65 protein-coding genes and 1 tRNA gene (2 of these 66 cut by a window edge) are annotated in these 53,864 nt (G+C 61.0%); 34 read left to right on the top strand and 32 right to left on the bottom strand.

Annotated features, from left to right (window positions below):
• The 3 genes from Q1A32_RS10005 to Q1A32_RS09995 all read right to left on the bottom strand — a co-directional run.
• Nucleotides 1-171, bottom strand: partial view of a F0F1 ATP synthase subunit A gene (locus Q1A32_RS10005; protein WP_299612948.1) — the beginning only. Its footprint begins 582 nt before the window's first position; only the first 171 of its 753 coding nucleotides appear in the window; the start codon lies at nucleotides 169-171; its stop codon lies beyond the left edge, outside the window.
• Nucleotides 172-186: 15 nt separating this feature from the next.
• Nucleotides 187-522, bottom strand: a complete 336-nt coding sequence (locus tag Q1A32_RS10000) for an AtpZ/AtpI family protein (protein WP_299652348.1) — start codon at nucleotides 520-522, stop codon at nucleotides 187-189.
• A gap of 185 nt (nucleotides 523-707) precedes the next feature.
• A complete protein-coding gene (locus tag Q1A32_RS09995) occupies nucleotides 708-1,607 on the bottom strand; it encodes a LysR family transcriptional regulator (protein ID WP_299652346.1) in 900 nt (299 codons plus the stop codon).
• A gap of 353 nt (nucleotides 1,608-1,960) precedes the next feature.
• On the opposite strand from Q1A32_RS09995, the gene Q1A32_RS09990 reads away from it, so the two are divergent.
• The gene (locus tag Q1A32_RS09990; RefSeq protein WP_299652345.1) at nucleotides 1,961-2,287 is read left to right on the top strand and encodes a helix-turn-helix transcriptional regulator; all 327 of its coding nucleotides are present in this window, start codon (nucleotides 1,961-1,963) and stop codon (nucleotides 2,285-2,287) included.
• On the opposite strand, the gene Q1A32_RS09985 is transcribed toward Q1A32_RS09990, so the two are convergent.
• Both Q1A32_RS09985 and Q1A32_RS09980 read right to left on the bottom strand, forming a co-directional pair.
• Nucleotides 2,284-3,174 carry a DMT family transporter gene (locus Q1A32_RS09985; RefSeq protein WP_299652342.1) on the bottom strand — a complete coding sequence of 297 codons (891 nt, stop codon included), beginning with the start codon at nucleotides 3,172-3,174 and terminating at the stop codon, nucleotides 2,284-2,286. The two genes, Q1A32_RS09990 and Q1A32_RS09985, sit on opposite strands and share 4 nt — an antisense overlap.
• A complete protein-coding gene (locus tag Q1A32_RS09980; RefSeq protein ID WP_299612963.1) occupies nucleotides 3,171-4,052 on the bottom strand; it encodes a LysR family transcriptional regulator in 882 nt (293 codons plus the stop codon). Before Q1A32_RS09980 ends, Q1A32_RS09985 begins: the two co-directional genes overlap by 4 nt.
• Nucleotides 4,053-4,175: 123 nt before the next feature.
• On the opposite strand from Q1A32_RS09980, the gene Q1A32_RS09975 reads away from it, so the two are divergent.
• Nucleotides 4,176-4,748, top strand: coding sequence for an FMN-dependent NADH-azoreductase (locus Q1A32_RS09975; protein ID WP_299652340.1), 573 nt, complete (start codon nucleotides 4,176-4,178; stop codon nucleotides 4,746-4,748).
• A 97-nt stretch (nucleotides 4,749-4,845) separates the two neighbouring features.
• The gene (locus tag Q1A32_RS09970) at nucleotides 4,846-5,310 is read left to right on the top strand and encodes a hypothetical protein (protein WP_299652338.1); all 465 of its coding nucleotides are present in this window, start codon (nucleotides 4,846-4,848) and stop codon (nucleotides 5,308-5,310) included.
• On the opposite strand, the gene Q1A32_RS09965 is transcribed toward Q1A32_RS09970, so the two are convergent.
• Entirely contained in the window at nucleotides 5,307-5,867 is a 561-nt protein-coding gene (locus Q1A32_RS09965) for a DinB family protein (protein ID WP_299652336.1), read from the bottom strand. The two genes, Q1A32_RS09970 and Q1A32_RS09965, sit on opposite strands and share 4 nt — an antisense overlap.
• Nucleotides 5,868-5,980: 113 nt before the next feature.
• Here Q1A32_RS09965 and Q1A32_RS09960 point away from each other — a divergent pair, with 113 nt between their 5' ends.
• Nucleotides 5,981-6,379, top strand: coding sequence for a cytochrome c (locus Q1A32_RS09960; protein ID WP_299612973.1), 399 nt, complete (start codon nucleotides 5,981-5,983; stop codon nucleotides 6,377-6,379).
• An 84-nt stretch (nucleotides 6,380-6,463) separates the two neighbouring features.
• Here Q1A32_RS09960 and Q1A32_RS09955 read toward each other — a convergent pair whose 3' ends face one another.
• The gene (locus Q1A32_RS09955) at nucleotides 6,464-7,021 is read right to left on the bottom strand and encodes a flavodoxin domain-containing protein (RefSeq protein WP_299652334.1); all 558 of its coding nucleotides are present in this window, start codon (nucleotides 7,019-7,021) and stop codon (nucleotides 6,464-6,466) included.
• Nucleotides 7,022-7,350: 329 nt separating this feature from the next.
• On the opposite strand from Q1A32_RS09955, the gene ffh reads away from it, so the two are divergent.
• From ffh to bluB, 8 genes are all read left to right on the top strand, one after another.
• Nucleotides 7,351-8,850: a signal recognition particle protein gene (gene ffh / locus Q1A32_RS09950; RefSeq protein ID WP_299612979.1), complete on the top strand. Its 1,500-nt coding sequence runs from the start codon at nucleotides 7,351-7,353 to the stop codon at nucleotides 8,848-8,850.
• Nucleotides 8,847-9,179 (top strand): NIPSNAP family protein, encoded by a 333-nt coding sequence (locus tag Q1A32_RS09945; protein ID WP_299652331.1) that lies wholly within the window; start codon nucleotides 8,847-8,849, stop codon nucleotides 9,177-9,179. Before ffh ends, Q1A32_RS09945 begins: the two co-directional genes overlap by 4 nt.
• The gene (locus tag Q1A32_RS09940; RefSeq protein WP_299652329.1) at nucleotides 9,176-9,688 is read left to right on the top strand and encodes a GNAT family N-acetyltransferase; all 513 of its coding nucleotides are present in this window, start codon (nucleotides 9,176-9,178) and stop codon (nucleotides 9,686-9,688) included. Before Q1A32_RS09945 ends, Q1A32_RS09940 begins: the two co-directional genes overlap by 4 nt.
• The gene (locus tag Q1A32_RS09935; protein ID WP_299652328.1) at nucleotides 9,685-10,209 is read left to right on the top strand and encodes a GNAT family N-acetyltransferase; all 525 of its coding nucleotides are present in this window, start codon (nucleotides 9,685-9,687) and stop codon (nucleotides 10,207-10,209) included. Before Q1A32_RS09940 ends, Q1A32_RS09935 begins: the two co-directional genes overlap by 4 nt.
• Complete coding sequence (locus Q1A32_RS09930; RefSeq protein WP_299652326.1) at nucleotides 10,206-10,802, top strand: GNAT family N-acetyltransferase; 597 nt, start codon at nucleotides 10,206-10,208, stop codon at nucleotides 10,800-10,802. The genes Q1A32_RS09935 and Q1A32_RS09930 overlap by 4 nt, the downstream gene beginning before the upstream one ends.
• Nucleotides 10,803-10,910: 108 nt before the next feature.
• Complete coding sequence (locus tag Q1A32_RS09925; protein WP_299652324.1) at nucleotides 10,911-11,207, top strand: chorismate mutase; 297 nt, start codon at nucleotides 10,911-10,913, stop codon at nucleotides 11,205-11,207.
• 48 nt (nucleotides 11,208-11,255) lie between these two features.
• Nucleotides 11,256-11,645 carry a 30S ribosomal protein S16 gene (rpsP, locus tag Q1A32_RS09920; protein WP_299612996.1) on the top strand — a complete coding sequence of 130 codons (390 nt, stop codon included), beginning with the start codon at nucleotides 11,256-11,258 and terminating at the stop codon, nucleotides 11,643-11,645.
• 16 nt (nucleotides 11,646-11,661) lie between these two features.
• Entirely contained in the window at nucleotides 11,662-12,288 is a 627-nt protein-coding gene (gene bluB / locus Q1A32_RS09915; protein ID WP_299652322.1) for a 5,6-dimethylbenzimidazole synthase, read from the top strand.
• Here bluB and Q1A32_RS09910 read toward each other — a convergent pair.
• Both Q1A32_RS09910 and Q1A32_RS09905 read right to left on the bottom strand, forming a co-directional pair.
• A complete protein-coding gene (locus Q1A32_RS09910) occupies nucleotides 12,285-12,677 on the bottom strand; it encodes a multidrug efflux SMR transporter (protein ID WP_366141216.1) in 393 nt (130 codons plus the stop codon). The genes bluB and Q1A32_RS09910 overlap by 4 nt on opposite strands.
• Before the next feature lie 33 nt (nucleotides 12,678-12,710).
• Entirely contained in the window at nucleotides 12,711-13,172 is a 462-nt protein-coding gene (locus tag Q1A32_RS09905) for a GNAT family N-acetyltransferase (RefSeq protein WP_299652320.1), read from the bottom strand.
• A 299-nt stretch (nucleotides 13,173-13,471) separates the two neighbouring features.
• On the opposite strand from Q1A32_RS09905, the gene Q1A32_RS09900 reads away from it, so the two are divergent.
• The 7 genes from Q1A32_RS09900 (at nucleotide 13,472) to rpmE (ending at nucleotide 18,164) form a co-directional block, all read left to right on the top strand.
• Entirely contained in the window at nucleotides 13,472-13,609 is a 138-nt protein-coding gene (locus tag Q1A32_RS09900) for a hypothetical protein (RefSeq protein WP_299652318.1), read from the top strand.
• Nucleotides 13,602-14,114 (top strand): ribosome maturation factor RimM, encoded by a 513-nt coding sequence (rimM, locus tag Q1A32_RS09895; protein WP_299652316.1) that lies wholly within the window; start codon nucleotides 13,602-13,604, stop codon nucleotides 14,112-14,114. The genes Q1A32_RS09900 and rimM overlap by 8 nt, the downstream gene beginning before the upstream one ends.
• Entirely contained in the window at nucleotides 14,111-14,890 is a 780-nt protein-coding gene (locus tag Q1A32_RS09890) for a sulfotransferase (RefSeq protein ID WP_299652314.1), read from the top strand. The genes rimM and Q1A32_RS09890 overlap by 4 nt, the downstream gene beginning before the upstream one ends.
• A gap of 76 nt (nucleotides 14,891-14,966) precedes the next feature.
• Nucleotides 14,967-15,758: a tRNA (guanosine(37)-N1)-methyltransferase TrmD gene (gene trmD, locus Q1A32_RS09885; protein WP_299613010.1), complete on the top strand. Its 792-nt coding sequence runs from the start codon at nucleotides 14,967-14,969 to the stop codon at nucleotides 15,756-15,758.
• A 164-nt stretch (nucleotides 15,759-15,922) separates the two neighbouring features.
• On the top strand, nucleotides 15,923-17,323 hold the full coding sequence (locus Q1A32_RS09880; protein WP_299652312.1) for a calcium-binding protein: 1,401 nt from the start codon (nucleotides 15,923-15,925) through the stop codon (nucleotides 17,321-17,323).
• A gap of 236 nt (nucleotides 17,324-17,559) precedes the next feature.
• The gene (gene rplS, locus Q1A32_RS09875; protein WP_299613014.1) at nucleotides 17,560-17,946 is read left to right on the top strand and encodes a 50S ribosomal protein L19; all 387 of its coding nucleotides are present in this window, start codon (nucleotides 17,560-17,562) and stop codon (nucleotides 17,944-17,946) included.
• Nucleotides 17,943-18,164, top strand: a complete 222-nt coding sequence (gene rpmE, locus Q1A32_RS09870; RefSeq protein ID WP_189368161.1) for a 50S ribosomal protein L31 — start codon at nucleotides 17,943-17,945, stop codon at nucleotides 18,162-18,164. The genes rplS and rpmE overlap by 4 nt, the downstream gene beginning before the upstream one ends.
• 99 nt (nucleotides 18,165-18,263) lie before the next feature.
• Here rpmE and eda read toward each other — a convergent pair whose 3' ends face one another.
• Both eda and edd read right to left on the bottom strand, forming a co-directional pair.
• On the bottom strand, nucleotides 18,264-18,908 hold the full coding sequence (eda, locus tag Q1A32_RS09865; RefSeq protein WP_299652310.1) for a bifunctional 4-hydroxy-2-oxoglutarate aldolase/2-dehydro-3-deoxy-phosphogluconate aldolase: 645 nt from the start codon (nucleotides 18,906-18,908) through the stop codon (nucleotides 18,264-18,266).
• Nucleotides 18,909-20,723: a phosphogluconate dehydratase gene (edd, locus tag Q1A32_RS09860; protein ID WP_299652308.1), complete on the bottom strand. Its 1,815-nt coding sequence runs from the start codon at nucleotides 20,721-20,723 to the stop codon at nucleotides 18,909-18,911.
• A 192-nt stretch (nucleotides 20,724-20,915) separates the two neighbouring features.
• Here edd and Q1A32_RS09855 point away from each other — a divergent pair, with 192 nt between their 5' ends.
• Nucleotides 20,916-21,725, top strand: coding sequence for a division plane positioning ATPase MipZ (locus tag Q1A32_RS09855; protein WP_299613019.1), 810 nt, complete (start codon nucleotides 20,916-20,918; stop codon nucleotides 21,723-21,725).
• A 44-nt stretch (nucleotides 21,726-21,769) separates the two neighbouring features.
• Nucleotides 21,770-22,090, top strand: coding sequence for an antibiotic biosynthesis monooxygenase (locus tag Q1A32_RS09850; RefSeq protein ID WP_299652306.1), 321 nt, complete (start codon nucleotides 21,770-21,772; stop codon nucleotides 22,088-22,090).
• On the opposite strand, the gene Q1A32_RS09845 is transcribed toward Q1A32_RS09850, so the two are convergent.
• The gene (locus Q1A32_RS09845; RefSeq protein WP_299652304.1) at nucleotides 22,080-22,517 is read right to left on the bottom strand and encodes a MarR family winged helix-turn-helix transcriptional regulator; all 438 of its coding nucleotides are present in this window, start codon (nucleotides 22,515-22,517) and stop codon (nucleotides 22,080-22,082) included. The two genes, Q1A32_RS09850 and Q1A32_RS09845, sit on opposite strands and share 11 nt — an antisense overlap.
• 67 nt (nucleotides 22,518-22,584) lie before the next feature.
• Here Q1A32_RS09845 and hmgA point away from each other — a divergent pair, with 67 nt between their 5' ends.
• The 5 genes from hmgA to Q1A32_RS09820 all read left to right on the top strand — a co-directional run bounded on the left by hmgA (nucleotide 22,585) and on the right by Q1A32_RS09820 (nucleotide 26,022).
• Complete coding sequence (gene hmgA, locus Q1A32_RS09840) at nucleotides 22,585-23,940, top strand: homogentisate 1,2-dioxygenase (protein WP_299652302.1); 1,356 nt, start codon at nucleotides 22,585-22,587, stop codon at nucleotides 23,938-23,940.
• A complete protein-coding gene (locus tag Q1A32_RS09835) occupies nucleotides 23,937-24,113 on the top strand; it encodes a hypothetical protein (RefSeq protein ID WP_299652300.1) in 177 nt (58 codons plus the stop codon). Before hmgA ends, Q1A32_RS09835 begins: the two co-directional genes overlap by 4 nt.
• Before the next feature lie 163 nt (nucleotides 24,114-24,276).
• The gene (locus Q1A32_RS09830; RefSeq protein WP_299652298.1) at nucleotides 24,277-24,456 is read left to right on the top strand and encodes a hypothetical protein; all 180 of its coding nucleotides are present in this window, start codon (nucleotides 24,277-24,279) and stop codon (nucleotides 24,454-24,456) included.
• A gap of 21 nt (nucleotides 24,457-24,477) precedes the next feature.
• Nucleotides 24,478-25,734 (top strand): fumarylacetoacetase, encoded by a 1,257-nt coding sequence (fahA, locus tag Q1A32_RS09825; protein ID WP_299652296.1) that lies wholly within the window; start codon nucleotides 24,478-24,480, stop codon nucleotides 25,732-25,734.
• Between the two features lie 78 nt (nucleotides 25,735-25,812).
• Nucleotides 25,813-26,022: a hypothetical protein gene (locus Q1A32_RS09820; protein WP_299652294.1), complete on the top strand. Its 210-nt coding sequence runs from the start codon at nucleotides 25,813-25,815 to the stop codon at nucleotides 26,020-26,022.
• Here Q1A32_RS09820 and Q1A32_RS09815 read toward each other — a convergent pair.
• Nucleotides 26,019-26,408 carry a RidA family protein gene (locus Q1A32_RS09815; RefSeq protein ID WP_299652292.1) on the bottom strand — a complete coding sequence of 130 codons (390 nt, stop codon included), beginning with the start codon at nucleotides 26,406-26,408 and terminating at the stop codon, nucleotides 26,019-26,021. The genes Q1A32_RS09820 and Q1A32_RS09815 overlap by 4 nt on opposite strands.
• A gap of 107 nt (nucleotides 26,409-26,515) precedes the next feature.
• On the opposite strand from Q1A32_RS09815, the gene Q1A32_RS09810 reads away from it, so the two are divergent.
• The 6 genes from Q1A32_RS09810 (at nucleotide 26,516) to Q1A32_RS09785 (ending at nucleotide 33,031) form a co-directional block, all read left to right on the top strand.
• Nucleotides 26,516-27,220 carry a type 1 glutamine amidotransferase gene (locus tag Q1A32_RS09810; RefSeq protein WP_299652290.1) on the top strand — a complete coding sequence of 235 codons (705 nt, stop codon included), beginning with the start codon at nucleotides 26,516-26,518 and terminating at the stop codon, nucleotides 27,218-27,220.
• Nucleotides 27,217-28,395: an amidohydrolase family protein gene (locus tag Q1A32_RS09805; protein ID WP_299652287.1), complete on the top strand. Its 1,179-nt coding sequence runs from the start codon at nucleotides 27,217-27,219 to the stop codon at nucleotides 28,393-28,395. The genes Q1A32_RS09810 and Q1A32_RS09805 overlap by 4 nt, the downstream gene beginning before the upstream one ends.
• Nucleotides 28,392-29,795, top strand: coding sequence for an FAD-binding oxidoreductase (locus tag Q1A32_RS09800; RefSeq protein ID WP_299652285.1), 1,404 nt, complete (start codon nucleotides 28,392-28,394; stop codon nucleotides 29,793-29,795). Before Q1A32_RS09805 ends, Q1A32_RS09800 begins: the two co-directional genes overlap by 4 nt.
• Nucleotides 29,796-30,668, top strand: a complete 873-nt coding sequence (locus tag Q1A32_RS09795; protein WP_299652283.1) for a TauD/TfdA family dioxygenase — start codon at nucleotides 29,796-29,798, stop codon at nucleotides 30,666-30,668.
• Nucleotides 30,669-30,798: 130 nt separating this feature from the next.
• A complete protein-coding gene (locus Q1A32_RS09790; protein WP_299613043.1) occupies nucleotides 30,799-32,463 on the top strand; it encodes an ABC transporter substrate-binding protein in 1,665 nt (554 codons plus the stop codon).
• 82 nt (nucleotides 32,464-32,545) lie between these two features.
• Complete coding sequence (locus tag Q1A32_RS09785) at nucleotides 32,546-33,031, top strand: DUF2165 domain-containing protein (protein ID WP_299652281.1); 486 nt, start codon at nucleotides 32,546-32,548, stop codon at nucleotides 33,029-33,031.
• On the opposite strand, the gene Q1A32_RS09780 is transcribed toward Q1A32_RS09785, so the two are convergent.
• The 17 genes from Q1A32_RS09780 to Q1A32_RS09700 form a co-directional block, all read right to left on the bottom strand.
• Nucleotides 33,028-33,495 (bottom strand): 3-hydroxyacyl-CoA dehydrogenase family protein, encoded by a 468-nt coding sequence (locus Q1A32_RS09780; protein ID WP_299652279.1) that lies wholly within the window; start codon nucleotides 33,493-33,495, stop codon nucleotides 33,028-33,030. The two genes, Q1A32_RS09785 and Q1A32_RS09780, sit on opposite strands and share 4 nt — an antisense overlap.
• Complete coding sequence (locus Q1A32_RS09775) at nucleotides 33,492-34,382, bottom strand: helix-turn-helix transcriptional regulator (protein ID WP_299652277.1); 891 nt, start codon at nucleotides 34,380-34,382, stop codon at nucleotides 33,492-33,494. Before Q1A32_RS09775 ends, Q1A32_RS09780 begins: the two co-directional genes overlap by 4 nt.
• Before the next feature lie 58 nt (nucleotides 34,383-34,440).
• On the bottom strand, nucleotides 34,441-34,863 hold the full coding sequence (locus Q1A32_RS09770; RefSeq protein WP_299652275.1) for a thioesterase family protein: 423 nt from the start codon (nucleotides 34,861-34,863) through the stop codon (nucleotides 34,441-34,443).
• Nucleotides 34,860-35,321: a flavodoxin domain-containing protein gene (locus Q1A32_RS09765; RefSeq protein ID WP_299652273.1), complete on the bottom strand. Its 462-nt coding sequence runs from the start codon at nucleotides 35,319-35,321 to the stop codon at nucleotides 34,860-34,862. The genes Q1A32_RS09770 and Q1A32_RS09765 overlap by 4 nt, the downstream gene beginning before the upstream one ends.
• Nucleotides 35,322-35,331: 10 nt before the next feature.
• Nucleotides 35,332-35,505, bottom strand: a complete 174-nt coding sequence (locus Q1A32_RS09760) for a hypothetical protein (protein WP_299652271.1) — start codon at nucleotides 35,503-35,505, stop codon at nucleotides 35,332-35,334.
• Nucleotides 35,506-35,516: 11 nt separating this feature from the next.
• Nucleotides 35,517-36,965, bottom strand: coding sequence for a benzoyl-CoA 2,3-epoxidase subunit BoxB (boxB, locus tag Q1A32_RS09755; protein ID WP_299652269.1), 1,449 nt, complete (start codon nucleotides 36,963-36,965; stop codon nucleotides 35,517-35,519).
• A gap of 53 nt (nucleotides 36,966-37,018) precedes the next feature.
• Nucleotides 37,019-38,677 carry a 2,3-epoxybenzoyl-CoA dihydrolase gene (gene boxC / locus Q1A32_RS09750; RefSeq protein WP_299652267.1) on the bottom strand — a complete coding sequence of 553 codons (1,659 nt, stop codon included), beginning with the start codon at nucleotides 38,675-38,677 and terminating at the stop codon, nucleotides 37,019-37,021.
• A 99-nt stretch (nucleotides 38,678-38,776) separates the two neighbouring features.
• Complete coding sequence (locus tag Q1A32_RS09745) at nucleotides 38,777-39,586, bottom strand: alpha/beta fold hydrolase (protein WP_299652265.1); 810 nt, start codon at nucleotides 39,584-39,586, stop codon at nucleotides 38,777-38,779.
• Entirely contained in the window at nucleotides 39,586-41,112 is a 1,527-nt protein-coding gene (locus Q1A32_RS09740) for a benzoate-CoA ligase family protein (RefSeq protein WP_299652263.1), read from the bottom strand. The genes Q1A32_RS09745 and Q1A32_RS09740 overlap by 1 nt, the downstream gene beginning before the upstream one ends.
• Before the next feature lie 86 nt (nucleotides 41,113-41,198).
• Nucleotides 41,199-42,071: an amidohydrolase family protein gene (locus Q1A32_RS09735; protein ID WP_299652261.1), complete on the bottom strand. Its 873-nt coding sequence runs from the start codon at nucleotides 42,069-42,071 to the stop codon at nucleotides 41,199-41,201.
• Nucleotides 42,068-43,840 (bottom strand): feruloyl-CoA synthase, encoded by a 1,773-nt coding sequence (locus Q1A32_RS09730; RefSeq protein WP_299652259.1) that lies wholly within the window; start codon nucleotides 43,838-43,840, stop codon nucleotides 42,068-42,070. Before Q1A32_RS09730 ends, Q1A32_RS09735 begins: the two co-directional genes overlap by 4 nt.
• On the bottom strand, nucleotides 43,837-44,295 hold the full coding sequence (locus Q1A32_RS09725; RefSeq protein ID WP_299652257.1) for a MarR family winged helix-turn-helix transcriptional regulator: 459 nt from the start codon (nucleotides 44,293-44,295) through the stop codon (nucleotides 43,837-43,839). The genes Q1A32_RS09730 and Q1A32_RS09725 overlap by 4 nt, the downstream gene beginning before the upstream one ends.
• A complete protein-coding gene (locus Q1A32_RS09720) occupies nucleotides 44,295-45,056 on the bottom strand; it encodes a crotonase/enoyl-CoA hydratase family protein (RefSeq protein WP_299652255.1) in 762 nt (253 codons plus the stop codon). Before Q1A32_RS09720 ends, Q1A32_RS09725 begins: the two co-directional genes overlap by 1 nt.
• 248 nt (nucleotides 45,057-45,304) lie before the next feature.
• Nucleotides 45,305-46,621: a TRAP transporter large permease gene (locus Q1A32_RS09715; protein WP_299652865.1), complete on the bottom strand. Its 1,317-nt coding sequence runs from the start codon at nucleotides 46,619-46,621 to the stop codon at nucleotides 45,305-45,307.
• A 42-nt stretch (nucleotides 46,622-46,663) separates the two neighbouring features.
• Nucleotides 46,664-47,221 carry a TRAP transporter small permease gene (locus Q1A32_RS09710; protein ID WP_299652253.1) on the bottom strand — a complete coding sequence of 186 codons (558 nt, stop codon included), beginning with the start codon at nucleotides 47,219-47,221 and terminating at the stop codon, nucleotides 46,664-46,666.
• Between the two features lie 74 nt (nucleotides 47,222-47,295).
• Entirely contained in the window at nucleotides 47,296-48,333 is a 1,038-nt protein-coding gene (locus Q1A32_RS09705) for a TRAP transporter substrate-binding protein (protein ID WP_299613067.1), read from the bottom strand.
• A 126-nt stretch (nucleotides 48,334-48,459) separates the two neighbouring features.
• Nucleotides 48,460-50,874: an FAD-dependent oxidoreductase gene (locus Q1A32_RS09700; RefSeq protein ID WP_299652251.1), complete on the bottom strand. Its 2,415-nt coding sequence runs from the start codon at nucleotides 50,872-50,874 to the stop codon at nucleotides 48,460-48,462.
• Between the two features lie 162 nt (nucleotides 50,875-51,036).
• Between Q1A32_RS09700 and Q1A32_RS09695 the strand changes: the two genes are divergently transcribed.
• Nucleotides 51,037-52,560: a trimethylamine methyltransferase family protein gene (locus tag Q1A32_RS09695; protein WP_299652248.1), complete on the top strand. Its 1,524-nt coding sequence runs from the start codon at nucleotides 51,037-51,039 to the stop codon at nucleotides 52,558-52,560.
• 10 nt (nucleotides 52,561-52,570) lie between these two features.
• The gene (locus Q1A32_RS09690; protein ID WP_299652246.1) at nucleotides 52,571-52,966 is read left to right on the top strand and encodes an ACT domain-containing protein; all 396 of its coding nucleotides are present in this window, start codon (nucleotides 52,571-52,573) and stop codon (nucleotides 52,964-52,966) included.
• Between the two features lie 383 nt (nucleotides 52,967-53,349).
• Here the strand turns inward: Q1A32_RS09690 and Q1A32_RS09685 are convergent.
• Both Q1A32_RS09685 and hemE read right to left on the bottom strand, forming a co-directional pair.
• A tRNA-Met gene (locus tag Q1A32_RS09685) sits at nucleotides 53,350-53,426 on the bottom strand.
• Nucleotides 53,427-53,473: 47 nt separating this feature from the next.
• A protein-coding gene (hemE, locus tag Q1A32_RS09680; RefSeq protein WP_299652244.1) for a uroporphyrinogen decarboxylase crosses the window boundary here: on the bottom strand, nucleotides 53,474-53,864 show its 3' end. 659 nt of this gene lie beyond the right edge of the window; only the last 391 of its 1,050 coding nucleotides appear in the window; the start codon falls outside the window, past its right edge; the stop codon is at nucleotides 53,474-53,476.

Genomic DNA, 53,864 nt, shown 5'->3' with positions numbered 1-53,864 from the left:
GGTTGTCAGCACCAGCAGGCCAATCACGGCGAGGATGGCCAGCGCCAGCCACAGCGTCACGTTGGTGATTGTGTACCAATGGATGTCAGAGCCGCCGAACAGCGCTTTGACTTCGAACTGATCCATCGGGTGGAATGAAAGGCCACCGCCACCGTGTGCTTCATCTGCCATTCGGCTCTCTCCGTCCTAGCCCCGCGGGGCGTCGTCTTGTTCGGCCTCTTCGGCCTCTCGCATGCTCTGGACCTCTGCCGCGCTGCGCATCATCGTCTTGACGCCGGCCGCGAAGCCCAGAAACAAAAATATGATCATGAGAAACGGTGAAGTGCCGAACAGCGCGTCCAGCCCGTATCCCATGCCAAACCCGATCCCCAGACCGGCCACCAGTTCAATCACCATGCGCCAGGCCAATTGAGCCTGAGAGTGATGATCCGGCGTGCGGGGTTTCGGTGCGTGCTCTTCCTTGACGGCGTCGATGCGGGCGCTCAGGGCCTTCAGTCGATCTGTGTCTTCGGGGTCGGTCACGCGCCTTTGTCCCGTCATTTGGTTCCCGGGTTGGATATGTCGGGTGCGCGTGTGAGTCAACGCAACGAGAGGGCTGGGCAAACGCCCCCTATCGCTTTGTTTTCAATGTGAAATAATTACGTCGGAAATCCAAAGGACAACCCGCCGCACCCGCGCAATGCGCCAAAAATCCTTAAACGCTTCATTCAACCATTTGGTTGATCTTCTCCACTGCGCAGCGCTTTCGTATGATCCAGCAACCATGTCCGCACCGACCGAACCGCCTTGCGTCGGCCAGCCTGACCGCTGGTCAGCAAGTGAAACGACCCCTGCCGAAACCCCACATCCGACACGCGCATCAAGCGCCCGGCCGCCTCGTCCAGATGGGTGCCATCAGACGCTCCAAGGTAGATGCCCGCCCCGTGTACCGCCATTTCCAGCGCCAGCGCCGCGCGCATACGCCAGGGCGGGTCGGGCACGTCAACGTCAAATCCGGCCAGCGCCACCCAATCAATCCAGATGTTCGGGCCACGGTCCCGCAGCAACGGCATTTGCGTCAGATGCTCAGGGCGCAAGATGTCATCCTTGAGGTAGCCGGGTGCTGCGAACGGATAGATCGGTGCGTCGCTGAGCAGATCCGACGGTTCGTTCAAATGCCCGGTCTTGGCATAACGGATGGCAAGGTCCGCCTCGTAGCGGTCCAGATCGGCCAGTTCGTTCGACCCGACCAGCCGCAACTCGACCTCGGGCAGGTCGCGCTGGAACTTGGCCATCAGCGGGATCATGATCTTCGCCGCAAACACGGGCTCGCTGTTGACCACCACACGGCCCGCGGGGGTGTCGGCCAGTCCCTCGGTCGCCTCTCCGATCACATCAAAGGCCGGCGTGATGCGTTGCAAGTAGTGCCCGCCTTCCGCCGTCAGGGCCACACCGCGCGAGGCGTCGCGGAACAGTTGGACACCCAAGCGCGCCTCCAGCCCCCGCACATGACGGCTGATGGCGGAATGGCTGACGCCAAGTTCCTCCGCTGCGCGACTGAAGCTTTCGTGGCGCGCGGCAGCCTCGAACGCGCGCAGGGCGTTGAGCGGGGGCAAGGTGCGGGACATGCACTACTTGTGCACAAAACGCACAAGTCATGTCAAACAACTCTGTTTGTGATCGGGACGGGACTGGCGCAATATCAGCGCATCCCTCAACAAACGAGGCCTACCATGCTCCTCACTCGTTCAAACGCGCTTTTGCGCGCCCTCTCTACTTGTGCCAAAATTTGGCAGCAGATACGGAAACCCAAATCGATCAAAGGGACCGCTTTGCCCCCAATGACCGACCACATCGCCCGCGATATCGGTCTGACGCCCCATGAACGCGAACTGATGTCCCACCATTGGCCATCGCGCGACAGCAGGCACCCGTTTCTCTGATTGCTTCCCCTTGGCCCGCCGCCCCGGTATGACGGGCCATGGCCGATCCACTTGATACCGTGTTCTCTGCCCTCGCCGATCCCACAAGGCGGGCGATCCTGTCGATGCTTCTTGAGGACGATATGGCTGTCACGGACGTGGCTGAACCGTTCGAGATGTCGCTGGCCGCCATCTCGAAACACCTCACCATCCTCACGCGCGCGGGCCTGATAAGCCAAGAAAAGCGGGGCCGCGTGAAATGGTGCAAGCTGGAACCAGACGCGATGCGCGCGGCCTCTGTCTGGATGCAGGGGTTCGGTCAGTTCGAACCCGTGAACCTCGATGCGTTTGAACGTTTTCTGGCCAAGGAACTGCCCGGCAACTAGGCCGGGCGCTCGTCATCCCTGAGCAGCAGATACAGCGCGACGATCGTCAACCCGACACCAACCCACACGATGCCCGGCGGCACCCCGTTGCCCAATGCCACCTCCCACAGGATCACCCAGCTTGGGGTGAGGTAAGTATAGGCCATCACCTTGGCCGACGGCAGACGCAGTGTTGCAAATTGCAGCAACACAAACGTGGCCGCAGACGCGAAGATCGAGATGTAGACCAGCGTGATCCAGACTATGCGCGGCAACTCCGACCACGGCGTCGCCACCAGATCGCGCCAGCCCCACAGCGTCAGCAACACGGCCCCCGCGATCAGCATTCCGAAGGTAAAAACCACCGCAGGCTCGCCCCTGTTCATCTTGCGCACCATGGGCGTGTAGATCGCATGGCTCAGACAGCCGAAGAAATAGATGATTTCGCCGCGACCCACTTCGAACGCCAGGAACGCGGACAGATCCGCGCGAAAAATCACCCACAACGCACCCGCTGCCCCGATGGACAACGCCAGCGCCATGCGCGGCGTCGTGATCTGGCGCAGCAAGATGTAGCCAAAGACGCCCGACATCACTGGCGTCAGGGTAAAGACCGCCGCGGCGCTGACAGGCGCGGCCGTCTTCAACCCCTCGAACATCAAAACGAAGTATATGGCGAAGAGCCCGCCCAGCAGCGCATAGCGCCACGGGGCCTGCAATGCCGACCGGGGCACCCCGCCCCGCGCCATCACGGCCACGCCAATCACCAGTGCCGCCAACCAGAACCGGGCCGCGTTCAGGGCCGCAGGTGCAATCTCGTTCGCAGCCATGGCCCCCAGCGAAAACGATCCCGCAACCAGCGCCGAAAACAGCAACATGGCCGCATGGCCGCGCAATCCAGCAGTCACAGAACCTGCCAGTGCTTCGATTTTTCTTTCAGGAAGGTCAGGAACGCCTGCACCTTGTTGGTGCGATGCAGGTCCACATGGGTGACAAGCCACAGGGGCGACGACCAATCCTCGCGCGGGGTCATGATCTCCACCAGATCAGGGTTGGCCCGCGCCTCCATAACCGGCAAGAACCCAATGCCAGCCCCGGCAAGCACGGCCTGTTCCAAAGCGCGGACATCCGTGGACCGGAAGGTAATGTCGTCTTCCGTAACCTGAGAACGCAGCCACTTGTGAAAAGGCGCACGGTTATCGGCAGCATCATGGCTGACAAACCGATGCCCATTGGCGTTTGTGATGTCCTCGGGCAGGCCGTGTTCATCGACATAGGACTTCGTGGCGTAAAGACCCATCGACTGACGCACGAAAGGCTGCACCACATTGTCAGGCTGATCGGGTGCATTGCCCGCGCGGATGGCGACATGCGCCTCCCCGTACTCAAGCCGGAACAGACGCTCACCCGTCAGGTAACGCACCACCACGTCCGGGTGAGCCTGCTGAAACTCGGTCAATACGGGGGCCATGCGCGGGGCCATCGTGACAAGCGACGTCACAACCAATTCGCCCGACACTTCGGTGCCGCGTCCCTTGATGCGCCCCACAAGTTGGCTGAACTGATCGTCGGTGGCCTGGGCCACGCGAAACAGATCATCGCCTGCCTCGGTCGGGGTATAGCCACGGGCGTGGCGCTGGAACAGCTTTACACCCAGACGCCCCTCAAGCGCGTCGATGTGGCGAATAACAGTAGCATGGTGCACGCCCAACACTTCGGCAGCACCGCTGACGGTGCCCATGCGCGCCACCTGATACGCGGTCTTGATCTCGTCCCAATTGTCCATCGGCAAAATGATCTCTGTGCAAATTCTAACAGATGCTGTTGATTTTCGGTAATTGCGTTCAAATTTGCAATTCCTAATTCTGTCAGCACAGAGACATTCATACCCAATAGCGAGGACCCGACAATGACCATTCTGCACATCGACAGCTCCGCCCGCACCCAAGGCTCCGTCACACGTGACCTCAGCGCAGGCATCGTCGCCAAACTGGGCGGCGACGTGATCCGCCGCGACCTGACCGAGGCCCTGCCGCAAATCACCGAAACCTGGGTCAACGCCAACTTCACACCCGCAGACGACCGTGACGCCGCACAGCGTGACACGCTGGCACTGTCCGACAGTCTGGTGGAAGAGCTGAAAGCCGCCGACACCATCGTCATCGGCGCGCCTGTGTATAATTTCGGCGTACCCTCAGCGCTCAAAGCGTGGATTGATCTGGTCGCCCGCGCCGGTGTCACATTCAAATACAGCGAAACCGGCCCTGTTGGCCTTCTGGAAGGCAAGCGCGCGATCATCGCGATTGCGACCGGCGGCACGCCTGTCGGCAGCGAGATCGACTTCGCCACCGGCTACCTCAAGCATATCATGGGCTTCATCGGCATCCACGATGTCGAAGTGATCGCAGCCGACCGGGTCATGGCGCAAGGCGAAGAAGCCATCGCGGATGCCAAGGCAAATATCGAAAAATTGGCGGCCTGAACCGCATCAACACAGCTAAAAGCAGCCCCCGCAAACTCGGTTTGCGGGGGTTTTTCGGATATTGCATGGCGCTCTGTTCAACCTTTAGCCTGTGCACATGACCGTTGTTCGCAACCTGCCGAGCCAGTTGATATTGGCCCACGCCCCGTGGGTTCTGGGTGGTGGATTGATCGTATGCATCATCGCATGTGCAGCGGCGGGTCTTGGATTGCTTGCAGCCGGCGAAACTGCAGGGCTGTTGACGGTGTTGTTTGGTGCAGGCATTCCTCTGGGTATCTTCGCCATGGCCATCAAGCGCGATCAGGTGATCTTCGATGCCAAGGCAGGCACCGTCACACTCCAGCGCCGCACGCTTTTTAGATACCAGAACGCCGTCCATAGCCTTGATACTGTGCGCCGGGCCGACGTGGAGGATTTTTCCGACACGGCCCGCCCGGTCCTGACCTTTCAGGACGGCACAGCACCCTATCCGCTGGTCGAGGCATTTCTGTCCGGCAATGGCCCTCGCCGATCGGCCATGGCCGTCAACGACTGGCTGCGCAGCTATCGGCGCGCAGTCTAGCGCCCGCCCCAGATGTCCGCATCGCTCACGCCCATCTCGGCCAAGTCAGGCGCGCGCCGAACAGCATCCGTCTCCCACTCCATATAGAATTCGTCGAGTTGCGGGGGTGGGACCTGCGTCATGCTCAGCAGTGCGTGCACCTGCCCCCGGTGGTGTATCTGATGCTGGATCAAATGCAGGAATGTCCGGTCAAACCGTTCCTCCTGCACACCGGCCTCGCGCTGCATTTGCACCAACCGCGTCGGGTCAGACAGGGTTGCATCTTCGGTGACGGCGATAAGGCGGCGATCCACATCTCGCTGTGCCGCCCGCAGGCTTGGCAAGTCCGAATGAGGAACCTCATCCGCAAAAGCAGATGGCCCCACGCACGCACCTTCAAGCGCCGAGACATAGAAAAGATCAACAATCAGGATGTGATTCAACGTGCCGATGATGGAACCGAAAAACGACGGCCGGGCCGCGGCCAACTCCTCTTCCGTCAACCCGGCGCAGGCCCGGTGCAACCGATGATTGGACCACGCATTGTTATACGCTTGTGGCGCAAAGAGCGGTGTCATGGATGTCATCCCTTTTGCATAGCGCGAAAAAACCGGTCAGAACTTGATCAGGATCAGAGCGCTGATGCGCACCTGTCCCTAGACTAGCAGCCGTACCAGACAGGAGACGGACCATGAAACATCTCTTCGCGACCCTCACTCTTATATGCAGCGCTCCGCTGACGGCCATGGGTCAGGACATCGAAACCGGGGCAGACCTGTACCAACGTCATTGCGCAACCTGCCACGGACTGACTGCCGAGGGTGATGGCCCGATGCGTCCCGCCCTCCTGCTTCAGCCGCCCAGCTTGCGCGATTTGGCGGCCCGCAACGACGGCACCTTCCCTGTCGGGCGCGTCGTATCCCGCATCGATGGTCGTGATCCATTGGTCAGCCATGGCTCGCCCATGCCGGTCTACGGCTGGTATTTCGAGGGCGAGGATACCGCGCTCAAGGCCGAAACCGGCCAACCGATCCTGACCAGCAAGCCCATTGTGGACCTGATGGCCTATCTCGAAAGCATTCAGGAATAGCGCACCAAACCCGGACGGACGACCACCATTCCGGGCGCGGAACGTGCCCGGATCGCGAAACGGCTGGTCCGTTTCCTGCTTGCGCTAATGACCCGTCTCCGGCTCTTTCGCCGTCGCGGTGTCCGTCAGGAAACGGGTGACCGCAGCCTTCAGCGCGTCCCAGTCGGTAAACTCGTGGTCACGCGCGGACGGGTCGACATCCTGACCGGCCAGCACCACATGGCGCAAGACCTGGGCCGCGTAAAAGTCATAGCTTTCCGAGCGAATGGCACCCGGCACAAGCAGTTCCATGGTCGGGTTCAGGCCGGTCCGCAACTTCATTTCGTCCACATATTCCTGCGCTTCCTCGCGCCCGTCAGCAAAGGCCGCTTTCAGGCTGACCGAAAGAAAAAGCATTGGCCTTCGGCTCAGGTCGTCCCGACTGGACGCCACAAAGACTTCAAACGGTTTGGGATGGCGGCGTTCATGGACCGAAGCCGCCAGAATGACCCGGTCCACGCCGTCAAATGACATCGTTCCGGTCCTTTCGGACGTATCGACAAGAACCACCTCCTCTCCCGCCTCCTGAAGGTGCGCCTTCACGGCATCCGCGATCTTGCGGGTCTGCCCTTCCACGGTTCCGTATACGATCAGTGTTCGCATGGTCTTACCTCCCTGCAAGCAGGGTAGGCGATCGGACGGCGCGGCACGTTGCGGTAAATCAAACCGCGTTCTCTTTTCACATGGCGGACCTGCGCTTCACATGGCGGACCTGCGCTGTGCTGTACGTCTTGACTCGCGCGCGGGCGTGGCATACCTCCGCGCCAACACCCGGAAGTATCATAACTTCCGGTCCCTTGGGTCACACCGGGATCGCCCTCCGTCAGCGCGTTGCGCCCACGGGGGTGCTTTTCGTTTCGGACCGTTCCTTGGGAAACCCACCGCCTGATCTTAAGTTCAGGTCAACGCAACGGTCGAAAGGATGCAGGCCCATGTTTGAAAATCTCTCCGAACGCCTCTCCGGTGTCTTCGACCGGCTGACCAAACAGGGCGCGCTCAGCGACGAGGACGTGAAAACCGCCCTCCGCGAGGTCCGCGTGGCCCTGCTTGAGGCGGATGTGTCCCTTCCCGTGGCTCGCGACTTTGTCAAAGCGGTGCAGGAGCAGGCGACAGGCCAGGCCGTCACCAAGTCGATCACCCCCGGCCAGCAGGTCGTCAAGATCGTGCACGACGCGCTTGTCGATACGCTCAAGGGCGAAGGCGAACCGGGCGCCTTGAAAATCGACAGTCCCCCCGCCCCGATCCTGATGGTCGGCCTGCAAGGTGGCGGTAAAACCACCACCACGGCCAAACTCGCCAAACGCCTCACCGAGCGTGACGGCAAGCGCGTGCTCATGGCCTCGCTCGACGTGAACCGCCCTGCGGCCATGGAACAGCTTGCAATCCTCGGCACCCAGATCGGCGTCGACACCTTGCCCATCGTCAAGGGCGAGAACCCCGTCCAGATCGCGAAACGCGCCAAGACCCAAGCCAGCATGGGCGGCTACGACGTTTACATGCTCGACACGGCGGGCCGCCTCTCCATCGACGAAGAGCTGATGACCCAGGTCGAACAGGTCCGGGATGTCGCCACCCCGCGCGAAACCATCCTCGTGGTGGATGGCCTGACAGGTCAGGACGCCGTCAACACCGCTCAGAACTTTGACGACCGGATCGGCATCACCGGCGTGGTCCTGACCCGGATGGACGGCGATGGACGCGGCGGTGCCGCCTTGTCCATGCGCGCCGTCACCGGAAAGCCCATCAAGTTCGTGGGCCTTGGCGAAAAGATGGACGCGCTTGAGACGTTCGAGCCCGAGCGCATCGCGGGTCGCATCCTCGGCATGGGCGACATCGTCTCTCTCGTCGAAAAAGCGCAGGAAACCATCGAGGCCGAACAGGCCGAGCGCATGATGAAGCGCATGGCCAAAGGTCAGTTCAACATGAACGATCTTCGCATGCAGCTCGAACAGATGCTCAAGATGGGCGGTATGGAAGGCATGATGGGCATGATGCCCGGCATGGGGAAATTGTCGAAACAGGTGGCCGACGCAGGCTTTGACGACAAGATCCTGAAGCAGCAGATCGCTATGATCTCGTCCATGACCAAAAAAGAGCGCGCCAACCCGCAAATCCTGCAAGCCAGCCGCAAGAAACGCATCGCGCGCGGGTCGGGGATGGAAGTCAGCGACCTCAACAAGCTCCTGAAAATGCACCGCCAGATGTCGGACATGATGAAAAAGCTCGGCAAGGGCAAAGGCGGCATGATGAAGCAAGCCATGAAGGCGATGATGGGCGGCAAAGGTGGCATGCCCGACATGGGCAACATGGATCAGGCCCAGCTTGAGGCGGCAGCCAAACAGCTTGGCGGCAAGATGCCCGGCGGCTTGCCGGGTCTTGGCGGCGGCATGCCCCTGCCCCCGGGCCTGTCGGGGTTCGGCAAAAAGAAATGATAACCGCGCTCATCACATATGTGATCGACCCCACAAAGGTCGATGCGTTCGAGGTCTACGCCCGCGCGTGGATACACCTCGTGAACCGCATGGGCGGCACCCATCACGGCTACTTCCTGCCCTCCGAAGGGGCCAATAACAAAGCCTGGGCAACGTTCTCCTTCCCGTCGCTCGCCGCCTACGAAGCCTATCGCATCGAGATGGCCCAAGACGGCGAATGCCAGCGCGCCTACCGGCACGCCCAAGACACCGGCTGCATCCTCAGCTTTGACCGCACCTTCACCCGCCCCGTGCTGGAAGGCGCATCGGTCGAGGAACTCGGACTATGATCCCCACCCTGACCACAGAGCGCCTGATCCTGCGCGCACCCGGGCCCCAGGACATTGACCCCTTCGCTGCCTTCTATGCGACGGACGCCTCCAAACATGTGGGTGGGCCGCTGAACGAAGCGGAAACATGGCGCTACCTGTGTCAGGTCATCGGCCACTGGTCGTTGCGCGGATATGGCCGTTGGATGGTCACGCGCAAGGATGACGACGCGGCGATCGGGCTTGTTGGCCTGCACAACCCATACGACTGGCCCGAACCCGAAGTGGGCTGGTATATCTGGTCCGGCCTCGGCCAGGGCTTTGCAAGCGAGGCTGGCCGCGCCGCGCGTGACTATGCCTACGGCACACTTGGCTGGACCACGGTCATGAGCATGATTGCACCCGGCAATGACGCCTCGGTCCGCGTGGCCGAAGCCATGGGCGCCGTGCGCGAAAAGGATCACGACCACCCCCGCCATGGACGGTTGATGATCTATCGCCACCCCGGACCAGAGGCGGCGGCACCGTGACCCATCCTATCGCTCCCACCCTCACCACGGATCGGCTGACGTTACGCGCGCACATGATGTCTGACTTTGACCCGCTTTATGCGCTGTTCGCCACGGACCGCGCGCAATACATGGGCGGCCCGGTCGAGGCCAAGCAGATGTGGTACTGGATCGCAGCCGAGGTGGGCAGTTGGCAGCTCAAGGGCTTTGGCAGTTGGGGCGTCACCCGGACCGATGACGGCGCATTCATTGGGCAGGTCGGCATCAATCAACCGCACCACTTCCCCGAACCCGAGCTGGGATGGGTCCTGCTGCAAGACTTCGAAGGCAAAGGCTATGCCGCCGAAGCCGCCGCCGCGGCGCGCGACTGGTACTGGTCCAACACAGACGCCCAAAGCGTCGTCAGCTACATCACCCCCGGCAACAGCCGGTCCGAAGCGCTGGCGTCGCGGCTCGGGGCGGTCCTGGATGCCGAAGCCCCACTGCCCGCTGGTGAAACGCAGGCCGACACGGTCGTCTACCGCCATGGACGGCCCGCATGACCGATATCCCCACACTCGAAACACGGCGCCTTATGCTGCGCGGTCCCCAGCCCGAGGATTACCCGAACTTCAAGGCGACCTTCGCGTCGTACCGGTCGCGCTTCATGGGTGGGCCGCTCAATGCCTATGAGGCGTGGATGCTTTATGCCGCAGAGATCGGGCACTGGGACATTCGCGGCTTCGGCATGTGGATGATCCACGACAAGGACACGGATGAAACCTACGGCATGGCGGGCGGTTGGCAGCCGGCGGGTTGGCCCGAACGGGAAATCGCCTGGATCATCTGGCCCGACAAATCCGGCAAGGGCTACGCGCTCGAAGCCACGCATGCCGTACGCGCGCATTACTACGCAGGCGGCTGGGACGGGGCGGTCAGCTATATCGACCCAATGAACCTCGACAGCATCCGGCTGGCCGAGCGTCTGGGCGCGATCAAAGACAAGACGGCACAGACCATCGACGGCTCCGACGCCGTCTACCGCCACCCGTCACCGCAAGCGCTGGATGGCAGCCAATTGGCGCACGGGATCGAGATGGAAATCGGCCACTACGCCGACCCGATGTTCAAACCGAAAGGATGGGCACTTGATTAACGAAACCTTACCCCACCTTCACGGTGGGGGTGCACGAGGGGTGTACGCATGGTGCACGGGGGGTGACACCCTGTTTGCCGGGTATTTTGGACCCCGAAAGGACCGCCCATGACCGACGCTGTCACCCGCGCCGCCGAGGTGCTGGCCGATCATCGCGCCAGCATCGACCGGCTCGATGCGATCCTCGTCTATACTCTGGGCGAGCGGTTCAAACACACGCAGGCCGTGGGGAAACTCAAGGCCGAACACGACCTTCCGCCCTCCGATCCGACGCGCGAAGCAGCACAGATCGCACGGCTCGAAGATTTGGCAAATCGGGCCGATCTGGACCCGGAATTTGCCAAGAAGTTCCTGAACTTCATCATCGCTGAAGTCATTCAGCACCACCAAAAACACCAAACGTAGGGTGGGCAATTTGCCCACCACCCAACTGAAAACAAAAGGAAATACACCATGGCTATGAAAATTCGTCTCGCCCGCGGCGGCTCGAAAAAGCGTCCCTTCTACCGCATCGTGGCAGCCGACAGCCGCATGCCCCGCGATGGCCGCTACATCGAAAAGCTGGGCACCTATAACCCGCTCCTGCCCAAAGACAGCGAAGAGCGCGTGAAAATGAACATGGAACGCGTGCAATACTGGCTGGGTGAGGGCGCACAGCCCACAGACCGGATCGCCCGCATGCTCGAAGCTGCAGGCGTCATGGACAAGAAAGAGCGCAACAACCCCAACAAGGGTGAGCCCGGCAAGAAAGCGCAAGAGCGCGCAGAAGAGAAAGCCGCCAAGGCCGCTGCCGCATCCGAAGCACCCGCCGAAGAAGCGCCTGCTGAAGAAACAGCAGAGTAATCAGGGACTTGAGCTGGTGGACACATTCCCGGATGAGTTTCGCAACCAGCTTTTGACCCTGATGGCGTGGCGGCGCGATGTGCGCCGCTTTCGCTCAGATCCCGTGCCCGAGGCAGTGCTGATGCGCTGCCTCGACACGTTTTCGCTGGCCCCCTCCGTGGGTCTGTCCGAGCCCTGGCGCATCATCCGTGTCCAAAGCGACACCGCCCGCGCCGCCGCCCTCGACAACTACAAGACCGCCAACGCGCAGGCCCTTGCGGGCTATGACGGCGACAGGGCAGAAAAATACAGCCAGCTCAAGCTCTCCGGCATGGCCGAAGCCCCTGAACACCTTGCCATTTTCTGCGATGACAGCACCACTCAAGGATCGGGTCTGGGCGCTGGCACAATGCCGGAAATGCGCCGCTATTCCGTGGTGGGGGCCGTGACGCTGATGTGGCTCGCCGCCCGGTCCGAAGGGCTGGGCATGGGGTGGGTGTCCATCCTTGATCCCGACCAGCTTTGCCGCGATCTGAACGTGCCGGACGCATGGTCACTGGTGGCCTACATGTGCGTCGGCTGGCCCGAGGAACAGGCGGACACCCCCGAACTCGAACACACCGGGTGGGAGCACCGCCACGATCTGATCATCGAAAGCCGCTAACCGGCGGAGATTTTCAAACCCGCAACACCCGCCACAATCATCAATGCAGACAAGACCTTGAGCGGCGTCAGCGCCTCTCCCAGAAACGCATATCCCAAGGCGACGGTGCCCAACGTGCCAACAGCCGTCCAGATTGGATAGGCCACACTCACCGGCAAATCCCGCAACGCCAATGTCAGAAAACCGATGCCCGCGATGACGGCCACAATGGTTACGACCGTCGCCTTAGCATTTGTGAAACCATTTGCGTATTTCATGCTCATCGCAAACGTCACTTCGAAAATGGCTGCCAAGCCAAGATAAAACCATGCCATCGTGCGCGCCTCAAATTTGGAACTAATCGGTTCACAACTTAGGCAGCGCGTCGCCGGAGGCAAGAAGAAAAGCATGGGCAGACATTGCCGCCCATGCTGTGCCAACCGTCAGGTCAGCGTTTTGACAAAGGTCACCTTGTCTTCATCCGGGCCAAAGAAGGCCGGAATGGTCGCGACATGATCATACCCACGCGCCGCATAAAACCGGCGCGCGCGGTCCTGATCTTCGGTCTGCGTGGTGTCGATCACCAATAGACGCGCCTCAGCCAATCGGGTCTCGACCGCGCCAATCAGCGCTGTCCCTGCCCCCTTGCCATGCAGGCCGGGATCCGTCGCAATCGCCCGCAAGTTCCACGTGCGATCGGTCAACGCCTCGGGCTGGGCAAAGGCAAAGCCGACGGGCGCGCCGTCCTGCTCCACCACCAGCCAAAGGTCCTCGCTGTCCCCACTCAAGGCCGGGGCCATCATGTCGGGCAACATGTCACCCGGAAACAAGGTAGCCTCGGCGATGGGGGCAAGAAAAGGGATGTCGGTGTCGCGCGCAGGGCGCGTTTGATAGAGGTCTGGCATAGCCATCCTTTCAGTATTTCAATAAGTTAGATGCGCTCACAGATCGTGAGCAAGACAGCCAAGGGCACAAACCAACAGCATCGCCAAAGCGAGCATTTTGTTCATTGCTTGCATCGTTTACACGACGCCGGGGGCATGTGCCCGCTTATACCGACATAAATTCTCCATTGCCGCGCTGTCTGACGCGGTGAGCTATCACTAGGCGAGCACACCCGACCAACGCAACCACAGACTGGACAAATCGCTGTGTCGTGTCGCAAATGCACCGCATGGTCCAAACCGGACCGGAGAGTGAGCCGATGTTCGGATTGATCCGCACAACTGTCCTGATCCTGATCGCCTTCGTGGCCGGTTTGATGTTCGAACGCAGCCAAGCGGCTGAGGCGTGTGCGGGTCAAGGTGGCGCGATGCGAGACGGAGTATGCTGGAGTGAGTGACGATCTGATCTGTGTGGGTGCCATCGGCGGCTCTTACGGCGTGCAGGGTGAAGTGCGTCTCAAGTCGTTCTGCGCCAATCCCGACGATATCGAAACCTACAGCCCTCTCACAACCGAAGATGGCAATCGCGCCTTCTCTCTCGCGATTGTCCGTCCGATGAAGAACGGCTTTGTGGTGCGGATTGCAGAAGTTGCAACCAAGGAAGAGGCCGATGCGCTCAAGGGCACGCAGCTATTTGCGCGCCGTGAGCAGCTTCCTCATCTGCCGGATGATGAATTCTATTATACCGATCTGGTCGGGCTCGATGTCTTTGATACCGGCGGTGCGTCATTGGGGCGCGTGAAATCCGTGCAAAATCACGGGGCAAGTGATCTTTTGGAAGTACATGCACCCGGTGCGACCACGACTGTACTGTTGCCCTTCACCAAATCCGCGGTCCCCACAGTCGACATGTCAGCCCGCCGTATCATCGCGGACCCGCCCGAAGGTCTGTTCGATACATGACGGCGCGCCTGATCGCGCATCTGGGCTTTCACAAAACGGGCACGAAGTCGGTTCAGAAGACACTGCAAGCCAACCGGGATATCCTGGACGGGCACCTGCACATCACCTTGCGAGCCGACATGCACGCACTGTGCGAGGCAACGCGTGCATGGTCGGCAAGCCGTAAACCGGTTGACCTTGCCTACGTCCGATATGAAGCCGCCGAACTGCTGGCAGGATGGCAGGACGACGTCCCGATGCTGATCAGTTCCGAGGATCTGAGCGGCCACATGCCGGGGCGACGTGGATTGACCACCTATGATGCCACGCCACAACTGGCGGAGGCCCTGGTGTCGGCATGGACCGCTGCGCGTCCGGACATGGATGTAACACTGGTCTACACAACCCGCGCGCCGGACCCGTGGCTGCGCAGTTGTCATACGCAGCACCTGCGGGCCATCCGCATCAAGCGATCTGCTCAGGAATATGCCGAAACATACGCCCGCTCAGCAGATTTTGACGAGATCATCGCTGATGTTCGACGCAGATGTCCTGATGTCGCCGTTGAAGAACAGAAGCTGGAACAGTCCGCCAACCTCGCACTGGGCCCTCTCGATCCGATCCTTGATCTAACCGGGCTCCCTCCCTCTGTGCGCACCAGAATGCGCCCCCAGCCCCGCGCAAATGTCGGTATGCCACAAGCGGCGCGCGACGCTCTGCTGGCTCTGAACAGATCCGATTTGAAAGGCGACGCCTACCGCGCGGCGCGCAAAGCCCTGAAAAAGCAGCACGGTTGACCCACATACGTCGTACCTTGCCATCGCACCTCGGTTGCCCGCATACACAGGCCGCGCCAGCCCTACGAGAGCCACAATGAAACCTGCTGCAAAATCACATGGCCGCAAGGCGATCCGCCCCACGTCCAAACCCACATCTCTGATGGACGAGGCCCCTGATCTTGTCGGCGTATGGCAAGCCCGCATCGTGACCCTGTTTCCAGAGACCTTTCCGGGTGTGCTGGGCGCATCCCTGACGGGCAAGGCGCTACAGGACGGCAAATGGCAATTGCATACCCATGACCTGCGCGCCCACGGCATCGGCAAGCACCGCAATGTCGATGACACACCTGCGGGCGGCGGCGCTGGCATGGTTCTGCGCGCCGATGTGGTCAGTGCAGCGTTGGCCGAGGCGCAAGCCCACGCGCGCGGGCGCTGGCCGATCCTGTACATGTCCCCGCGGGGACAGCGCTTTGATCAGACCATGGCCCGCGATCTGGCGCGCTGTGACGGTGTCACCATGCTGTGTGGCCGGTTCGAGGGCGTGGACGAACGCGTGCTGGAGCATTGGGGCGTCACCGAGGTGTCACTGGGTGACTTCGTGATGACCGGGGGCGAGATTGCAGCGCAGGCGATGCTGGATGCCACTGTACGGCTGCTGCCCGGTGTGCTCGGCAATGCGGAGAGCGCAGTTGAGGAAAGCCATTCCAGCGGGTTATTGGAGCATCCCCAATACACGCGCCCTGCCACATGGGAGGGGCATGACATTCCAGACGTGTTGATGAACGGCAACCACGGCAAGATCGCCGAATGGCGACAGAAGATGTCCGAAAAGCTGACCCGAGAACGTCGGCCCGACCTTTGGGCCAAGCGGGATACCACCCCTTAGCCCCACCACACTGTTTCGCATTTGGAAACAGTATGCCGCATATCTGTTTATTTAGCATCGCAGCCATTTTTTCTGAAGAAATCTGACACAAATCCGGGCAGCCTCTGGTAGTGGTCGTAAAACGGCGCGCTCAAGCGTCTCGGACGTCCTGGGGGACACTCTATATGCTATACCTTTTGGCGATGCTTGGCCTGTCAGCTGGCGCTGTTTTTGTGGCGACCGATCAGGATGACGAGATCAGGGGCACACATGGCAGCGACGTTGTTGAGGGGGGCGACGGCGACGATCTGATCAACGGCCAGCATGGCAACGATGATCTGAGCGGCGACGCGGGCAACGACACGCTGATTGGTGGCTGGGGCCATGACACGCTGACCGGTGGAGAGGATGACGATGAGCTGCGTGGCGCGCGCAACAACGACCTCATTGACGGCGGTGCGGGCGACGACAGTGCCTTTGGCGACATGGGTCAGGACGAAATCACCGGCGGCGCGGGCAACGACTGGCTGGACGGCGGGCAAGGTCGCGACACAATCGACGGGGGCGCAGGCGACGACACCCTGTCGGGCGCATCCGGCAATGACGATCTTGACGGTGGAAATGGAAACGACGTCCTGAACGGAAGGTCCGGCAACGACACGGTGCTGGGCGGTGCGGGCAACGATGTGCTGATCGGTGAACGCGGGAACGACGACCTCAAGGCAGAGGCCGGCGATGACACGGTCGACGGTGGCGACGGCAACGACACTCTCAAGGGCAATGACGGCAACGACAACGTCATCGGCGGCAGCGGTGACGATTTGGCCCGCGGTGGTGCAGGAGACGACACCATCAGCGGTGGGACCGGAGATGATGGGGTCTCAGGCGGGGATGGCGACGATTCCACCTTCGGTGACGACGGCAACGACACCGTTATAGGCGGAGAGGGGGAGGACACCGTTCTTGGCGGCGCGGGTGATGACGTCTTGGTTGCTGCGGAGATCGGCAGACCAGTGGACGGCATCCAGGGCGCATCACGGGACATTCTGCATGGCGGGATTGGCAACGACACAATCGTGCTGTCCGACAACGACCAGGGCTATGACGAAGACGGTTCGGAACTGTTCGTCGTCGCGCATTCGTCGCACAACGAGGATCTTGTCTCAGCAGAGGAAGACCAATGGTCAGACAGCGCTGCCACCATCCATGATTTCGACTTGGATACCGACACGCTGGCGATCTTGCACACGGGCGAAGGCACACCGACGGTCACGCTCACGGCAGAAGCGAACAATTACTATCCAGGATGGGCATCCGCATATCAATTCGAAGTTCGTGTGGACGATGAAGTGGTCGCGCGCGTGACAATTGAACAGCCGTATCGCGCGATTGCGGAGGAATTCCCCTCAAACAGGATAGACCTGTATGACAATGACGATTGGCAGGAATTGCGCGCACGGGAAGCCGACAACCTTTACTTCGATGACATCCCCCGAGCGCATTACCACCAGATCGACAACACGTCGTTTTCCGTGAATGACATCGTCCTTCTAAATCAGGCCGAGTACGACGCGCTGACCGCCTGACGCCCCCTTGACCCGTTTCCAGCCTGCGCCTATACGGCGCTTGTTCGGACCCGGTTACTGGATTCGGACGATTTGGCGCGTGGTGTCTTCTTCGGCACGAACCTCTCGCACCAGATCCATACAGAAATGATGACCTGACCTCTGGCGGGCACTGCGGTGGACCCGGTGAAGATACAGAGCTCTGAGGCGCGACAAACCTTCGTGGAAAAACCACGAGCATCATGAGGAGATGGTCAATGGACCTGATCGCACAAATCGAGGCGGAGCAAATTGCCGCCCTGGGGAAAGACATCCCCGACTTCAAAGCCGGTGACACCATCCGCGTCGGCTACAAGGTGACCGAAGGCACGCGCACCCGTGTCCAGAACTACGAAGGCGTCTGCATCGCCCGCAACAACGGCCACGGCATTGCCGGATCGTTCACCGTTCGAAAGATTTCCTTTGGCGAAGGCGTAGAGCGGGTGTTCCCCCTCTATTCGACCAACATCGACAGCATCACCGTGGTCCGCCGCGGTCGTGTGCGTCGCGCCAAACTGTACTACCTCCGCACCCGCCGCGGCAAATCGGCCCGGATCGCGGAAGTCACCAACTACAAACCCAAGTCCGAAGGAGCCAAGGCATGAAGGCCGATACGCATCCCGACTACCACATCATCGACGTCAAGATGACGGACGGCACAGTGGTTCAAATGAAATCGACATGGGGCAAGGAAGGCGACCAGCTGTCGCTGGACATCGACCCCTCCGTACATCCTGCGTGGACGGGTGGTTCGTCGCGCCTGATGGACACTGGCGGCCGTGTGTCGAAGTTCAAGAACAAGTACGCAGGTCTGGGTTTCTAAACCGATCTGCCAGAGAAACGACAAAGGCCACCCAGTGCGGGTGGCCTTTTTTATTGAGCGACCAAGAAAATTCGCCGAATTTTCTCAACGCCGCAACGCCTATCGCGCCAAGCCAGCCGCCTCCCGCGCCAGTGCTTCGATCCCGGCCCAGTCTCCAGCCAACACCTTGTCCTTGGGGGCCACCCAGCTGCCACCCGCACAGACGACATTCGGCAGGCTGAGGTAGCTGTCGGCATTGGCCATGCTCACCCCACCCGTCGGGCAGAAAGAGATTTGCGGCAGCGGCGCGCCGATTGCCTTGAGGGCCGGTGCCCCGCCCGACGCCTCAGCCGGAAAGAATTTCAGCATGTCATAGCCACGTTCAAACAGCCCCATCGCCTCGGACGCGGTGGCGGCACCCGGCAGCAGTGGCAACCCTTCAGCCTCGCACGCAGCAATGAGCGCTTCTGTGGATCCGGGCGATACGCCGAATTGTGCGCCCGCCTCTTTGGCGGCTTTCACGTCATCGGGCGTCACAAGCGTGCCTGCCCCGACAACACCGCCCGGTACCTTCGCCATGGCTGCGATCACGTCCAATGCGGCAGGCGTGCGCAGTGTCACCTCAAGGGCTGGTAGCCCGCCCGCCACCAGCGCTTCAGCCAAAGGCTGCGCGTGTGCAACGTCATCCACCACAAGGACAGGAACAATCGGCGCAAGGTCACAGATTTCGCGGGCGCGCACGGCGGCGGCTTTGGCGGTCAGCATTCAAAAGTCTCCAAAAACGGTCGCGCCAGTATTGGCAGACCCGACAGTATTGCGGAAGGCATGGAACATATCGCGCCCGGCCCCCCAATGATTGTCCGAAAGATCAGCCGTTGCGTGCGGGCGGTCAAGCACACCTTCGGTGAGCACCTCAAGCTGGCCAGCTTCGGCATCCACACGGATCATGTCCCCATCCCGCACTTGGGCGATGACACCGCCGTCCAAAGCCTCTGGGCAGACGTGAATGGCCGATGGTACCTTGCCAGACGCGCCAGACATACGGCCATCCGTAACCAGCGCCACCTTCTGCCCACGCCCCTGCATGATCCCCAGCATCGGTGTCAGGCTGTGCAGTTCGGGCATCCCGTTGGCCTTTGGCCCTTGGAACCGGACCACGATGACAAAGTCACCTGTCGCGAACTCACCGGCTTTGAATGCCGCCTTCACCTGATCCTGATCGTGGAACACGCGCGCTTGGGCCTCGACCACACGGTGCTCTGATGCCACGGCAGAGATTTTCATCACGCCGGTGCCCAGATTACCGACCAGTCGGCTCAGGCCACCCGTTTCCTGAAACGGATCAGAGGCTGGCCGCACGATCTTGTCATTCAGGCTGGTGCCCGCACCCGGTGTCCATGTCAGCGCACCATCGATCAGCTTGGGCTCTTGGGTGTAGTTCTCAAGCCCTTCACCCGCGACCGTCTGCGTGTCATCGTGCAACAGACCCGCACCGAGCAATTCGCCAATCATGTAGCCAAGACCGCCAGCCGCATGGAAATGGTTCACGTCCGCCAGCCCGTTGGGATAGACGCGTGCAATCAGCGGTGTGATCTCGGACAGGTCACAGAAATCTTCCCAATCCAGAATGATACCGCCAGCCCGCGCCATCGCGATCAGGTGGATGAGCAGATTGGTAGAGCCGCCCGTGGCGTTCAGACCCACAATCCCGTTCACATAGGCTTTCTCGTCCAGAATATTGCAAACAGGTGTATAGCTGTTGCCCAAGGCAGACAGCGACAGCGCGCGCTTCGCGCCCTCGACCGTCAGCGCATCGCGCAACGGCGTGTTCGGGTTCACAAAGGATGACCCCGGCAGGTGCAGCCCCATGAATTCCATCAGCATCTGGTTTGTGTTGGCCGTACCGTAGAAAGTACAGGTGCCCGGGCCGTGATAAGCCGCCATTTCCGAGGCGAGCAGCTCTTCACGGGTTGCTTCGCCCGCGGCGAAGCGCTGGCGCACCTTGGCTTTATCATCATTCGACAGCCCCGACGTCATCGGACCTGCAGGCAGGAACACTGCAGGCATATGACCAAAGGACTGCGCCGCGATGATCAGGCCCGGCACGATCTTGTCGCACACACCCAGGAATACTGCCGCATCGAAGGTGTTGTGTGACAGGGCCACGCCCGCAGCCATGGCGATCACATCACGGGAGAACAGGCTCAACTCCATGCCCGCCTCGCCTTGGGTCACGCCGTCGCACATGGCGGGTACGCCGCCCGCAACCTGCGCCGTCCCCCCCGCCGCACGCACCGCGTCGCGGATCAGGGTAGGGTAGGTCTCGAACGGCTGGTGCGCCGACAGCATGTCGTTGTAGGCAGTCACGATCCCAAGATTGCCCACGCTCGCTTCGGCCAGTCGTGACTGGTCCGCGCCCGCAGCGGCAAAGGCATGCGCCTGCCCGCTGCACGACAGGTGTGCCCGTGCCGGTCCCTGCGATTTGGCTGCAGCCATACGGTCCAGATAACGGCGGCGACTGGGTGCGCTCCGCTCAATCACGCGCTCGGTCACGCGCTTCATCGTTGGGTGTAGGGGCATCGTGCTCTCCTATCTCCTGATCTCGGTTCTTGGCTACTATATCACACGGCGCCTGATAGCGCTAACAACATCCAACTGCAATCACCGCGCCACGGTGCCGCAGGAAAGTTTCCATGCATGCTTTCAAAGGGCATCAACACAACATATAGTTGCCCAAAATTCGCAAAGCGGATGCTCGAGTAGGGGACAGACATGGCGCATATCATTGTTGTCGGCAATGAAAAGGGCGGTGCAGGCAAATCGACTGTATCAATGCATGTGGCCACAGCACTGGCGCGGGCTGGCAAGAAAGTCAGTGCGCTGGATCTGGATCTGCGGCAGCGCACGTTCGGGCGGTACGTTGAGAACCGAAAAACATTCCTTGCCTCTGCCGAATTGGAGCTTCCCTCTCCGGACGTGCACGACCTGCCGGAAATTGACGCGGCCGACCTGAAGCCCGGTGAAAACATCTATGACCACCGACTGAGTGCAGCGGTTGCCACGCTTGAGCCGGACAACGACTTCATCCTGATCGACTGCCCCGGCTCCCATACCCGCCTGAGCCAAGTGGCCCATTCGCTGGCCGACACGCTGATCACCCCACTCAATGATAGCTTTGTAGATTTCGACTTGCTGGCCCGGATTGATCCCACCGGCGAAAAGATTCTCGGCCCATCCGTCTATTCCGAAATGGTGTGGAACGCCCGCCAGTTGCGGGCCCAGGCAGGCCTGAAACCCATCGACTGGATCGTGTTGCGCAACCGCATGGGCGCGCAACGCATGGTCAATAAGGAAAAGATGGAGCGCGCGATCAAGATGCTCGCCCAGCGCATCGGCTTCCGCATCGCGCCCGGATTTTCAGAGCGCGTGATTTTCCGAGAGCTGTTCCCGCGGGGCCTGACCCTGCTGGACCTCAAGGACATCGGGGTCAAACAACTCAACATCTCGAACGTGGCAGCCCGGCAGGAACTGCGAGACCTGATCAAAGCGCTGAACCTGCCCGAGGTCGACGTCGACTTTTGATGCAGCTGGCATAGGTTTTCTTCCACGCCATGAAGGAGCCGGATATGCCCCAGATCACACCAGATGTTTTCATCCAGATCGTGCGCTTTCGCGTGGCAGACGGACAGGCCGAGCCGCTGATGCAGGCGATCCTTGCCCATCTGGATGATTGGGTCCGGCGCTGCGACGGCTTTGTGTCCTCGAATTTTCACCTGTCCGAGGATGGTCTCCACGTGATCAACTACGCCCAATGGCAGGACAAAGCCGCGTTCGATCGGTTCCGCCGCCATCCACGGCAATCCGAGCTTCAATCCGCAATCGCCGATCAAGCCCCGGAACGTGCTGAGGCGAACAGCTTCTCACTGGCCAAATCTGTTACGGCCTGAGTGCCAAGCGTTCCAACAAGGACCTCAAGGTCGCAGCATCTTTCTCCGACATTCCATCGACCAACGCCGCGTCATAGTCGGCAGCAGTCTTCTTGAGGTCTTGATACACTTTCTGACCCATCGCGGTGAGGGCCAGATACTCCACCCGCCGGTCATCCTCTGCCCGCGTGCGGGTCAGATAACGCCGTTCCGCCAACCTCTGCACAGCCCGGCTGATCTTGGTCTTGTGCATCTGCGCCCGCGTGCCAATGTCGCTGGCCGTCATTTGCCCGTAGATACCCAGGTGGAACAGCACCCGCCATTCATTGCGCAGCATCCCATACTTGTCCTTATAGACCTTCTGGAACTCCAGGCTCGACGCCTCAGCCGCCTGATTGAGCAGGTAAGGCAGGAATTGCCGCACATCGAAATCCGCTGGACCTGTCATTGTCATCCGCTTGTTAGTTACAAAAACAACTATTACATCTGCGACCAATTCCGCAAGGGAGCAAGAGATGAACCGCCAATCCGCACCGCACAGTATGATCCAGGCCCCGTCAGGCGCAGGCATCACCGAAGGGTACATGCCCGGCTTCGGCAATGATTTCGAGACAGAGGCCCTGCCCGGCGCGCTACCCGAAGGCATGAATTCACCACAGAAATGCAACTACGGTCTTTACGGCGAACAACTGAGCGGCACCGCCTTCACCGATGTGCGGCCTGAACGCACGTGGTGCTACCGCATTCGGCCCTCGGTCAAACATTCTGGCCGCTACACCCGCATCGACCTGCCCTATTGGAACTCCGCCCCCCATATCCCGCAGGACGTGACCAGCCTTGGTCAATACCGCTGGGACCCGGTGCCGCACAGCGATCAGGATCTTACGTGGCTCACCGGCATGCGCACCATGACGACCGCGGGTGACGTGAACACCCAAGTCGGCATGGCAAGCCATATCTATCTGGTGACAGCGTCCATGCAGGACGCCTATTTCCTCTCAGCCGACAGCGAATTGCTGGTGGTCCCGCAAGAGGGACGGCTGCGCTTTTGCACCGAGCTTGGGATCATCGACATCGCCCCACAAGAGATCGCAATCCTGCCTCGCGGCCTTGTCTACCGCGTCGAAGTGCTGGAAGGCCCCGCACGCGGCTTTGTCTGCGAAAACTACGGGGCCAAATTCGAACTGCCGGGGCGCGGACCTATCGGCGCAAACTGCATGGCCAACCCGCGCGACTTCAAGGCCCCGGTGGCTGCGTTTGAGGACCGCCAGGTGCCATCCACCCTCACCATCAAATGGTGCGGACAGTTCCACGAGACGGAAATCGGCCAATCCCCGCTGGATGTGGTGGCTTGGCACGGCAATTATGCGCCGCTGAAATACGACCTGAAGACCTATTGCCCGGTGGGCGCGATCCTGTTCGACCACCCCGATCCGTCCATATTTACAGTGCTGACAGCGCCCTCGGGACAACCTGGTGTCGCCAATATCGACTTCGTCCTGTTCCGCGAACGCTGGATGGTAGCCGAAGACACGTTCCGTCCGCCGTGGTATCATAAGAACATCATGTCGGAATTGATGGGCAACATTTACGGCCAGTACGACGCGAAGCCCAAAGGCTTCGTGCCCGGTGGCATGTCCCTGCACAACATGATGCTGCCGCACGGACCAGACAAGAACGCGTTCGAAGGGGCCAGCAATGCCGACCTGCAGCCTCATAAACTGGACAACACCATGTCATTCATGTTCGAAACCCGCTTCCCGCAGCATCTGACCAAGTTCGCGGCCCAAGAGGCACCCTTGCAGGACGACTACATCGACTGCTGGTCAGACATTGAGAAGAAATTCGACGGGACACCGGGCAAGAAATGATGGAGTATCTTGGATATCTCATGGCGGCGTTCATCGTCTTTGTGCTGGGCTTCATCCTCTGGGCGTGGTGGCAGAAATTCGTGAACAACCGGCCCGACCGCTACGGCAAAGGACCCGGACATGACCTGCGCGGGGCAGAGCGCGGACAATGGCACCGAACGGACAAGACGTGATTGACCCCGGCCTCATCGCGATTGCAATTTTCGTCGGCCTTGTCATCGCAATCATCTGGTCATGGCGCTCCAGGACAACTCCCACTGCGCCTCTTGATCACACGCCGACACAGCCCGGGCGGCGCCTGGACGGATCGGACCATGTCGGTGGAGGCGGCACGGATTGATCGACTTCCTGTCTTCCCTATCGTGGGTCGGCTGGTTGCTGATCGCTTTGGGCCTGTTCACGCTTTGGCACTTGCCCAGCATCCTGAAGATGGCACTATTTGGCGACCGGCTCTCGCGCAACAGGATCACCCGCGATGGTCGCGTGCGCGACGATATCGATTCATTTCACGACTGATTTTTCACACAGGACCATGCAATGCCTCTGAACCCTTCCTGGGTCACCAGCGCCAACAGCGCCGACACGGACTTCCCCTTGAACAACCTGCCTTACGGCGTCTTCTCAACCGATACGCTTGATGCCCGCTGCGGCGTGGCCATCGGAGACATGATCCTCGACATGTACGCGGCCGAAGAACAGGGTGTCATCGACCTCACGGACGAACCGCTCTTCGATGTTCCGTTCTGGAACGAATTGATGGAGCAAGGCCCCGCCGTCTGGACGGCCCTGCGCAACCGCCTCACGGACTTGCTGGCAGACGGATCAAAAGACCGCGCACTGGTTGAACCGCTGCTCGTGCCGATGGAAGATGCAACCGTGCACATGCCGCTGGTCGTGTCCGAATTCACAGACTTCTACGCGGGCCGCCACCACGCCACCAATGTGGGCACCATGTTCCGCGGCCCGGAAAACGCGCTGCCGCCCAACTGGCTGCACATCCCCATCGGCTATAACGGGCGCGCGTCATCCGTGGTTGTCTCTGGCACCGACATCCGCCGCCCATGGGGCCAACTCAAATCCCCCGACCACGACATGCCTGCCTTCCTGCCCTCCCGCCGCTTCGATCTTGAACTGGAAATGGGCGCTATCGTTGGCATGGCCTCGGACGGCCCAATCAGCGTGGACGAGGCAGACGCCGCCATCTTCGGCTACGTCCTACTGAACGACTGGTCCGCGCGCGACATTCAGGCATGGGAATACCAACCGCTTGGCCCCTTCCAGGCCAAGGCGACAGCCACCTCCATCAGCCCATGGATCGTGACCAAGGCAGCCCTTGAGCCGTTCCGCACGCCCACACCGGAGCGCGAATTCGAACATCTCGACCACCTCAAAGACACCGGCCCCATGCTCTACGACATCGACCTGAGCGTGACGCTGGCCCCGGATGGCAAGGACGCGACGACCATCGCCGAAACCAACTATCGGGAAATGTACTACTCCGCCGCCCAGCAACTGGCGCATCACAGCACGTCGGGCTGCCCGATGAATGTGGGCGATCTATTGGGCTCTGGCACCATTTCCGGCCCCACAAAACCGGAACGCGGCAGCCTGCTGGAGCTCAGCTGGGGTGGCAAAGAACCTCTCACCCTAGACACCGGCGACACGCGCACTTTCCTTGAAGACGGTGACACACTTACGCTTGCAGGACACGCCAAGGGCGATGGTTATCGCATTGGGTTCGGCACATGCACAGGTACAATGCTGCCAGCCCTGGAGGATCCCTACAAACGCTAGAATCCATCTTCATCTTGCGAAATAAACTCCGGGGGTCTGGGGGTTGACCCCCGGTCCAACACCGGCAAAGTAAAACCCATGTCAGACAAATACGGACCCACACGCGGCGATCTCATGTTCCGCTTCTGGTTCTCACTGGTGGGCCTTGCTATGCTGACCGGTGCGCTGATATTTCGTGGCATCCCCCAAGGCCCCGCCGGTTGGGAAGCGATTGGCCTCGCCACCTTGTTCTTCGGCGGCACGTTCGTCTGGACGATCCGCAAGCTGCTCCGGAACGATCACGGCTAGGGCGCGGCAGCCCATACCTCCACCTCCACGGTGAACTCGGGGCGGGTAAAGCCAGACACGATCATCAGGGTGGAACTTGGCAACACCTCACGCCCGGCAAAATAGGCATCGCGGGCCGCCATATACCCCGCCATATGCGCGCGATCCGTCACAAACGCACTCACATGAAACACATCCGACGACGCCATGCCCGCCTCCGCCAAAATCGCGTCGACATTGGCAAAGCATAGTGTTGCCTGATCCTCTGTCCCCGCAGGGACAACCCCCTCCGATCCCAAGGCCAACTGGCCGGATGTCCGAACAATACGCCAATCGGGCGGCACTTCCACACCATGGGAATATCGGGCGAACGGCGGGGCAATCGACGGCGGAGCAAGAGATTTCATGGGCCCACCCTTGCGCGCGGAACCGAAATTTGAAACCCTCGCCACACATCTCAGGCACAGATTCACATCTCTAGGGCCGCTGACATCCACTTCCAAAAGGGGAAGACATGGACAAGCGATTGCTCTGCCTGCGCCACGGCGATGGCCCAATGGACGACAGGATCACCACGTGGTGTGGCGCCAACCAGATCCGCTGCGATGCGCGGCGGGCATGGCAGGGGCAGGACGCGGGCCAGATCACCGACGATGTGATTGGCGTCGTCGTCTATGGCGGTATCTACAACGCCTATGACACCAGGAAGCACCCGTTCCTGAATGACGAATACCGTATCATTGATGCTGCCATGACGGCCGGCATCCCGCTTCTTGGCATCTGCCAAGGCGCACAGATGATCGCTCATCATATGGGCGCTTGGGCTGGCGCACCGACACATGGCAATCACGAATTTGGCTGGTACGAGGTGACGCCGACTGGCGAGGCGGGCGATTTTTTGAACGCGCCAATGCATTTTGTGCAATCGCATTTCCACACCTTCGACATCCCGAACGGGGCGACCCATATGGCGCGCAGCTCCTTGTTTGAAAATCAGGCATTCCGCGTGGGCGACAGGATTGTCGGCGTGCAGTTCCACCCCGAACAAACCATGGCCGGGTTTCAGCGTTGGCAGGTCAGGGCGGATGAGTGGGGGCGCTGGTCCGAACCCGGCGTTCAGAATCTGGAGACGCAAAATCGCCTGATGCTGGAACATGATGCTGCGCAAGGGGCATGGATGCGCAGTTTCCTCGATGGCTTTTTTGCAGCGCGTGCATGATTGACATCCTTGTTCCCGCAGCGCTGATCGCAAAGCCGGACACCTTTGGCGGGGTGCCCGAGGGGGACTGCCTGCGCGGCGCCCCTGTGATCCGAGATGGCAAACTGGTCGGTCTCACCAATCCATCAGATGCCGCCCATCTCATGGTGATGCCTGCCCTTGTGGAACCGCATTGTCACCTCGACAAATGTCATACGATCAACCGCATCGGCCAAGTGGGCGGCGATCTGCATCACGCAATCTCCAGCCAGCATGCGGACAAAAAGTACTGGGACGAAAACGATTTGCGCAGCCGTGCAAGTCGGGGTCTGCGGGAAGCACAGCAAAACGGCTGTACCCTGATCCGCAGCCACGTGGATTGGGGCGACGACCCTGCCCCGCCACTCGGGTGGTCGGTACTGGTCGAGATGGCCGAGGACAATCCCGGCCTGCAACTCGCCGTCCTTACCGGCATCGACCAATGGCGCGCGCCTGAGTTTGCCCAGAAGGTGGGCGACATTCTTGCTCTGACCGACGGCGTTGCGGGCGCTTTCATCTATGGGCACCGACACACCGAGGCCGGGTTGCGGAGCCTGTTTCAGATTGCCGCCCACCACGGTCTGATGCTGGATTTCCACGTTGACGAAGGCCTGGGCGACCTGAATGGGCTGGAAACCATCGCGGATGTCGCGCTTGAGACCCGTTTCGCCCGCCCCATCCTTTGCGGTCATTGCGTCAGCCTGATGGACCGCACCACGGACGATGTGAAACGCATCGCAGACAAGCTGGCGCGGGCCGGGATCACTGTATGCACGTTGCCGATCACGAACCTCTACCTACAGGGGCGCACGGACGGCACGCCTGACCGACGTGGGATCACCCGACTGCGCGAGCTGCGTGCGGCCGGTGTGCCGGTGGTTGTGGGGTCGGACAACGTGGCTGACGCCTTCTGCCCCATCGGCGCGCATGATCCACGCGCCGCTCTGGCACTGGCCTGCGTGACCGCCCATCTGGACCCGCCCTTGGGCGACTGGCTGCCCGCGATCACCACGGATGCTGCACGCGCACTTGGCGCAGCGCCCATCACGGTAGACGGGGCCGCCCTCACCGACCTGCTGACCTGCGCCGTGACCCACACCGCAGACCTGATATCCGGGCGCACCCCACTGCGCCCCGCGACGGAGACACTCATATGACCTCAATTTCCGGCAAGACCGATATCGACTGGAACGCCTTTGCTGCCGCCCTCGCGCCGGTCGAGACCATCGCCGAACCCGTGTTGGTCAAAAAGCGCAGCCGCGACTTCTTCTGGTATTCACCCATCCTGAACGCCGAGCTGAAAACCTGCTTTGGCGATCTGGTGGCGCGGCCCAAATCACCCGATGAGATGGCGCATGTGCTTGCAACTGCCCATGCCCACAACGCCCCCATCGTGCTGCGTGGCGGCGGGACTGGCAACTATGGCCAATCCGTGCCCATGGCGGGTGGGCTGATCATCGACACCACCGCCATGAACAAGGTGCTTGAGGTCGGCGACGGTTTTGTGCGGGCCGAAGCAGGCGCACTGATGGCCGACATCAATGCGGCACTCGCGGACAGTGGACAAGAGATGGCGATGTTCCCGTCCACGCAGGACATTGCAACCGTGGGCGGCTTTGTGGCGGGCGGAAGTGCGGGCATCGGGTCTGTTGCCAATGGCGCGTTGCGCGACCCCGGCAACCTGATGGCGCTCACTGCGCTGTCGGTCGAGGCGGAACCGCAACCGCGCGTCTTTGAAGGGATCGACACCCTGCACATCCACCACGCCTGGGGCCTGAACGGCGTGATCACCGAGGTCACCTTGCGCACGGTGCCGAAACGCGACTGGGTCGGCTGCATGGCAACGTTCGATGCTTACGACACCGCCTATGCCACCGGCCATACCATCGCACAGGCAGGCAACATTGCCGCCAAGCTGATCACCACGGTCGATGCCCGCATTTGCGCCTACTTCCCCAAGCTCGACGGCCATATCCGCAAGGACAAACACCTGCTCGTCTCCATGATCCCGGCAGAGGATCAGGACGCGTTTCGCAGGCTGATCACCGCCCAAGGCGGCCACGTGGACCTGATGATGACAGATGCTGCGCGTCAGGACATGGGCCTGCCCCACGTCTTCGACTTCAGCTACAACCACACAACGCTGCAAGTGCTGAAAGCGGATCGCTCGGCCACCTACCAACAAGTGGGCTGCCCGATCCCGCCCGATCCGCAGGCTATCGCGGCGCTGCGGCCAAAACTGGGCGATGATGTCTGGATGCACCATGAGTTCGCACGTGTCGGCGGAGAGATCGTGACCTTCGATCTGCCCATTATCTGGTTCACCACGCCCGAGCGGCTGGCCGAGATCAACGCCACATACGAAGCCAACGGGTTCCCGGTCTATGACGCCCATACATGGAACGTCGAAGGGGCCGGGCTCAAAGCCGATTACACGCATCTGGCGTGGAAAAAACGGATGGATCCGAAGGGTCTGCTCAACAGCCCGAAATCGCGGTTCTGGGACGCGGTGAAAGACCTGACACCGGAACAGATCGAAGCCAAGGGGGCCAAGTAGATGCGCATGACACCCCTTACCGACCGCTTTGGCGTGGAAATACACGGTGTGGACCTAAGCACGCTTGAACACACCGGCTACACCCATATCCGCGCGCTTTTTGAAGAGCATTCCGCACTGCTGTTTCGCGGCCAAGACCTGAGCGACACGGCCCACATTCGGCTTGCCAACTTCTTTGGTCCCATCGAAGACCGGCTTGCCGACGAACGGGACAAGGATGAGGCGTTCACCGTTCCACAGGTCAGCAACGTGCGGGAGGATGGCAGCACCACCGATGAAATGGACCTGCATACACTGCACCTGAAAGCCAACATGTTGTGGCACGCCGACAGTACCTTCTTGCCGGTACCTGCGCTCACCAACATTCTGACAGCGCGTGTCGTGACGATGACTGGCGGCGCAACCGAACTTGCGTCTACCCGCGCAGGCTGGGCGGACATGCCACAGCATCTGAAGGCCAAAGTTCAAGACACCGGCTTCTGGCACCGCTACGCGCACAGCCGCGCGCGGATCAGCCCGGACCTGGCGGCGCTGCCCATGTTCCACAAATGGCCCGACCGGTTGTGGCGTGCGGTCTGGCGCAACCCGGTCAACGGGGGTGAGGCGCTTTATATTGCAAGCCACGCTTATGCGGTCGAAGGGATGGACGCCGAAACAGGGGCGGCCCTGATCGACGAACTGACCGCTTTCGTCACCCAGCGTCAATACGTGTACAGCCATCAATGGCAGGTCGGTGACGTGCTCATCTGGGACCAAAGGGCGGTTTTGCACCGGGGAACGGCGTGGAATCACAAAGAACCGCGTGTTTTGTCGAGTATTTGTGTCTCTGCAACTCCCGACGATGGGGTTGACGCCATGCGCCTGATCGTTTGAAGTCCGGGCGTCCCCCATCAAGGGGAGGCGAAAAAACGCAGGTCAACTGCAACACCGATAAGGTCGGGCACTCACCCCGGCCACATAAGGGCGCGAACGCACGTTTGCGACGCCAACAGAGAGGAAGAACATGACCTTTGTAACCCGTACCGGCAAGCCGCTGCCGCAATCCATCGTGGATTCGGCCGCCAAAGTCGGCACTGATCCGATCAACCGCCGCGAGTTTCTGGCCACGGCCAGCGCGTTCGGCGCCACCGCTGCCACCGCTTACGGCATGCTGGGCCTGACAGCGCCCGCAGCACAAGCCGCAGCGCACTCGCAAGGTGGCACGGTCCGCATCCAGCAAGAGGTCCGGGCCCTCAAGGATCCCCGCACATATGACTGGTCGCAGATCGCCAACGTCGCACGCGGATGGCAAGAGTACCTCGTGCATTTCGAGAACGACGGCACCTTCACGCCACGCCTGCTGGAAAGCTGGGAAGTCAACGACGATGCCACAGAATACACACTGACCGTCCGTTCGGGTGTGAAGTGGAACAATGGCGACGACTTCACTGCGGAAGACGTGGCACGCAACATCTCTGCATGGTGCGACAAGGACGTCGAAGGCAACTCGATGGCAGGCCGCTTTGCCACGCTGATCGACGGCGATACGAACAAGGCCATCGTCGGTGCAATCGAAGTGGTCGATGCCACAACGGTCAAACTGAACCTGCCTGCGCCGGACATCACCCTGATCGCTGGCATGGCTGACTATCCGGCCGCGATCATCCACCCCGACACCTCGGTCGACAACATCGACAGCCCCATCGGCACCGGCCCTTACCTGCCAGAATCGCTCGAAGTTGGCGTCAAAGCCGTGCTGGTCAAGAACGAGGACCACACATGGTGGGGCACCGAAGTGTTTGGTGGACCGTACCTCGATCGCGTCGAGTTCATCGACTACGGCACCGATCCTGCGGCGTGGGTTGCGGCCTCCGAAGCCGAAGAAGTCGACATGCTTTATTCGATCGAAGGTGACTTCATCGACATCATGGACACCTTGGACGGTTGGCAGCGCAACGAGATCGCAACTGGTGCGACCATCGTGATCCGCCCGAACCAGCTGGCCGAAGTCGATGGCGTGCGCCCTTACGAAGACGTGCGGGTGCGCAAAGCGATTTCCATGGCCGTGGACAACGCGGTGCTTCTGGAACTGGGCTATGCCGGGCGCGGCATCGTGGCCGAAAACCACCATGTCGGTCCAATGCACCCGGAATACGCGGAAATCGAACCGCGCACGGTTGATCCCGCAGCGGCCAAGGCCCTGATGGACGAAGCCGGCATGGGCGACTACGAGCACGAGCTGACTTCGATCGACGACGCATGGCGCAAGGACACCACCGATGCGGTGGCAGCCCAGCTGCGTGATGCAGGCATCAAGGTCAAACGGACGATCCTGCCCGGCTCGACCTTCTGGAACGACTGGGCGCAGTATCCGTTCAGCTCGACTAACTGGAACCCGCGGCCACTGGGTGTGCAGATCTGGGCGCTGGCCTATCGCTCGGGCGAGGCGTGGAACGAGTTTGGCTTTGCCAACGAAGAGTTCGACAGCCTGCTGGAGCAAGCGCTGGCAACCCCGGATGTCGATGCCCGCCGCGAGCTGATGGCTGTCGGTCAGAAGCTGCTGCAGGACGAAGGCGTGACGATCCAGCCTTACTGGCGCTCGCTGTACAACCACACCAAAGAAGGTCTGGTGGGTGGCGAACACCACATCACGTTCGAAATCCGGCCCGAGCAAATCGCCTGGACCTGATCCAGGATCACGATCAATTCAAAGGGGCCGCCACTGCGCGGCCCCTTTTTTATGAAGCCCCCAAAGCGCGAAAGGACACGGGATGGACCAGATGCTGATCGCCGCGCAGGCCCTTGCCACCGGTCTTGTCGCGGCATGGCTGACGCTGGGCGTGCGCGACAACATCCTGCATCCATCCGTGAACGAAACCTACACCGCCGAGGTGATGGAAATGACGCGGATGAAGGCCGACTACCCCGACGCCTTTGCCCATGTCGCCCATCGCGCCGTGACCAACCGCGCCCTGCAGCAGCTTGCGTTTCGCGCCATTGTCGGTGCCGAGCTGATAGCAACACTGGTGCTTTGGGCCGGTGTGATCGGGCTCATCATGGCACTTGCGGGCATGGCAGAGGCAGAAACCGGACGGATCATAGCGATGGCGGGCACCATGGTGTTCACCGCCGTCTGGGCCGGGTTCCTGATCGTGGGCAACCACTTCTGCTATTGGTTCTGCCACGAAGGGGCTCAAAACACGCATTACCAAATGACGCTATGGGGTGTCGCGACGATGATCCTGCTTGCGCTCTAGATCGCGGCCATCTGATCGGCAGGGAAGTGCAGCAAACGCACCGCGGCCTCAACATCTGATTGCAACAATTGGCGCACATCCTCGTGCAGACGGGCGACCAAAGCCTCGGCGCTCAACTCTTGCCGTTTAACCTTGGCAAACCACGCCTCTTCGCAAATCAGATCCTCGATCAGCGGGTCGATCACCGCACCACCGCCGCCGGGATACCGGTAATATCCCCAACCATAGCGCTTGCCCAACCGCCCCTCAGCCACCATGCGCGGCAAAATCGGTGAGACGTCACCGCCACTCCGCGCGGCAAGTACCGTATCCAATCCGACCAGATCCTGCGCTTCGCACGGGCCAATCCCATAGCCCCAAGCAACCAGCGCCTCGTCCAGCTCCCACGGGGTTGTGTGCACGTACAACAGTCGCTCGCATGCGCGCCAGAATGCGGTTTGCAAAGGCGCCACGCGGATGGTCAAGGACCAAGCCCCTCGAGAAAGCGGTGTTTTGCGATGATGGCCAGCAATTCGTTTACCGATGTGGACACAGGCTTCGTTGATGTATCCACCTGCGCCATAGACCGTTCATAGGCCGGGGCTCGGGTCGCCAGAAGCGACTTCAACTGATCCATGGCAGCAGGATTGCCTTCCATCGGACGCAAGTCACCCTGCGCGCGAACGCGGGCCATATGTTCACCCGGACTGGTACGGACCCAAATCGTATGGAAGCGTTCGAGCACCATGTCGTAAGCGGCCTCATCCGTCACGATCCCGCCCGCAACAGCCAGGATCAGCTTGTCGTGGCGCGACACGATGCGCGACACGGCTTCCGCCTCCAATGCGCGATAGCCGTCCTGCCCGTACAGGGCCATGACCTCGGACAAAGGCATGCCCGCCTCGGCCTCGATCTCTCCGTTCAACTCGACAAAGGGGATTTTCAGCTTGTCCGCGGCCAGTCGGCCCAGTGTGGACTTGCCCGCACCGCGCAATCCGACAAGGCAAATGCGCTGCGCCCGGAGCGCCACGGGGTTCTGCGGGGCCAGCAGTGCCCGCACGCGTCCCTGTACCTGTGCAGGGGCCGCTTGATACAGCCGCGCCACGCGGGTCACATCGCCGTCCATCGGTGGGCTTTCGGACAGCAACTCCTCGATCCGGACATTCAGCGCCGTAGCCACGCGCTCCAGCAAGATGACAGAGATGTTCCCCTCACCCGCCTCAAGCTGCGCAAGATATCGCGGCGACACGCCCGAGCGTTCCGACAATTCGCGGCGCGGCAGGCCCAGCGCTTCGCGGGCGGCCCGGACGCGGGTGGCAAGGCGTGCAATCATCGGGATTGCGCCGTCTGGTATGGGTTTCGGTGATGTCATGCGCACTTAGCTTCTTCTTATCAGTTGTTTTAGGACGCGAGCGCCCCGGTTCAACGGATCAAATGTCGCAGATGTGCGGCGCGATGACGGCGCGCAGTTCGGGGGGTGCGGATTGGCTCTTGAACTGGTCGGCAATGATGAAGACGCAAGTGAATGTCCCCTCAAAGCACAGCATCCCATCCTGCCGCCCATCCACGCGGAAAGTGATGGACTTGTCGCCCAGCCGTTTCGGCCACACCTCGCAGATCAGGCGATGGCAGGGCGTCACAGGTGACCGAAAGTCCATGCTCATATGAACGAAGGGCGTGCCAATATTGCGATCGAGTTCCAGCTGATACCATCCGTCGCCGCCCAAATGCGCTTCCCACCACGCGTTGATGGCATCCAGCGCAAACCACGGCAAACGGGCGGTATAGGCGATCTTGGCCGGGTCGCAATCGCCCCACGTCACCCGGATTTCATGTCGAAACTTGTCGCTCAAGCGGCCTTGTCCGCCTGCATCAGCCCCATGATCTCCTGCACCCACGGCAGGGCAATGTCCTCGGGCATATCAAAGCCCGACGCATCGTGGATGCCCCGCTCGCCCACTTGGGTTGCCCCTTGCGCCTTCATCATCTCGGCCAGCTTCATGGACCCGTGCGCGAAGGTCTCGGCAAACACCATGTCGCCCAGACCAAAGATGGCAAAGCGGATGCCTTTGAGGTCCGGCTTGCCTTCGGTCAGCGCCTCTTCGAACGGCAACGCGGTCGAAGGCAAATCGCCATTGCCATAGGTCGACGTCACAATGATGTAGAATGTGTCCTTCTGCATCTCTGCCGGATCAACATCCGCAAGGCTCTGGATATCGCACTCGAACCCATCACCAAGCTCCGTCTCGATGTCCTCGCACAGCATCTCGGAATTGCCGGTCTCGGACCCGTAAAAAATGCCAACTTTCATCATATTCTCCTCAATGCACGCGTGGTGCGGTGCGTGCTTTGTACCGGCGGCACATCTCGTCCTGTTCGTCCCGGTTCAGCATCATGTAGAGCGCGAGGCACATTCCGGTACATCCATCACACTCCAAAGCGCAAAAGGGGCGCTTTGATGCGGCGTCAGTCAGGGCTGTTCTTTCGATCTGCATGGATGCCTCCCTCAGGCCATGTGCAGTTTCACATATTCAAAATCACCCGGCTTGTTGTCGATCCCGACCTTGGGCGGGGCGATCCAGCTGGCGTATTTGCCGGGCTCGTAGCACGGTTTCATCAACGACTGGATAAAGGCACCATCTTCCTTCGTCGGCAGCCATTCAGTCTGGCGCGCATCCCAATCCGCCTGCGAAATGAACTCCCCATCCGGTGTGATCGGCTGGTCCTTGAACACCCCGATCTTCCGATGGAACCCCTCATGCGGCAGCTTCAGTTCAAACTGAATCCCCGTGCGCGAAATCTGCTTGTTCCAGCGGCGCAAACCACCTGAGGCATCGCGCACATAATCATCGCGCAAGCGCATGTTGATGGCCGTCAACGCGGGCACATCCTGTGTCACGATCTTGCCGTCCACGATGCTCGCCACCGCATAGGTGTCGCCTGTCAGCTTGTGATCGTCGTCAATCCGCTGCTCCATATACCGGCCCTTGATGCCTGCGTTGAAGGCGTTGGCGGCATTGGTGCTGACCTCCTGCCCAAACAGATCAAGGCTCAGCGTATAGTGCAGGTTCAGCTTCTTCTGGATCGTCGGCAGGTCGATGACCCCCAGATCGCGGATTTTGCCGATGTCATAAGGGTCGTCGATCCCGTTCTCCTGCATCGCGGCCAAGGTCGCCTGAATGGTCCGGGTCACGCCCGTCTCACCCACGAACATATGGTGCGCTTCTTCGGTCAGCATGAAGCGACACGTGCGCGACAGCGGGTCAAAGCCCGACTGCGCCAATGACTCAAGCTGCATCTTCCCGTCACGGTCGGTGAAATAGGTGAACATGAAGAAAGACAGCCAATCCGGCGTCTCCTCATTGAAGGCCCCCAGCATCCGCGGTGCCTCTTCCGAACCCGAGGACCGCACCAGCATGTCGTCCGCTTCCTCGCGCCCATCCTTGCCGAAGTACTTCTGCAGCAAGTACACCATCGCCCACAGGTGCCGCCCTTCTTCGACATTCACCTGAAAAAGGTTCCGCATGTCGTACAGTGACGGCGCGGTCAGGCCGAGGAACTTCTGCTGTTCAACCGATCCCGGTTCGGTATCGCCCTGGATCACGATAAGGCGCTTGAGCATGTTACGATACTCACCCGGCACCTCCTGCCACGCCAGATCTCCCTTATGTTCGCCCATCGGAATGCGGCGATCCTCAACGGCCGGGGCCAGCAACACGCCCCACCGATATTCCGGCATCTTCACATAGTCGAACTTCGCCCATCCCTTGGGGTCCACACTGACGGCAGTGCGCAGGTAAACCATGCTCTCCTGAAAGTTCTGCGGGATTAGGTCATTCCACCAGTTGATATACCCGGGGTGCCATTTCTCCAGCGCTTTCAGCACCTTGCGGTCCTGGCTCAGCCCCACATTGTTGGGGATTTGGGTGTCATAGCTGACGTTCATCACAGTCATGTCTTCATCTCCTCTCGGGGGCAGAGTTTTTTCGTACGAAAAATCTGGGCCCGTTACACACGTTCCATATTGAAATCACCACGCACACCGGTGCCGTACCGCTGCAATGCGCCATCCTCTCCAACCGCATTGGGCCGGTTGAAAATCCAGTTCTGCCACGCCGTGAGACGGCCAAAAATGCGCGTCTCCATCGTCTCGGGCCCCGCAAAGCGCAGGTTCGCTTCCATCCCCGTCATCGCATCGGGGGAGAAGCTCGCCCGCTCCTCAAGGAAGATGCGGATCTCATCCTCCCAATCGATGTCATCCAGGATCTCGGTCACAAGCCCCGCGTCATCCGCCTCCTCAGCCTCCAACGCCTCACCAATCTGATCGAGCAGCCCCTCAGCATCATCGGACCCATAAAAACGCGTCTGCAACCGCGTCAGGTCATTGCCCATCGGATAGGCCCCGAAATTCCCGTCGCTCAGCATGATGGTGGCCAAGGGCCGATTGTCCCCTTCGAACTCATCTTCCATCATGTAGGACCTGTCCACGGCCCACAGCAGCTCCGCCAGCACACCTGCAAAACAACTGCCATGCTCCACCAAAGCCACAAGCGAGCGCGAGGTCACATCAACTCGCTTCAACACCCGCTTCCAATAGTGCCGGATTTCGTTGCACAGCCAGTGATCCGGGTTCTCCAGAACCAGCGCCTCGTGGGCCAGCACAGCCTCCGGATCGCCCTGTGACCGGATCACCCAAAGCCCGGCTTCCATCTCATTCAGACGCAGATGCAAAACCGCATCTTCCAACTCACGCGCCAGCCGCAGGATGTAGGCTTGATCCCCCGCCTCCACCAACGCCTCCACATCCGCAGGCGCGTCGTTCTCAGGTCCTTTGATCAAAATCTCCGCCCGGCGCGCGTCACGGTCCACGGTCACTTCAACCAGCCCGTAAGACACTGACCCATCGTCAGAAATCGTCCGCTCAATCAGCCCCAGCGCAATCCTCTGCGCGACATCCGCCTTGGCAGACACATCCGCAAACTCCGCCGCACGCTCCGCGACGACGTCATCAAAGCGGGCATTCGGTACAGCCTCGTCCACTAGCTTCCACTGCACGGCGCGCTTGCCCTTCACACCCTCTTCGGTCGAACAGAACACGTCCGCCCGGTCCCGCCGCACCATCCGCTTGTCGGTCACACGCGTCAGGCCACCTGTTCCCGGCAACACGGCCAGCAAAGGCACTTCCGGCAACGCCACCGAAGACGTCGAGTCATCCGTCAGCATGATGTGATTGCACGCCAGCGCCAGCTCATACCCACCGCCCGCACAGGCCCCTTGAATAGCCGCCACATATTTCTGCCCACTCTCGGCCTCCGCCGCCTCATAGGCATTGCGCGTTTCATTCGTGAACTTGCAGAAGTTGACCTTGTGCGAATGCGCAGCCCCACCAAGCATCCGGATATTGGCCCCTGCACAAAACACCCGGTCCTTGGCCGAGCGCATGACAACCACCTTCACCTCCGGATGCTCGAACCGCATCCGCTGGACCACATCGTTCAACTCGATATCAACGCCCAGATCGTAGGAATTCAGCTTCAACTGATAGCCGTCAAACAGCCCGCCATCCTCGTCCACATCCATCCACAGCGTCGCCACCGGCCCGTCATAATCCACACGCCAATGCCTGTAGCGGCTTGGATCAGTACGAAAGTCGATGATCTGGGTCATGAATCAGACAGGCCTTTCAGAGTCAAAAGTAGCATTATGTTACATCAGATCATGGCCAAGATGCACAATACACCGCCATAATTCGCCAATTATTGCACTTTAGTACACTTCCGAGGGCGCATCTTCCAACGCCATCAACGTCTCGCAAAACGCGGCAACGGCGGGCGTCACGATCTCGGGCACACCCTGATGTGGGCTGTGCCCGGCCCCATCCACAATCAACGCCTCCACCGGAGCATAGGCGCGGTCCTCGACCTCGCGCACCTGCGCCAGCGTGCCATACGGGTCCTCTGCCCCCTGAACAACCATCGCCGGAATGCGCCAGTGATCAATCGCGTCACCCACATTCCAATCGGCAAATCCCGGATCAGTCCACGCGTCATGCCAGCCGTAAAACGCCACATCCGGGTGATCGTGGTGCCGCGCCAAACGCGGCTTCAAATCGCCGCCCTCATACGCCCCTTTCGCCGCACGAATGGCCTCCAGCCCCTCCGGCTCGGCAAAGAAATGCGGCGCAATCAGGATCAACCCGCGCACCCGCATATCCGACACCGACCCGGCATAGATCGCCGCAATCGTCGCCCCGTCAGAATGGCCCAACAACACGGCATGTTCGATACCGGCGGCATCCAGAACAGGCCCCAAAACATCCTCCGCTTCGCGCGTCATGTAATCGAGCGGCCTTGGCAAAGACGCAGCAGACGACCGGCCATAGCCCGCCCGCGAATAGGCCAGCACCCCCATGCCTGTCGCCTTCGCCAACGCCTCCGGCCAGTCGCGCCACAGGCCAACGGACCCGAGACCCTCATGCAGCATCACCAGCGTCGGCGCATCGCCTGGCGCAGGCCCCCAGCACGCATATTCCAGAGTCTGCCCCGCAACCGAAACCGTGCCCACACCCCATTCCATCACACACCCTCCCGCAGCTTGAAGCGTTGGATCTTGCCCGTCGCCGTCTTCGGCAGGCTGTCCACACACTCGACCCAGCGGGGATATTTCCACTTGCCCACGCGGTCCTTCACATGCTCTTTCAGCATCTCTTCCAACCCCTCTGGCCGCGCGCCATGCGGCACGACAAAGGCCTTGGGCTTTTCCAATCCATCCTCATCCCGCATCGCCACCACAGCGCATTCCAGAACCGAGGCATGAGACGTGATCGCCTGCTCCACCTCGAACGGGCTGACCCAGATGCCGGACACCTTGAACATGTCATCGGTCCGCCCGCAGTAGACATACCGCCCGTCGTCCCGACGCTCATACTTGTCTCCGGTCCGCGTCCATACGCCCTCGAATGTACCGCGCGTTTTGTCCCGCCGGTTCCAATACCCATCCGCAGCAGAGGCCCCATTGACCAGCAACTCGCCCACCGCACCGACGCCTACATCAACGCCATGCTCGTCCACCAGCCGCACGTCATAGCCGGGCACAGGCACGCCGGACGTGCCATAGACCACATCCCCCGGCGCGTTCGACAAAAAGATATGCAACATCTCGGTCGACCCGACGCCATCCAGGATCGGCACACCGGTCAGCCGCTCCCACCGCACGCCCACATCTTCGGGCAACGCCTCCCCAGCGGAAATGCACGTGCGCAAAGGCGCATCCGGCGCGCCCTCCGCCTCCATATGCGCCACCATCGCGGCATAAAGCGTGGGCACCCCGCAGAACACAGTGGGCTGTTCGTCTGCAATCACCTGAACCATCCCATCGGGCGTTGGCCGGCCGCCAAAGATCACCACGGTCGCGCCAACGGACATCGGAAAGGTCATCGAATTGCCCAAGCCATAGGCGAAAAAGAACTTGGCGGCGGAAAACACCACATCATCCTCACGCACCTGCAACACTTGCGCGCCGTAAGTGTCCGCCGTCGCCTTCAACGCGGAATGGATGTGATGCACCCCCTTCGGCTGCCCGGTCGAGCCCGAGGAATAGAGCCAGAACGCCGTCTCATCGTCCTTGGCCTCAAACGGCTCAATCGCCGCCTCCGCGCGGGCCATGAACGCGTCATACGTCTCCGCCCCCTCCCGCGCAGCGCCAATCACCACGACGTGCCGCAGGTACGGATTGTCCGCCAGCACGGGCGCCACAACATCCCACAGCGCCTCCGACACCATCAGCATTGTCGCACGGCTGTCCCTCAAAATGGTGTCGTAAACCGGTGTCGCCAACAGCGTGTTCAACGGCACCGGCACCACACCCGCCTTCAGCGCACCCCAGAACAGGATCGGAAACTCGATCTGGTCCAAAACCAGCATCGCCACCCGTTCCTCGCGCCGCACATCCGCCGCGTGATAGGCCGCCGCGGCCAGTCCAGACCCGGCGGCAAGCGCGCCATAGGTCAGCTCACGCCCCGTGCCGACCTCGCGAAAGGCGACCTTGTCGCCCCGCCCCTCGGCCACATGCCGGTCCACGAAATAGGATGCCGCGTTTGCCATGTGCCCTCCTCCCAAAGGTCCATGATGATGCTTTATCGTGCAACCTGCGTCAGCCTGCCGCAACCAGCGCGCCGCTCATGCGCAATTTACTGCAACCCGAGCAGCCGCGCTGCGTTGTCCTTCAGGATACCGGGCCGCACCTCGTCCTTGATGTCGATCCCCTCGAAATCCTTGAGCCACCGCTCCGGCGCGATCATCGGCCAGTCCGACCCGAACAGCATCTTCTTGCGCAGGATCGAATTGCAGTAGCGCACAAGGATCGGCGGGAAATATTTCGGCGACCAACCGGACAGGTCGATGTAGACATTCGGCTTGTGCTGCGCGACGGCCAGCGCCTCCTCCTGCCAGGGAAAGCTGGGATGCGCCAGAATGATCTTGAGGTCCGGAAAATCCACCGCCACATCGTCCATATACATCGGGTTCGAATATTTCAGGCGCATCCCGTTGCCACCCTTCATCCCCGACCCAACCCCGGTCTGCCCGGTGTGAAACAGCGCAATGCCCCCCTCGTCCTCGATCGCGCGATAAAGGTCATAGGCCATGCGGTCGTTCGCAAAAAACCCCTGCATGGTCGGGTGGAACTTGAAGCCCTTGATGCCGAACTCGCGCATCAGCCGCTTCGCCTCGCGCACGCCCATCTTGCCCTTCCACGGATCGATACTGGCAAAGGGGATCAACACATCGCTGTTCTCCGCCGCAATCTCCGCCACTTCCTCATTGGCATAGCGGCGATAGCCCGTCTCCCGCTCCGCATCGACGGGAAAAATCACGGCGGCAATGTTCTGCGCCCGGTAATGCGCAGCGGTCTCGGGCACGGTCGGTGGATGTTTCCACGGCGCGCGGAAATACTCCGCCATAGTCGATTGCAAATCGTCATAGCCATCATCCGCATGACACCCGCACGGCTCCTCCGCGTGGGTGTGAATGTCGATGGCGCGGATCTTTTCCAGATCAATCATAGAACAATACTCGCAGGATCATTGTCGTCATAAAGCCGGTCCACCAGATGGGCCCGACGCTCAAGCAGCTTGGCGAAATTGATGTTGCCCTTGGCGGTCACTTCCCCCGCCCCAATGTCGGGTGGGTCGGCCAGAACCAGCGCCCGCGCCACAACGCGGGCGGACCCGGTGACAGCGCCAGCACGCCTGACCATACTCTTACGTATGCCCTCTGATGCTGCGCAGAACAGCGCTCCATCATCACCATCTCCGTCGCGCGCATCAGGCCCCGGCACGATCAGCATCCCGACCTCGTCGCGCCCCGCGCCACAGATCACAACATCCTGCGCCAGCGGACCCAACAGACCCAGCATCTCCAACCGGATCTGCGCCGCCTGCACCCATGTCCCTGTGCTCAGCTTGAAGTCCTCCGACAACCGCCCGTCAAAGCGCAACCCCTTGGCCATATCGTCCGGATCAACAAAGCGCATCGCATCGCCCGTGATGAAAAACCCCTCATCATCAAAGGCTTCCGCTGTTTTCTCAGGCGCGTCATGATACCCGGAGAACACATTATCCCCCTTCACCCGCACATCCATTCGGCCCGCGCCATCATCCACCAGCTTCACGGTCACACCGGTCATGGGCACGCCGACAATGCCCGCCCCCTTGGCCGGCACATGCTGCAACAGCGCCGCAGGCGCCGTCTCGGTCAGCCCCCAGCTTGAGGTGATCAACGGCATCCGCCCCGCCGCTTCCAGCGCCATACGCTCTAGTACGGTCCACGTCTCCTGCGGCAGCGACGCGCCAGCATAAAAGATCATGTCAAGGTCGCGGAAATACGTCTCGCGCAGCGCCGCGTCCTGCTCCATCGCCGCGACCAATTGCGCAAACCCAATCGGCACGTTGAACGATATCGTCCCGGGCACCAGCCCCAAATTCTCAACCGTCCGCCCGAACTTCGCGGGGATTGGCGCGCCATCGTCGATATAGAGCGCCCCGCCATTGGCCAGCACCAGATTGAAGTTATGTGACCCGCCAAACACATGGTTCCACGGCAACCAATCCACCAGCACCGGCGGACGCGCCGCGACAAAGGGCAACCCATCGCGGATCTGCGCCTGATTGGTGGTCATCATGCCATGGGTCGTCACCACGGCCTTGGGATCAGACGTGGACCCCGACGTCAGCAACAGCTTGGCAACGGTCTCCGGCCCAACGCCCGCCTGCGCCGCATCCACATCCGCCGACCCACGCACCCCGTCCAAAGCAGACGCACGCCCAGTCACCACACGCGACACCAACTTGGGACAGTCAAACAGATCCAGCGCAGGTCCAAACGCCTCATCATCCGCCGCATAGACTAGCGCAGGCTTCACCAGTTCGCGCACGTAGTCCAGGCGCCCCCGCGCCTCCGGGATCAAACTGTACTGCGCCGCCACAGGGACGGTGACTAAGCCCACATACTGCGCCGCCAATGTCAGCAAGGCGTGATCCACCGAATTGCCCGACAGGATCAGGATCGGCCCGTCCAGACCCCGCGCCAGCAACCCAGCCGCCAACCCACGCACCCGGCGCAACGCCTCGGCATACGATACCGTACGCCAGCCATCCCCAGACCGCTCTGCCAGAAACACAGCCTCCGGCGTCCGCGTCGCCCACCGATCCAGCCAAACACCCGTCGACAGATCCACCGCCGACATCTCGTAGCCCGAGCGCAGCAAAATCGACCCATCCGGCCGATCCTCCCGCACCACCTTGTGCGGACGCAGGCCCAGATGGTCGGTCATCCCAGCCCCTCGATGCGCATCAGCGCCTTCTTCACCGCCGCAATCTCGACCTCGCGCAACCCATCCAGCATCCGCCGGTCATGGGCCCGCACCGCCGCCCGCGCCTTGTCATAGACCTGCCGCCCCGCCAGCGTGCACTGCAACGCATAGGCCCGGCGATCCGTTTCCGATGGCGCACGCGTGACCCAACCCGCCTCCTCCAACTGGTCCACATAAACCACCACATTCGCCCGCTCGACGGACAAGGCCCCCGCCAACTGGCTGGGCCGCAACCCGGGGTTCTCGACAATCATCGACAGCGCGGAAAAGGTCAGCATCCGCAGGCCAAACGGCTCCAGCGTCCGCGCCAGATCGGCCTGCACCACGTTGAACGCCCGCTTCATGTTGTAGCCCACAAGGTCGCGCAGCGCCGCGTCCGACACCTCCACCTCGGGCTTGTCCTTGGGCTTCTCCATCACCGGAACCTCGGGGCGCGTTTCTCAAGAAAGGCCGCCAACCCCTCATGCGCATCAGGCGAGGTTTGGGCCAAGGCCGCCGCCATGCTCTCCACAAACAACCCATCCTGCCGGGACATATCCGTAATCCGCGCAATCCCCTGGATCATCATGTAATTCGACAGCGGCGCGTTCCCGGCAATCTGTTCGGCAATCTCCAGCGCGCGGGGCAAAGCCTCCCCCGTTCCAACCGCGTAATGTGCCAGCCCCAACGCCACCGCCTCATCCGTACCATATTTCCGCCCGGTCAGCATCATCTCGGTCATACGGTCCGGCCCCAGAATGCGCCCCACACGCACCGTCGCCCCGCCGCCCACAAAGATGCCCCGCCGCCCCTCGGGCAGTTGAAAGATGCAATCAGGCTCGGCAATCCGCACATGGGTCGACGTGGCCAACTCAAGCCCGCCGCCAATCACAGCCCCGGTCATGGCGGACACCACCGGCAGGCCCGATCCCTGCACCTTGTCCATGACGCCATGCCATCCACGCGAATGGTGCAAGGTTCCTTCGGCATCCCGCGCCACATGCTCACTCAGGTCCAGACCCGCGCAATAATGCCCGCCGTCACCGGTGATCACCGCCACCCGCACCCCCTCGGGCGGGGCAGAGAAAAACGCATCAATCTCGGCCAGCAGCCCGTCCGACATGGCGTTCCGCTTCTCGGCCCGGTTCAGGGTCAGAACGGCGATCCTGTCCTGCACATCGACCAACAAATCCGGCATGCGCACCTCATTAGTTATATTTCATAACTACCCAAGCACAGAGCCCCCGATTCCAGCAACCCCCGTCGTTAACCGGGCATTAAGGTTAACACCCCGCCCGCACCGTTAACCCGCATCCCAGTGCTTAAGCGGTGTACGGGGGGTGCACAGGGGGTGTACGGGTTGTGCATCGCCCAAACCCCTTGTTTTCCTGCCGTTAACCCGCATTCCCGTGCCCCCGTGCCAAACAGGGCACCGAACGTTGCGCGTCAGGGGATCAAAAACAGCGTAATCGCCGGAAACGCGACCAGCAAAATCACCCGGAAAATGTCCGACCCGACAAAGAACATCACGGCCTTGTACGTCTCGGTCATCGGCGTCTCCCGGTCCATCGCGTTGATGATAAACAGGTTCATGCCCACCGGCGGCGTGATCAATCCAACCTCCACCACGATCAGCACCAGAATGCCAAACCAGATCGCCACATGCTCGGGCGTCATCCCAAAATCGAGGCCGGAGATGACCGGGAAAAAGATCGGCACCGTCAGCAGGATCATCGACAGGCTGTCCATCACACAGCCGAACACAAGGTAGAACAGCAGGATCACACTCAGCACCAGAATGGGCGTAAACCCTTGGGACAGAACGAAATCCGCCAGCCATTGCGGCGCGCCCGACAGGGCCAGGAAGTTGTTGTAAAGCGACGCGCCCAGCACGATGAAAAAGATCATGGCCGTCGTCTTGGCCGTCCCGATCAGCGCCTCCCCCAGCACCCGCCAAGTCAGGTTGCCACCTATCAACGCCACCAGCCCCGTGCCCGCCGCACCAATGGCAGCACCCTCGGTCGGCGTGAACCAACCGGCATAAATACCGCCGACAACCAGTGCAAAGATTGCCAGCACGGGCCACGTCTCGGCCAACGCTTTCCAGCGTTCGGCCATTGGCACAGCCTCCCGGGTGCCTGCGCTGTCCGGGTACAGGCGCACATAGATCGAAATGGTGATCACATAGCCAATCGCCGCCAGAATGCCGGGAATGAACGCCGCTAGGAACAGCTTGGCAATGTTCTGCTCGGTGATGATCGCATAGATCACGAGGATTACCGACGGCGGGATCAGGATGCCCAGCGTGCCCCCCGCAGCCAAGGTGGCGGTCGAGAAACCCCCTGAATATCCATATCTTTTCAGCTCCGGCAGCGCCACACGGCTCATCGTGGCCGCGGTCGCCAAAGACGATCCACAGATCGCCCCGAACCCCGCACAGGCCCCCACGGATGCCATCGCAACGCCCCCACGCCGGTGCCCCAAAAAGCTCTCCGCTGCCTTGAACAGCGCCGTTGACATGCCCGACAGGGTCGCGAATTGCCCCATCAGCAGGAACATCGGGATGATGGTTAACGAGTAGTTAGAGAATGTGGTGTATGTCTCGGATTTCAGCTTGGCGAGGATCGGCGTGGGGTTGCCGTTCATCGCGAATATCCAGCCCAGAAGCCCCATGAGGAACATTGCCAGCCCAATCGGCGCGCGCAAAAAAATCAGGCCCAGCAGGATCGGGAACGACCAGAACCCCAGTTCCAGCCGGGTCAGGCCCAGAAATTGGACAATCTCGCGAATCCAGTCCATGTGCCGTTAACCCTCTGGTAAGATTTGGCGTCCGGTGGCCGCTTCGACCACCCGGACCCAGGCGCAATAGACCGCCGTGAGGCTCGCAATCGCCGCCGCTCCGACACTCGCGGCATAGGCCCACCAGACCGGAAATTGCAAGAACAGCGTCGTCTCGCCATTGCCGATGTAGCGCAGCATTCCGTCATAAAGACGCAGGCCGATGAATACGATCACAGCGGCCAGCACGACCTCCCAAAACGCGCGCAGCCAGCCCAAAGGACAGCGCGGCATGGCAGACGTGAACACATCGACCGTCGCGTGTTGGCCATAGAATTGGCAGACCGGAAAGAACGCAAAAATGGCAAAGGCGACACCCGCTTCGGTCAGCTCATAGGTGCCCCGAATCTCGTCCACCCCGGACGCGATCAGCATCTGCCCCAACCACCCTTCGCCCATCGAATGGCCCAGCTTCGACAGCTCCCGCCCGATGATGGACAGGGTCGTGAGCAGGATGAGGATGACCAGAACGATCCCCCCAATCACCGCGGACATCCGCGACAGCCATTTCACCAACCCGTACATATCTGCCTCATATTATTGGAAAAATAGGGCCGCAGCATTCCTGCCACGGCCCGACTTTCAAAAGTGTGAACGGCTCAGCCTTCGTAGGCGTCCATCAGCGCGCGCGCCTCGTCGATCAGGGCTTGCCCGTCGATGCCTTTGCTTTCCATGTCCGCGACCCACTCGTCATAGATGGGCTGCGCGGCTGCACGCCAGGCGTCCAGATCGGCGCCGGATACAGTCACGATGTTGTTGCCATTCGACACCGCAAACTCACGCGCCGGACCATCGGAATCGGCCTGCGTGCCACCCGCAAAGATGCTGAACTCCAGCCCCGAATTGTCGTCGATCACCTGACGCAGATCATCGGGCAGGCTGTCATAACGATCCTTGTTCATCGCAAGCACAAAGGTGAGCGTATAGAGGGCGTTACCCTCGAACTCGGTATGGTTGCCCACCAGTTCCGGCACCTTCAACGCGCCAGTGACTTCCCAGGGGATCGTGGTGCCATCGATCACCCCCTTGCTCAGGCCCTCAGGCACGGCAGGCACAGGCATGCCCACAGGTGTGGCGCCCATCTTTTCCAGCAGGTTATTGACGGTCCGCGACCCGCCCCGGATCTTCAGCCCTTCCATATCGGCAGGCGTCTTTACCTCGTCCTTGGTGTGGATCATGCCGGGGCCATGGACCCATGTGCCAAGGATATGCACGTCCTTGAATTCGGTATCTTTCATATGTTTTTCAAACATTTGCCAGTAGGCTGACGACATCGCGCGCGCGTCTGTCATCATGAAGGGCAGTTCGAACACCTCGGTGCTGGGATACCGACCGGGGGTGTAGCCCACCACGGTCCAGACGATATCAGCGACCCCATCAATGGCCTGGTCCATCAACTCAGGCGGACGCCCACCCAGTTGCATCGACGGATAACGATCCACCTTGATCCGGCCACCGCTGGCCTCTTCCACATTGTCGGCCCAGACATCCAGAACCAGCTTGGGCACATTGGCCTGCGCAGGCAGGAACTGGTGCAGGTTCAACGTGACCTCTTGGGCAAAGGCGGCTGTGCCCGACCCGATGGCAAGGGCCGCAGCGCCCACCATGTTCAGGAATGATTTGCGTGTGAGTGACATGTATTTCCTCCCTAATCTGGTCAGGCATCCACGGCCTGACTCGCTCTTCCGGGGGAATTGTTATGCAACGCAACTAATTCTGTCACCCGCCTTTGTAACTATATCGCCGGTTTCTGCGCAGGGGGTCTAGCTGCGGGGTTGGGTAGTATCAGGATCATACGGGCCGGGTGCAATGACACGGGCCGGCACCAATGCACCCAGCATATCCACAGTTATTTCAGTACCTTGCGCGGCCAGATCAGGCGGCACAAAAGCATAGGCAAGGTTCATGCCCACCCGGTGCCCCCAATCGCCCGAGGTCACAGTGCCCACAACTTTGCCGTCCTGCATAAGCGATGCGCCCGGATGGGCATGCGATGTTGTGCTGTCCACCGCCAGGCTCACCAGCTTCGCCGTTAGGCCCTTGGCCTGCCGCGCCTCCAGCGCCGCCTTGCCCACAAAATCCTTGTCCATCTTCACAAACCGGTCCAGCCCCGTCTCGAACGGATCGAACTCGGTGATCAGGTCCGCCTTCCAATGCAGATACCCCTTCTCCATCCGCATCGACTCCACCGCGCGCGCGCCAAACAGGTGTAGCCCGTGCCCCTCACCCGCCGCGCGCAACGCCAGATAGGCGGCATAAAGCTGGTTGTTGGGCACGTGGATTTCATAGGCCAACTCACCCGAGAAACTCACCGACATCACCACCGCAGGTGCGATCCCGACAAAGGCGCGACGCACCGACAGCCACGGGAATGCGGCCTTTGACCAATCCCCGCGTGACGCAGCCGACAGGACCTCTCTCGCCTTTGGGCCCGCCAAGACAAGGATCGTGTAGTCATTTGTAAGCGACTGAAAGGACACATCAAACCCGTCCGCGTGCGCGCACAGCCAATCCATGTCGTGCCACTCCGCCGCCGCCGCCGACCCATACCACACCGGCCCGTCGGGAATGTTGGCGATGGTCGCTTCAGCCTTCACACAGCCATGGTCGTTCAACAAATAGCCAAGCCCAACCTTGCCCCCCTTCCGCGTCACGCGCCCGCACATCACGTGGTCCAGAAAGTCATGCGCGTCCGGACCGGTGATCTCGATCCGGTTGAACCCGTTCACCTCGGCCAGACCCACTCCGGTCTGAACCGCCTTCACCTCTTCCGCGACTATGTCAAAGGCTTCGTCAAAGCCAAACCCGTGCGTCACCTCGAAGTCAGGCGTGGGCTTGAAATACTCCGCCCGCTCCCACCCATTCACAACGGTAAACTCCGCCCCCTCAGCCGCCAGCACGGGCGTCAAAGGCGTGGTTTTCATGGGCCTTCCAGCCGGGCGATGCTCGTTCGGGAAGTGGAACCGAAACTCGTTCTGATAGTCTTCAATCGCCTTCAGCGCCGTCAGTTCCACATTGCCATGCCCGGTGAACCTGCGAGGGTCGAGACACCACGTGTCATAGCACGCCTCGCCGTGCACGATCTGTTGGGCCAGCAGCCAGCCATGGCCCCCGCCCTCGCCCAACCCAGCGCGCAAGCCTATGATACAAAACGCATTCCGCTTGCCGGGGATCGGCCCAACCAAAGGCGCGCCGTCTATGGTGTAGGTGATCGGCCCGTTCACGACGTTCTTGATACCGACGTCCATCAGCGCAGGCATCCGCTCAAACGCACCCTCCAGCACATCCGTGATCCGGTCCAGATCATCCGGGCACAGATCGTTCGAAAAGTCGGGCGAAATCCCGTCCATGCCCCAGGTCTTGCAGTCCTGTTCGTAGAAGCCCAAGAGCAGCCCATTCTTCTCTTGCCGACAGTAATAGTCGCTGATCGGGCAGCGCAGCAGCGGCATCCGATGCCCCGCCTCTACAATGCCCGGGATTTCGTCGGTGACGAAATACTGATGCTCCATCGACGTGACGGGATGGTGCACCCCCATCATCGCGCCCACCTCATTCACCCGGTAGCCACAGGCGTTCACAACAACCTCGCAGGCAATATCACCCTTGTTTGTATGGACAACCCAACTGTCGTCCCTGAGCTGCGTCAGCCCGGTGACATTTGTCTGACGGTACACTTCCGCCCCCGCGTTGCGCGCGCGCCGCGCCAACGCCTGACACAAGCTCGCCGGGTCAATATCCCCGTCATTGCCGTCCCAAAGCCCCCCCAACAGGTTGTCGGTCGAGATCAGAGGATGCCGCAGCGCACATTCGGCGGCATCAATCACCTCGAACTCCACACCCATGCCCCGCGCCATGGAGGCAAAATGGCGATACCCGTCCATCTGGGCTTCGGTATTGGCCAGCCGAATGCCGCCGTCGCCATGATTGTACTGCACCGGATAATCCGGATCGTCGCGCAGTTCCTGATAGAGGTTGATGGAATGCGTCTTGAGGCCGACCATCGTCTGGTTCATGCCGAAATTCGTGACCTGTGCCGCCGAATGCCAAGTGGTTCCGCTGGTCAACTCGTCCCGTTCAACCAAAACCACGTCGGTCCACCCCTCCTGCGTCAGATGATACAGGGTCGAACAGCCAGCAATGCCACCGCCAATCACAACGGCTCGGGTCTGGGTCTTCATGGGCTACGCTCCGGATCGGTATGTTTTGCGGACCATCGAAGGGCGCGCAGGTCCGGTCAATCAGGAGATTTTACCTTCAGCGTTCTTAAAACCTGCATTTGCCATCCCCAAAACCAAAGCACGACGCTTGCCTGATCCGAAAACTTGAACGCCCCTGATCCCATGTCCGACCCCAAACCCATCCGCAAAGGACGCAGCGCACGTAAAAAGGCCCGCGCCGCTGGGCCACCAATGAACCCCGCACCACCGGGCCAGATGGGCGGGCAATACCGGCCTGTGTCCGACGCAGACATTCAGGCCATTTACGCCACCGCCCTGCGCCTTCTGTCCGAACTGGGCATGGGCGAAGTTCCGGGCCGATTACGCCAAACCCTCGAAACTGCGGGCGCGCACAGCCTGTCCAACGGGCGGATATCACTGCCAAAAACGCTGGTAGAAGAGGCCATAGACCAAGCGCCCAAAACCTTCCCCCTGCATGGCCGCGACCCCGCGCGCACGATCGAGGTTGGCGGCAACGCGGTCCACTTCGGCACCGGCGGTGCAGCCGTGCAAACCCTCGATCGGCAGACGCGGCTCTACCGCCCGTCCACGCTCGCCGACCTGCATGACTTCACCCGGCTCCAAGACACACTTACCAATGTCAGCTGGTTCACCCGCTGCTGCATCGCAGGCGACATGGGCACCGAATGGCTGCTCGACATCAACACCGCCTACGCGCTGATCCGGAACACCACCAAACCCGTCGCCACGGCATTTACACTCGCGGAGCATGTCGCCCCCATCGTCCACATGTTCGACATGCTGGCCGGGGGCGACGGTGCCTTTGCCAAGCGCCCTTTCGTGAAGGCGCATATCAGCCCCGTCATCTCGCCCATGCGCTTTGGTGCGGATGCGATGGACACGGTTTACGAATGCCTCGCGCACAACATCCCCGTCAGTTGCATCACCGCCGCTCAGGCAGGGGCCACCGCACCCGCCACACTTGCAGGGTTCCTCGCTCAATCGCTGGCCGAGACGCTGGCCAGCCTTGTGATGGTGCACGCGATCAAGCCGGGCCACCCGATGGTGTTTTCGAACTGGCCCCTGGTCATCGACCTGCGCACGGGCGCTTTTGCTGGCGGAGGCGGAGAGATCGCAGTGATGAACGCCGCCTCCGCCCAGATCATCAACCACCTTGGCCTCGTCTCAGGTGTGGCGGCCTCCATGACGGACGCCAAAGCGCTGGACGCGCAATACGGCACCGAAAAGGGGCTCACGTCGCTGGCTGCCGCCCTTGCAGGCGGCAACCTAATCTACGAAAGTTCTGGCATGACTGCCGCTCTTTTAGGTGCCAGCTTCGAAGCCTTTGCGCTGGATGACGAGATGCATGGCCTGACCTATCGTATCCTGCGCGGCGTCGAAGTATCGGACGACACGCTGGACTATGACGGCATCTGCGGTGCGGTGATGGGCGAGGGTCACTTCCTTGGCGGACCAGCCACCATCGCCGTGATGGAGCGGGACTATGTCTACCCCAGCCTCGCCGACCGGGACACGCCAAAGACATGGGAAGACACCGGCGCGCTCACGTCATGGGACCGGGCCGCGGCCCGCGTGGACGATATCCTTGCCAATCACCATCCGTCCTATATCGATGACGCAACCGATGCCGCCATTCGCGCGGCCTTCGACATCAGATACCCCTGAGAGGCACGCCATGACCGTCAAAGACACCCAAGCCATGATCGCAGGCATGACACCGGTTCTGGTACCCGGCGATTGGGTGTTTTGCGCCGTGACAGGCACGGGTACCATTCCAGCAGATGCTTTCGCCGTTATTCAAGAGGTCGAAGGCACCACCCTCATCCTGCCCGAAGCCACGGCCAAGGCGGGCGGCTATGAAAGCAGTGCAGTGATGCAACAGATCACCCTGCAGGTGAATTCCGATCTCGAAGGCGTTGGCCTCACTGCCGCAGTCGCCACTGCTCTGACAGCGCAGAACATCCCCTGCAACGTCGTCGCGGGCTACCACCACGATCACATCTTCGTTCCGAAAACGCAGGGCGGCATCGCCTATGCCGCACTTCTCAACGTGCAGGGCGACGCGAGATAGCATGGCGCAAACTGTTTCTTCTGACAAAAATACAACGGGGTCTGGGGAAACGCCCCAGTGCAGCGCGCCGCACGTCGCCTCGGCAGAGTATCGACGTAGGCCGATGCGCGAGACGGGCCAGAGACGCCCATAGTTGCGCAAAGCCCCTCGCTGGAGTTTCGGACATTGCAGATCACATGTCACGTTAATCCCCTCGCAGGCGTTCGGGCATCAAATTCCTAAAATCGGTCCCCCCGGACCGATTGTATTGCTTCGCAAATCAGAATTTGATGGTGGCTTGGGAGAGACTTGAACTCCTGACCTCAGCGTAGCGCCCAAAGCGATGCGCGTCAGTCGGGCCATCCGCGGCGCGCAACCTATCAAACAAAGGTACATGTGTAAGGTGGTGGCGTGGGGGAGACTTGAACTCCCGACCTCTCGATTATGAGTCGAGCGCTCTAACCAGCTGAGCTACCGCGCCATGGGGGCGTGACCTAAGCCAGCCCTCTGGAGTCGTCAAGCGCGAAATCAGGTGTTTGCGCTGCGCACTGTCTCGATCATCAAGGACACGTTGTCTGGGTCTGCATCCGGTGTGATCCCGTGGCCCAGATTGAAGATATGCGGCCCCTTGGAAAACGCCTTCACAATCGCGCGCGTTTCATCCACCAGAGCCTGCCCGCCGGTCACCATATGAGACGACGCAAGGTTGCCCTGTACGCACCCGTCAACCTGCACATTGGCAGCTGCCCAATCGGGCGAAACCGAGTTGTCCAAAGCGACACAATCGACGCCTGTGGCCTTATGGAAGCCAATGTATCCCTCACCCGCCTCACGCGGGAAACCGATGATGGGAATGTGCGGATATCGCGCCTTCAAAGCCCCGGTAATCTCGGCACAGGGTGCAACAGCGTATTTCTGA

The organism is uncultured Tateyamaria sp. (assembly GCF_947503415.1).
Taxonomy (GTDB): domain Bacteria; phylum Pseudomonadota; class Alphaproteobacteria; order Rhodobacterales; family Rhodobacteraceae; genus Tateyamaria.
Note: the sequence above shows the minus strand (reverse complement) of the source record. Positions and strands in the feature narration are given on the sequence as shown.

Excerpts from the sequence above, each read along its gene's own strand:
- Q1A32_RS09940 (WP_299652329.1), top strand. The coding sequence starts at position 9,176 with ATGATCCCCACCCTGACCACAGAGCGCCTGATCCTGCGCGCACCCGGG.
- Q1A32_RS09900 (WP_299652318.1), top strand. The coding sequence starts at position 13,472 with ATGTTCGGATTGATCCGCACAACTGTCCTGATCCTGATCGCCTTCGTG.
- trmD (WP_299613010.1), top strand. The coding sequence starts at position 14,967 with ATGAAACCTGCTGCAAAATCACATGGCCGCAAGGCGATCCGCCCCACG.
- Q1A32_RS09975 (WP_299652340.1), top strand. The coding sequence starts at position 4,176 with ATGACCATTCTGCACATCGACAGCTCCGCCCGCACCCAAGGCTCCGTC.
- Q1A32_RS09960 (WP_299612973.1), top strand. The coding sequence starts at position 5,981 with ATGAAACATCTCTTCGCGACCCTCACTCTTATATGCAGCGCTCCGCTG.
- Q1A32_RS09795 (WP_299652283.1), top strand. The coding sequence starts at position 29,796 with ATGCGCATGACACCCCTTACCGACCGCTTTGGCGTGGAAATACACGGT.
- Q1A32_RS09710 (WP_299652253.1), bottom strand. The coding sequence starts at position 47,221 with ATGTACGGGTTGGTGAAATGGCTGTCGCGGATGTCCGCGGTGATTGGG.
- Q1A32_RS09775 (WP_299652277.1), bottom strand. The coding sequence starts at position 34,382 with ATGACATCACCGAAACCCATACCAGACGGCGCAATCCCGATGATTGCA.
- Q1A32_RS09990 (WP_299652345.1), top strand. The coding sequence starts at position 1,961 with ATGGCCGATCCACTTGATACCGTGTTCTCTGCCCTCGCCGATCCCACA.
- Q1A32_RS09890 (WP_299652314.1), top strand. The coding sequence starts at position 14,111 with ATGACGGCGCGCCTGATCGCGCATCTGGGCTTTCACAAAACGGGCACG.
- rpmE (WP_189368161.1), top strand. The coding sequence starts at position 17,943 with ATGAAGGCCGATACGCATCCCGACTACCACATCATCGACGTCAAGATG.
- Q1A32_RS09725 (WP_299652257.1), bottom strand. The coding sequence starts at position 44,295 with ATGGAGAAGCCCAAGGACAAGCCCGAGGTGGAGGTGTCGGACGCGGCG.
- Q1A32_RS09805 (WP_299652287.1), top strand. The coding sequence starts at position 27,217 with ATGATTGACATCCTTGTTCCCGCAGCGCTGATCGCAAAGCCGGACACC.
- Q1A32_RS09970 (WP_299652338.1), top strand. The coding sequence starts at position 4,846 with ATGACCGTTGTTCGCAACCTGCCGAGCCAGTTGATATTGGCCCACGCC.
- Q1A32_RS09820 (WP_299652294.1), top strand. The coding sequence starts at position 25,813 with ATGTCAGACAAATACGGACCCACACGCGGCGATCTCATGTTCCGCTTC.
- Q1A32_RS09705 (WP_299613067.1), bottom strand. The coding sequence starts at position 48,333 with ATGTCACTCACACGCAAATCATTCCTGAACATGGTGGGCGCTGCGGCC.
- edd (WP_299652308.1), bottom strand. The coding sequence starts at position 20,723 with ATGCCCCTACACCCAACGATGAAGCGCGTGACCGAGCGCGTGATTGAG.
- Q1A32_RS09720 (WP_299652255.1), bottom strand. The coding sequence starts at position 45,056 with ATGCCGGATTTGTTGGTCGATGTGCAGGACAGGATCGCCGTTCTGACC.
- Q1A32_RS09700 (WP_299652251.1), bottom strand. The coding sequence starts at position 50,874 with ATGAAGACCCAGACCCGAGCCGTTGTGATTGGCGGTGGCATTGCTGGC.
- Q1A32_RS09790 (WP_299613043.1), top strand. The coding sequence starts at position 30,799 with ATGACCTTTGTAACCCGTACCGGCAAGCCGCTGCCGCAATCCATCGTG.
- Q1A32_RS09995 (WP_299652346.1), bottom strand. The coding sequence starts at position 1,607 with ATGTCCCGCACCTTGCCCCCGCTCAACGCCCTGCGCGCGTTCGAGGCT.
- boxB (WP_299652269.1), bottom strand. The coding sequence starts at position 36,965 with ATGACTGTGATGAACGTCAGCTATGACACCCAAATCCCCAACAATGTG.
- rplS (WP_299613014.1), top strand. The coding sequence starts at position 17,560 with ATGGACCTGATCGCACAAATCGAGGCGGAGCAAATTGCCGCCCTGGGG.
- Q1A32_RS09690 (WP_299652246.1), top strand. The coding sequence starts at position 52,571 with ATGACCGTCAAAGACACCCAAGCCATGATCGCAGGCATGACACCGGTT.
- Q1A32_RS09925 (WP_299652324.1), top strand. The coding sequence starts at position 10,911 with ATGACCGACGCTGTCACCCGCGCCGCCGAGGTGCTGGCCGATCATCGC.
- Q1A32_RS09945 (WP_299652331.1), top strand. The coding sequence starts at position 8,847 with ATGATAACCGCGCTCATCACATATGTGATCGACCCCACAAAGGTCGAT.
- hmgA (WP_299652302.1), top strand. The coding sequence starts at position 22,585 with ATGAACCGCCAATCCGCACCGCACAGTATGATCCAGGCCCCGTCAGGC.
- Q1A32_RS09765 (WP_299652273.1), bottom strand. The coding sequence starts at position 35,321 with ATGAAAGTTGGCATTTTTTACGGGTCCGAGACCGGCAATTCCGAGATG.
- Q1A32_RS09810 (WP_299652290.1), top strand. The coding sequence starts at position 26,516 with ATGGACAAGCGATTGCTCTGCCTGCGCCACGGCGATGGCCCAATGGAC.
- Q1A32_RS09930 (WP_299652326.1), top strand. The coding sequence starts at position 10,206 with ATGACCGATATCCCCACACTCGAAACACGGCGCCTTATGCTGCGCGGT.
- rpsP (WP_299612996.1), top strand. The coding sequence starts at position 11,256 with ATGGCTATGAAAATTCGTCTCGCCCGCGGCGGCTCGAAAAAGCGTCCC.
- Q1A32_RS09955 (WP_299652334.1), bottom strand. The coding sequence starts at position 7,021 with ATGCGAACACTGATCGTATACGGAACCGTGGAAGGGCAGACCCGCAAG.
- Q1A32_RS09745 (WP_299652265.1), bottom strand. The coding sequence starts at position 39,586 with ATGGAATGGGGTGTGGGCACGGTTTCGGTTGCGGGGCAGACTCTGGAA.
- eda (WP_299652310.1), bottom strand. The coding sequence starts at position 18,908 with ATGCTGACCGCCAAAGCCGCCGCCGTGCGCGCCCGCGAAATCTGTGAC.
- Q1A32_RS09815 (WP_299652292.1), bottom strand. The coding sequence starts at position 26,408 with ATGAAATCTCTTGCTCCGCCGTCGATTGCCCCGCCGTTCGCCCGATAT.
- Q1A32_RS09740 (WP_299652263.1), bottom strand. The coding sequence starts at position 41,112 with ATGGCAAACGCGGCATCCTATTTCGTGGACCGGCATGTGGCCGAGGGG.
- Q1A32_RS09730 (WP_299652259.1), bottom strand. The coding sequence starts at position 43,840 with ATGACCGACCATCTGGGCCTGCGTCCGCACAAGGTGGTGCGGGAGGAT.
- Q1A32_RS09980 (WP_299612963.1), bottom strand. The coding sequence starts at position 4,052 with ATGGACAATTGGGACGAGATCAAGACCGCGTATCAGGTGGCGCGCATG.
- Q1A32_RS09855 (WP_299613019.1), top strand. The coding sequence starts at position 20,916 with ATGGCGCATATCATTGTTGTCGGCAATGAAAAGGGCGGTGCAGGCAAA.
- Q1A32_RS09695 (WP_299652248.1), top strand. The coding sequence starts at position 51,037 with ATGTCCGACCCCAAACCCATCCGCAAAGGACGCAGCGCACGTAAAAAG.
- Q1A32_RS09880 (WP_299652312.1), top strand. The coding sequence starts at position 15,923 with ATGCTATACCTTTTGGCGATGCTTGGCCTGTCAGCTGGCGCTGTTTTT.
- Q1A32_RS09800 (WP_299652285.1), top strand. The coding sequence starts at position 28,392 with ATGACCTCAATTTCCGGCAAGACCGATATCGACTGGAACGCCTTTGCT.
- Q1A32_RS09785 (WP_299652281.1), top strand. The coding sequence starts at position 32,546 with ATGGACCAGATGCTGATCGCCGCGCAGGCCCTTGCCACCGGTCTTGTC.
- Q1A32_RS09905 (WP_299652320.1), bottom strand. The coding sequence starts at position 13,172 with ATGCCAGACCTCTATCAAACGCGCCCTGCGCGCGACACCGACATCCCT.
- Q1A32_RS09760 (WP_299652271.1), bottom strand. The coding sequence starts at position 35,505 with ATGCAGATCGAAAGAACAGCCCTGACTGACGCCGCATCAAAGCGCCCC.
- boxC (WP_299652267.1), bottom strand. The coding sequence starts at position 38,677 with ATGACCCAGATCATCGACTTTCGTACTGATCCAAGCCGCTACAGGCAT.
- Q1A32_RS09850 (WP_299652306.1), top strand. The coding sequence starts at position 21,770 with ATGCCCCAGATCACACCAGATGTTTTCATCCAGATCGTGCGCTTTCGC.
- Q1A32_RS09965 (WP_299652336.1), bottom strand. The coding sequence starts at position 5,867 with ATGACACCGCTCTTTGCGCCACAAGCGTATAACAATGCGTGGTCCAAT.
- Q1A32_RS09845 (WP_299652304.1), bottom strand. The coding sequence starts at position 22,517 with ATGACAGGTCCAGCGGATTTCGATGTGCGGCAATTCCTGCCTTACCTG.
- Q1A32_RS09735 (WP_299652261.1), bottom strand. The coding sequence starts at position 42,071 with ATGATTGATCTGGAAAAGATCCGCGCCATCGACATTCACACCCACGCG.
- Q1A32_RS09835 (WP_299652300.1), top strand. The coding sequence starts at position 23,937 with ATGATGGAGTATCTTGGATATCTCATGGCGGCGTTCATCGTCTTTGTG.
- ffh (WP_299612979.1), top strand. The coding sequence starts at position 7,351 with ATGTTTGAAAATCTCTCCGAACGCCTCTCCGGTGTCTTCGACCGGCTG.
- fahA (WP_299652296.1), top strand. The coding sequence starts at position 24,478 with ATGCCTCTGAACCCTTCCTGGGTCACCAGCGCCAACAGCGCCGACACG.
- Q1A32_RS09910 (WP_366141216.1), bottom strand. The coding sequence starts at position 12,677 with ATGCTTTTCTTCTTGCCTCCGGCGACGCGCTGCCTAAGTTGTGAACCG.